This is a genomic window from Streptomyces sp. NPDC014727 (assembly GCF_043083485.1).
In the GTDB taxonomy this organism is placed as follows: Bacteria; Actinomycetota; Actinomycetes; order Streptomycetales; family Streptomycetaceae; genus Streptomyces.
Genome location: NZ_JBIBYR010000039.1, coordinates 1 through 57,671 on the forward strand (window position 1 = coordinate 1; position 57,671 = coordinate 57,671).

At 69.7% G+C, this 57,671-nt stretch carries 45 protein-coding genes, 1 tRNA gene and 2 pseudogenes; 11 read left to right on the plus strand and 37 right to left on the minus strand.

All coding sequences use genetic code 11. From position 1 onward, the window contains the following. Positions 1–95: 95 nt before the first annotated feature. Genes ACF1B9_RS34680 through ACF1B9_RS34695 form a run of 4 tightly spaced genes read right to left on the minus strand, consistent with a single transcriptional unit; the run spans position 96 to position 3,736 of the window. Positions 96–917: an SDR family NAD(P)-dependent oxidoreductase gene (locus ACF1B9_RS34680; protein ID WP_391746531.1), complete on the minus strand. Its 822-nt coding sequence runs from the start codon at positions 915–917 to the stop codon at positions 96–98. Between the two features lie 35 nt (positions 918–952). Next, positions 953–2,407: a hypothetical protein gene (locus ACF1B9_RS34685; protein WP_391795968.1), complete on the minus strand. Its 1,455-nt coding sequence runs from the start codon at positions 2,405–2,407 to the stop codon at positions 953–955. A gap of 55 nt (positions 2,408–2,462) precedes the next feature. Further along, positions 2,463–3,107 (minus strand): guanylate kinase, encoded by a 645-nt coding sequence (locus ACF1B9_RS34690; RefSeq protein WP_391746529.1) that lies wholly within the window; start codon positions 3,105–3,107, stop codon positions 2,463–2,465. Then, entirely contained in the window at positions 3,104–3,736 is a 633-nt protein-coding gene (locus ACF1B9_RS34695; protein ID WP_391746528.1) for an AAA family ATPase, read from the minus strand. Before ACF1B9_RS34695 ends, ACF1B9_RS34690 begins: the two co-directional genes overlap by 4 nt. A 362-nt stretch (positions 3,737–4,098) precedes the next feature. On the opposite strand from ACF1B9_RS34695, the gene ACF1B9_RS34700 reads away from it, so the two are divergent. The 3 genes from ACF1B9_RS34700 to ACF1B9_RS34710 all read left to right on the plus strand — a co-directional run bounded on the left by ACF1B9_RS34700 (position 4,099) and on the right by ACF1B9_RS34710 (position 8,606). Beyond that, entirely contained in the window at positions 4,099–4,572 is a 474-nt protein-coding gene (locus tag ACF1B9_RS34700; RefSeq protein WP_391746527.1) for an ATP-binding protein, read from the plus strand. Between the two features lie 242 nt (positions 4,573–4,814). Then, on the plus strand, positions 4,815–6,413 hold the full coding sequence (locus ACF1B9_RS34705) for a serine/threonine-protein kinase (RefSeq protein WP_391746526.1): 1,599 nt from the start codon (positions 4,815–4,817) through the stop codon (positions 6,411–6,413). A 45-nt stretch (positions 6,414–6,458) separates the two neighbouring features. Beyond that, positions 6,459–8,606, plus strand: a complete 2,148-nt coding sequence (locus tag ACF1B9_RS34710) for a UvrD-helicase domain-containing protein (protein ID WP_391746525.1) — start codon at positions 6,459–6,461, stop codon at positions 8,604–8,606. Between the two features lie 256 nt (positions 8,607–8,862). Here ACF1B9_RS34710 and rbsD read toward each other — a convergent pair whose 3' ends face one another. The 5 genes from rbsD to ACF1B9_RS34735 are packed head-to-tail and all read right to left on the minus strand — an operon-like array spanning position 8,863 to position 14,763. Continuing rightward, complete coding sequence (gene rbsD / locus ACF1B9_RS34715) at positions 8,863–9,252, minus strand: D-ribose pyranase (protein WP_391746524.1); 390 nt, start codon at positions 9,250–9,252, stop codon at positions 8,863–8,865. Further along, a complete protein-coding gene (locus ACF1B9_RS34720) occupies positions 9,249–10,172 on the minus strand; it encodes a ribokinase (RefSeq protein ID WP_391746532.1) in 924 nt (307 codons plus the stop codon). The genes rbsD and ACF1B9_RS34720 overlap by 4 nt, the downstream gene beginning before the upstream one ends. Positions 10,173–10,212: 40 nt before the next feature. Next, on the minus strand, positions 10,213–12,186 hold the full coding sequence (locus ACF1B9_RS34725; protein ID WP_391746523.1) for a substrate-binding domain-containing protein: 1,974 nt from the start codon (positions 12,184–12,186) through the stop codon (positions 10,213–10,215). Next, complete coding sequence (locus tag ACF1B9_RS34730) at positions 12,176–13,750, minus strand: sugar ABC transporter ATP-binding protein (RefSeq protein WP_391746522.1); 1,575 nt, start codon at positions 13,748–13,750, stop codon at positions 12,176–12,178. The genes ACF1B9_RS34725 and ACF1B9_RS34730 overlap by 11 nt, the downstream gene beginning before the upstream one ends. Continuing rightward, positions 13,747–14,763 (minus strand): LacI family DNA-binding transcriptional regulator, encoded by a 1,017-nt coding sequence (locus ACF1B9_RS34735; RefSeq protein WP_391746521.1) that lies wholly within the window; start codon positions 14,761–14,763, stop codon positions 13,747–13,749. The genes ACF1B9_RS34730 and ACF1B9_RS34735 overlap by 4 nt, the downstream gene beginning before the upstream one ends. A gap of 308 nt (positions 14,764–15,071) precedes the next feature. On the opposite strand from ACF1B9_RS34735, the gene ACF1B9_RS34740 reads away from it, so the two are divergent. Next, positions 15,072–15,275 carry a hypothetical protein gene (locus tag ACF1B9_RS34740; RefSeq protein ID WP_391746520.1) on the plus strand — a complete coding sequence of 68 codons (204 nt, stop codon included), beginning with the start codon at positions 15,072–15,074 and terminating at the stop codon, positions 15,273–15,275. A 304-nt stretch (positions 15,276–15,579) separates the two neighbouring features. On the opposite strand, the gene ACF1B9_RS34745 is transcribed toward ACF1B9_RS34740, so the two are convergent. Both ACF1B9_RS34745 and ACF1B9_RS34750 read right to left on the minus strand, forming a co-directional pair. Continuing rightward, on the minus strand, positions 15,580–17,697 hold the full coding sequence (locus tag ACF1B9_RS34745) for a PQQ-dependent sugar dehydrogenase (protein WP_391746519.1): 2,118 nt from the start codon (positions 17,695–17,697) through the stop codon (positions 15,580–15,582). 63 nt (positions 17,698–17,760) lie between these two features. Then, entirely contained in the window at positions 17,761–18,723 is a 963-nt protein-coding gene (locus tag ACF1B9_RS34750; RefSeq protein ID WP_391746518.1) for a hypothetical protein, read from the minus strand. Positions 18,724–19,154: 431 nt separating this feature from the next. On the opposite strand from ACF1B9_RS34750, the gene ACF1B9_RS34755 reads away from it, so the two are divergent. From ACF1B9_RS34755 to ACF1B9_RS34765, 3 genes and pseudogenes are all read left to right on the plus strand, one after another. Beyond that, a complete protein-coding gene (locus tag ACF1B9_RS34755; protein ID WP_391746533.1) occupies positions 19,155–19,331 on the plus strand; it encodes a hypothetical protein in 177 nt (58 codons plus the stop codon). Then, positions 19,277–19,432, plus strand: a pseudogene (locus ACF1B9_RS34760) (sphingomyelin phosphodiesterase); the annotation flags it as partial. The gene ACF1B9_RS34755 and the pseudogene ACF1B9_RS34760, both read left to right, overlap by 55 nt. Positions 19,433–19,803: 371 nt before the next feature. Further along, positions 19,804–21,264, plus strand: a complete 1,461-nt coding sequence (locus ACF1B9_RS34765; protein ID WP_391746517.1) for an amino acid permease — start codon at positions 19,804–19,806, stop codon at positions 21,262–21,264. Positions 21,265–21,297: 33 nt separating this feature from the next. Here ACF1B9_RS34765 and ACF1B9_RS34770 read toward each other — a convergent pair whose 3' ends face one another. From ACF1B9_RS34770 to ACF1B9_RS34875, 22 genes are all read right to left on the minus strand, one after another. Next, positions 21,298–22,500: a hypothetical protein gene (locus ACF1B9_RS34770; protein ID WP_391746516.1), complete on the minus strand. Its 1,203-nt coding sequence runs from the start codon at positions 22,498–22,500 to the stop codon at positions 21,298–21,300. 48 nt (positions 22,501–22,548) lie between these two features. After that, positions 22,549–22,671, minus strand: a complete 123-nt coding sequence (locus ACF1B9_RS34775; protein WP_391746515.1) for a hypothetical protein — start codon at positions 22,669–22,671, stop codon at positions 22,549–22,551. Positions 22,672–22,723: 52 nt separating this feature from the next. Then, complete coding sequence (locus tag ACF1B9_RS34780) at positions 22,724–23,494, minus strand: SWIM zinc finger domain-containing protein (protein ID WP_391746514.1); 771 nt, start codon at positions 23,492–23,494, stop codon at positions 22,724–22,726. Between the two features lie 259 nt (positions 23,495–23,753). Further along, positions 23,754–23,838, minus strand: a tRNA-Leu gene (locus ACF1B9_RS34785). A 375-nt stretch (positions 23,839–24,213) separates the two neighbouring features. After that, positions 24,214–25,365: a sugar phosphate isomerase/epimerase family protein gene (locus ACF1B9_RS34790; RefSeq protein WP_391746513.1), complete on the minus strand. Its 1,152-nt coding sequence runs from the start codon at positions 25,363–25,365 to the stop codon at positions 24,214–24,216. A gap of 49 nt (positions 25,366–25,414) precedes the next feature. Beyond that, the gene (locus ACF1B9_RS34795; protein WP_391746512.1) at positions 25,415–26,824 is read right to left on the minus strand and encodes an alkaline phosphatase family protein; all 1,410 of its coding nucleotides are present in this window, start codon (positions 26,822–26,824) and stop codon (positions 25,415–25,417) included. Then, positions 26,821–27,996 carry a metabolite traffic protein EboE gene (gene eboE / locus ACF1B9_RS34800; protein ID WP_391746511.1) on the minus strand — a complete coding sequence of 392 codons (1,176 nt, stop codon included), beginning with the start codon at positions 27,994–27,996 and terminating at the stop codon, positions 26,821–26,823. Before eboE ends, ACF1B9_RS34795 begins: the two co-directional genes overlap by 4 nt. 3 nt (positions 27,997–27,999) lie before the next feature. Then, positions 28,000–28,848: a TatD family hydrolase gene (locus ACF1B9_RS34805; RefSeq protein WP_391746510.1), complete on the minus strand. Its 849-nt coding sequence runs from the start codon at positions 28,846–28,848 to the stop codon at positions 28,000–28,002. After that, positions 28,848–29,513: an EboA domain-containing protein gene (locus ACF1B9_RS34810; protein WP_391746509.1), complete on the minus strand. Its 666-nt coding sequence runs from the start codon at positions 29,511–29,513 to the stop codon at positions 28,848–28,850. The genes ACF1B9_RS34805 and ACF1B9_RS34810 overlap by 1 nt, the downstream gene beginning before the upstream one ends. Before the next feature lie 22 nt (positions 29,514–29,535). Next, a complete protein-coding gene (locus ACF1B9_RS34815) occupies positions 29,536–30,393 on the minus strand; it encodes a sugar phosphate isomerase/epimerase family protein (RefSeq protein WP_391746508.1) in 858 nt (285 codons plus the stop codon). Next, positions 30,390–31,583, minus strand: coding sequence for an SCO3242 family prenyltransferase (locus tag ACF1B9_RS34820; protein ID WP_391746507.1), 1,194 nt, complete (start codon positions 31,581–31,583; stop codon positions 30,390–30,392). Before ACF1B9_RS34820 ends, ACF1B9_RS34815 begins: the two co-directional genes overlap by 4 nt. After that, complete coding sequence (locus ACF1B9_RS34825) at positions 31,580–32,698, minus strand: inositol-3-phosphate synthase (RefSeq protein ID WP_391746506.1); 1,119 nt, start codon at positions 32,696–32,698, stop codon at positions 31,580–31,582. The genes ACF1B9_RS34820 and ACF1B9_RS34825 overlap by 4 nt, the downstream gene beginning before the upstream one ends. Before the next feature lie 151 nt (positions 32,699–32,849). Beyond that, entirely contained in the window at positions 32,850–36,578 is a 3,729-nt protein-coding gene (locus ACF1B9_RS34830; protein WP_391746505.1) for a ThuA domain-containing protein, read from the minus strand. 352 nt (positions 36,579–36,930) lie between these two features. Next, positions 36,931–37,935, minus strand: a complete 1,005-nt coding sequence (locus ACF1B9_RS34835) for a sugar phosphate isomerase/epimerase family protein (protein ID WP_391746504.1) — start codon at positions 37,933–37,935, stop codon at positions 36,931–36,933. Between the two features lie 12 nt (positions 37,936–37,947). Then, the gene (locus ACF1B9_RS34840; protein WP_391746503.1) at positions 37,948–39,186 is read right to left on the minus strand and encodes a Gfo/Idh/MocA family protein; all 1,239 of its coding nucleotides are present in this window, start codon (positions 39,184–39,186) and stop codon (positions 37,948–37,950) included. A gap of 68 nt (positions 39,187–39,254) precedes the next feature. Then, complete coding sequence (locus tag ACF1B9_RS34845) at positions 39,255–40,292, minus strand: substrate-binding domain-containing protein (protein ID WP_391746502.1); 1,038 nt, start codon at positions 40,290–40,292, stop codon at positions 39,255–39,257. Positions 40,293–40,422: 130 nt separating this feature from the next. Continuing rightward, positions 40,423–41,457 carry an ABC transporter permease gene (locus tag ACF1B9_RS34850; protein WP_391746501.1) on the minus strand — a complete coding sequence of 345 codons (1,035 nt, stop codon included), beginning with the start codon at positions 41,455–41,457 and terminating at the stop codon, positions 40,423–40,425. A 102-nt stretch (positions 41,458–41,559) separates the two neighbouring features. Continuing rightward, positions 41,560–43,086 (minus strand): sugar ABC transporter ATP-binding protein, encoded by a 1,527-nt coding sequence (locus ACF1B9_RS34855; RefSeq protein WP_391746500.1) that lies wholly within the window; start codon positions 43,084–43,086, stop codon positions 41,560–41,562. Positions 43,087–43,301: 215 nt separating this feature from the next. Beyond that, positions 43,302–44,483, minus strand: coding sequence for an ROK family protein (locus tag ACF1B9_RS34860; protein WP_391746499.1), 1,182 nt, complete (start codon positions 44,481–44,483; stop codon positions 43,302–43,304). A 200-nt stretch (positions 44,484–44,683) separates the two neighbouring features. Continuing rightward, positions 44,684–45,349 carry an NUDIX domain-containing protein gene (locus tag ACF1B9_RS34865; RefSeq protein ID WP_391746498.1) on the minus strand — a complete coding sequence of 222 codons (666 nt, stop codon included), beginning with the start codon at positions 45,347–45,349 and terminating at the stop codon, positions 44,684–44,686. Between the two features lie 30 nt (positions 45,350–45,379). Further along, positions 45,380–46,165, minus strand: a complete 786-nt coding sequence (locus ACF1B9_RS34870) for a DeoR/GlpR family DNA-binding transcription regulator (protein ID WP_391746497.1) — start codon at positions 46,163–46,165, stop codon at positions 45,380–45,382. Between the two features lie 107 nt (positions 46,166–46,272). Next, entirely contained in the window at positions 46,273–47,223 is a 951-nt protein-coding gene (locus ACF1B9_RS34875; RefSeq protein WP_391746496.1) for a beta-ketoacyl-ACP synthase III, read from the minus strand. 173 nt (positions 47,224–47,396) lie between these two features. Between ACF1B9_RS34875 and ACF1B9_RS34880 the strand changes: the two are divergent. Continuing rightward, a pseudogene (locus tag ACF1B9_RS34880) lies at positions 47,397–47,572 on the plus strand (Fe-S-binding domain-containing protein); the annotation flags it as partial. 10 nt (positions 47,573–47,582) lie between these two features. Beyond that, the gene (gene fdhD, locus ACF1B9_RS34885; RefSeq protein WP_391746495.1) at positions 47,583–48,431 is read left to right on the plus strand and encodes a formate dehydrogenase accessory sulfurtransferase FdhD; all 849 of its coding nucleotides are present in this window, start codon (positions 47,583–47,585) and stop codon (positions 48,429–48,431) included. Positions 48,432–48,553: 122 nt separating this feature from the next. On the opposite strand, the gene ACF1B9_RS34890 is transcribed toward fdhD, so the two are convergent. After that, the gene (locus ACF1B9_RS34890) at positions 48,554–49,597 is read right to left on the minus strand and encodes a bile acid:sodium symporter family protein (protein WP_391746494.1); all 1,044 of its coding nucleotides are present in this window, start codon (positions 49,595–49,597) and stop codon (positions 48,554–48,556) included. 119 nt (positions 49,598–49,716) lie between these two features. Between ACF1B9_RS34890 and ACF1B9_RS34895 the strand changes: the two genes are divergently transcribed. Together ACF1B9_RS34895 and ACF1B9_RS34900 are read left to right on the plus strand one after the other, a co-directional pair. Next, the gene (locus ACF1B9_RS34895; protein WP_391746493.1) at positions 49,717–50,619 is read left to right on the plus strand and encodes a LysR substrate-binding domain-containing protein; all 903 of its coding nucleotides are present in this window, start codon (positions 49,717–49,719) and stop codon (positions 50,617–50,619) included. Positions 50,620–50,966: 347 nt separating this feature from the next. Next, positions 50,967–52,766, plus strand: coding sequence for an AMP-dependent synthetase/ligase (locus tag ACF1B9_RS34900; RefSeq protein WP_391746492.1), 1,800 nt, complete (start codon positions 50,967–50,969; stop codon positions 52,764–52,766). 32 nt (positions 52,767–52,798) lie between these two features. Here ACF1B9_RS34900 and ACF1B9_RS34905 read toward each other — a convergent pair whose 3' ends face one another. The 3 genes from ACF1B9_RS34905 to ACF1B9_RS34915 are packed head-to-tail and all read right to left on the minus strand — an operon-like array spanning position 52,799 to position 57,447. Beyond that, entirely contained in the window at positions 52,799–54,862 is a 2,064-nt protein-coding gene (locus ACF1B9_RS34905; RefSeq protein WP_391746491.1) for a PQQ-dependent sugar dehydrogenase, read from the minus strand. Positions 54,863–54,873: 11 nt separating this feature from the next. Continuing rightward, positions 54,874–56,385 (minus strand): glycosyl hydrolase family 8, encoded by a 1,512-nt coding sequence (locus ACF1B9_RS34910; RefSeq protein ID WP_391746490.1) that lies wholly within the window; start codon positions 56,383–56,385, stop codon positions 54,874–54,876. Positions 56,386–56,394: 9 nt separating this feature from the next. Beyond that, complete coding sequence (locus tag ACF1B9_RS34915) at positions 56,395–57,447, minus strand: chitinase (RefSeq protein ID WP_391746489.1); 1,053 nt, start codon at positions 57,445–57,447, stop codon at positions 56,395–56,397. Between the last annotated feature and the right edge of the window lie 224 nt (positions 57,448–57,671).

Here is a 57,671-nt window from a genome sequence, read left to right on the forward strand (position 1 = left end):
CAGCAGATACCACCTGCCCACACCCAGCCACCAGCCCAAAGCGGACGCAGAAATCGATCAGGAGATCACTCTCGAACCACCTCGGCGGATTGAGGCTAAGCCCTCCCGAGCCCCGCCTGCGGCTGGCCGCCATCGACCGGGATGTGGGCGCCGTTGACGGCTCCGGAGGCCGGGGAGAGGAGGAAGGCGATGACCCGGGCGACTTCATCGGCGTTCAGCAGGCGTCCGTTGGGGTTGCGTTCCGCGTAGGCCTCGTACGCCGCTGGGTCACGCCGGCGCAGGCGGTCCCAGCTCTTGCCTGGAAGGAGGATCGAGCCGGGGCTGACTGTGTTGACCCTGACCCCGTAGGGGGCGAGTTCCTGGCACAGGGCACCGGCCAGGTAGATCTCGGAAGCCTTGGCTGCCCCGTACTGGGCAGGAAAGCGGGGCTTCCAGCCCGAGATGGAGGCGACGATCACCACCGAGCCCCCCGGACGCAGGCTGTCCAGCGCCGATCGTACGGTACGCACGGCGTGACCACCGTTCAGTTCCCAGGTCGTCTGCCAGTCCTCGCGGGTCGAGTCGAGGAGCCCGCTGCCACGCTTGCCGCCGATGTTGGCGACCAGGCCGTCGAGGCCGCCGAGTTCGTGGCCGGCCTGTCGGGTGAAGTCCTCCAGTTCGTCCGGGGCCAGGACATCCACAGCTCCCGTGACGACTTGGGCGTCGAAGTCTCTCCGCAGTTCGGAGGACGCACGGGCAAGAGTGTCTGCATCGCGGCCGCAGATCGCGACGGATGCCCCCTCGGCTGCGAGGACGCGGGTGACCGCGTAACCCAGTCCCCTGCTGCCGCCGGTCACCAGGAACGACTTGCCCCGCAGCCCGTACGTGACAGCCGGTGCTGCCGCCACCCGCTCTTCGGACTCTTCGCGCTCTTGCATGGATGCCACTGTGCCACCAGGCCGCCGGCAGACGCTCAGCGCACCAGCTTGCGGATGACGATGCCGACGATGAGCGTGGTGAACAGCATGCCCGCGACCGTGAACGAAACAGCCAGTGCAGACCATCCGGCGGTCTTGAGCTCCGACGGCATGCCGGTACCAACATTCAGCCACAGCGCGAGGGCCAGGACCAAGGACCTTCCCGCAACGGTGACATCCGACAACCCTCGGCCCGGTTCGCGTACCGCGCCCGACAGATGGAGTACCACGCCCGTCAGGAAGACCCCCACCGCCAATACACGTGCCGGGTTCCGCGCGCGCACTCCCCAGCCGAGGACGCCGCCGAGGATGCCCCGCCCGATGGCACGCCGTATCGGCGGCAGAGCGCTCGCCTCGCGTTGCCGCGCCAGGTAGTAGAGCTCGTCGACCTCCCTGTTCCGGTTCCTTCTGACCAGCGCGGATCGTACGGACTCCAGTGCCGCGGCGGTGACTTCGGTGAAGGAACGCTCCAGAAACAACGTGATCTGGCGGCCGTTACGGAAGACCTCGCCGGCGAGCTCCATGTCACCGATGCTGGAGGATTCGTCGAGGCTGTACCGGGAGCTGCCGGACGGAAGACCGAGCGTGCCCGTCACCGAGGAGCCGTACAGGCTGATGACCGAGGAATTCTGAGACCCCGAACTCAGGGACGCCACATTCGTGTTGCGAAAGGTGAGGTGGGCCGTCGGGGCGCTCTGCCCGCTGTGCGCGCTCTCGCACAGACCGAGGTTGCGTACCTCCACGGGCCCTCGGACTGTGCTGTTGCTGATCGTGCTGTCCCCGGAGGGAATCACCAGTCCGTTCACTCGCACCGTCTCGCTGCACCGCAGCCCGTTCGCTCGCAACGGCTCATCCAGTCGCACACGCCGCAGGGTGAGCTCGGGTGTCTCGACCTCGTCGAGATCGAGTGCGGACAGCCAGAGGTCGTCGAACGTAATGTCCTCACGGGCGCGCAGCCCCCGGACTACCAAGCGCGGCCGTCCCAGGCGGCCGCCGGTGGCCTGGCTGCGGACCACAAGCGAGGACACGCGCGTGTTGCTGATCTGCACCGGCCCGCGCACGGCATTGATCTGTGCGAGCTCCTCCACCCGAAGGCGCTCCAGCCGGGTGGTGGTGCACGAGTGCAAGGCGAGGAAGTCCAGTGAGGTGTCGATGACCGTGACCTCGCAGCCCATCGATGCGTTACGGATCGTCAGGCGGCCGATCCTGGAATTGACCACCAGGAGCGCGTCCGCTTCCACGTGGTCGACGACCAATTCGTCGATGTGACAGGACCGCACGGTCAGCGCCCCGTCGATGCTGACACGGTCGAGCGAGACGCGGTCGGCCGAGACGGTGTCCAGCAGTAGGTCGGTGGTGACCTCGTCCTGGCGCAGATGCACACTTCGGTCGCTGACCGTGCGCTGGCGACCGATTCTCGCCAGGTCCTCGACCGTCCGGACAACTCCCACCGGCATCCCCCTGCTACTTGTGGCCGTTGATGTCGTTGTGTGTGCGCCTACGTACTCAATCCCAGCGCGTGCTCTCGCTCCGGTGGGCCACGTCTCCGACCGGACCGAGTCCAAGAGCCGTGAGTAGTTGTTCCGTACTGAGGACATCCGGCGACTCGACGAGTGCGCAAGCGATCTGCTTGGCCGTCATAGCCGGATCCGTACGGTCCGTACGTACCACCAGATCGAACAGGTCGCGTACATCGGATTCGAGAATGTCCTGAGCCGTCTCGTCCCAAGCGGCGAGGCGCTTCGGCGTGTCGGTATCTCCCCGCTCGCCGGACCGTTCCTGGCACACGTTCCTGGGCACCCAGAGGAGGACGCGCAGCCATGAGGTCGCCCGAGTCCGGTCCAGCAGGGTGCGCATGTCGGCGACGTTGCCGATGTGCGTGACCGGGACCAGGCCCTGCTCTTGCGGTTGGGTGAGGGAGAGGTGGTCGACGGCGTAGATGTTGCCGTAGCGAGGGGTCTCCACGACGATTCTGCCCCGGTGCCGCAGATCATCGAGTTCCTCGGCGGTGACGAACCGGTATCCGGCTGACCGGCCCGTGCCGTGCTTGAGCTTGGTGACTGACTGGAACCGTGAGTCGGCGGAGCAGAGGGCTGCCGTCACCGTGTCCTTGCCGGCAGTGGGCGGCCCGTACAGGACGACTGCGCTCACGCGTCCCCCAGAAGCCGTTGCGCGATGGACTCGACCTGCTCTGCCAGAGGACGTGAGGCGCCGATGCGGTTGTCAATCACGTGGTGAGATGTCACCGGCCTCAGGCCGATGTCGATGCCGCTCGTGTACATCGGCCAGTGCGTCAGCTTCCACGTGTCGCGTGAGGCATTCCGCGAGATCAGCCGGTCCCGCATCGACTCCAGGTCACTGTCCACCCACAGCGTCTCGAAGCGTGCGCCCGTTCTGCCGCAACGGCGTGCCACCCGGGACGTCCACTGTGCGTCGGCAGCCTCGGCCAGGAAGGGCGCCACGGCGACCACGGAGGTACCGCACTCGAGGTTTTCCCAGACGGCCTTCATGAGGCACGCATACTCCAGCGGCCTGGCATGCTCCAGATAGGTGGGGCTGTGGCGGTCGTCCGGGTCACCGCCCAACGCCTGCAACAGCCGCTCGGTCATTGGACGGCTGATGGTGTCCTTGTCGAGCATGGCCCACCCCGTCGCCGCCGCCAGCAGCTTGCCGGCCTCGGACTTGCCCGAACCGGCATAACCGGCGACGAGAGCAAGGGTGATGGTGCTCGTGCCTAACGCAGTGATCACTCTGTCCGCCCCCGAAACGACTTTGAACAACTGGACTCAGCTTAGAGGCGGATGGAGGTTTGCGGTGCTCAGACTTTCCGCATATCGATGCCGAACCAGATGCTGAGTGAAGCCATGCCGGGCAGCCGACCCGACGGCGTCAGCGGGTGACGACGGAACTGTCCAGTACAGGTCGGTGCGTTGCCGCCATCGCTCGCGGCCGGGCTTGCCGGGCGGCATGGTAGTGATCCGCGAGGAGGGCGTGAACAATCCCTCCGCGTCCCCGTCTCGTCCTGCGTCATCGCCACCGCCTGTCCCACGTACGTACAAGCCGGACGCACGCCACGTACAGCCAACCCGCGACGGCGCGTCACCCCTGGTCACGCTACGCCACCAAGCGACAACGTGGAGCCATGACCAGCAATCCACCACTCCCCGTTCGGCCCATCCGCACCACCCAACCCCGCCTCCCCTGGCACCACTTCACGATGCGCTTCAGCTCCACCCCACGCGGCGCCCGCCTCGCCCGCCGCCTGGCCGGCGAGCGGCTCGACGCCTGGGGCATCCCGTACGGCAGCGATGCGCACGACACACTGACGCTGATCGTCGCGGAGCTGAGCGCGAACGCCATTCGCCACGGCCACGTGCCCGGACGCGACTTCCGCCTCCGCCTGTCCGCCGAGGGCACGGCTGTGCGCGTGGAGGTCACCGACACCCGAGGCGAACGCCTCCCCGCCCTCACCGAACCGGTACCGGACGACCAGGACGGCGGCCGGGGCCTGCTCCTGGTCGCCGCCCTCACGGACCGCTGGGGCTGGTACCCCTGCACGGACGGCCCCGGCAAGACGGTCTGGGCAGTGTGCGCTGTGGAGGCTCCATCACCGTAGGTCAGCAGAACCGGCAGGCCGCCGCCAGCATCGCTGGCTACCGGGGCCCCACCCCGGGCGGATACGCTCCAGCCCCTTGCGGACGGGGCGCAACCGGGCGTGGCCGGAAAGCGGCGCCCCGGAATCCTCGGGGCCGCCGCCGCTGGACTGAAGATCGCCCTACCAGGGACACTTGCCCTCCACCACGTCGAAAGCCGGTCCAGCAGTGCACACCGGCCAGCACACGCACACACGGGGGCAATGTGCCGCAGCAGCAGCCGATCGCGGGTCGGTACGAGCTTCTGGAGCCGCTCGACAACGGCGGCATGGGGGACGTGTGGCGCGGATACGACGCCGTGCTCGACCGGCCCGTCGCCGTGAAGCTGATCCGGCAGCAGGCCGTCGTCGGCTCGCCGCAGCTGGCGGAGGAGTTCGCCAAGCGCTTCCGCCGTGAGGCCCGCATCACCGCGCGGATCCAGCACCCCGGCGTGCCGCAGGTGTACGACGCGGTGCTCGACGACACGTACGAGCGGCTGTTCCTGGTCATGGAGCTGGTGGACGGGGTTTCGCTGTCCGCGTACATCCACCCGGAGCGGCTGCTCCCGGTCAGTTGGGCGGTGGCCGTGGCGGCGCAGGTGGCCACCGTACTGTCGTACGCGCACGAGGTGCCGGTGATCCACCGCGACCTCAAGCCCAGTAACGTCCTGGTCGCCCGCGACGGAACGGTGAAGGTCCTCGACTTCGGGATCGCGGCCATCCTTCGGACCGATGTCACCAAGCTGACCGCGACCGGCAGCCCCATCGGCACCTACCAGTACATGGCGCCCGAGCAGGTACGCGGCGGGCGGACCTCCCCACAGACCGATCTGTACGCGCTGGGCTGTGTGCTGCACGAACTGCTCAGCGGACGCCTGCTGTTCACGGCGGACAGCGAGTACATGGTGATGCACCAGCACGTCAACGCCGCCCCCACCCCGCTGCGGACGCTGCGCCCCGACGTGCCGAAGGAGCTGGAGGACCTCGTCCTGCAGCTGCTGCTCAAGGCGCCGGAGGCGCGGCCGGCCGATGTGCAGGAGGTGTACGAGCGGTTGCGGCCGTTCCTGCCGCCGCCCGGCCGGATACCCGGGCCCGGTGAAGCCGGACCGGCGGGGGCGCCGGACCCGACCGGGATCTTCCGCCACCCGTACGCGCCGCGTGCCCGTGCGGGGGCGGCCCGGTCCACGCCCGCGGCAGTCGACCCGAACGAAGGGCAGGCCGCGCCCGGTCCCGTTCCCGTACCCGCGCAGTTGCGTGCGGAGATCGACGAGGCGTACGCGCACTCCGACGCGCTCCTGGACGAGGAGCGGTTCGCGCAGGCCGCCGAGGTGCTCGGAGAGATCATCGAACCGGCCGCACGCGGGCTCGGCGCGGAGAGCCGGAAGGTCCTGGAGCTGCGGACCCGTCGGGCCGCGATCCAACTGCTCGGCGGAGATTACAGGGCTGCTCTGCCCGAGTTCGACGCGCTGGCGGACGCGTACGCGCGCACCGGCGGCCCCACCGGCGAGTCGGCGCGCGCCTGTCGTGCCCAGGCCGCACGCTGCCGCGCCGAGCTCGGCCAGGTCACCGACGCGCTCGCCGCGCTGCGTGGTCTCCTCGACGTCGTGCGGACCGTCGACAGCGACCTCAGCGAGGAAGCCGTCGAGCTGCGCCGCGACATCGGGATGCTGCTGCTCGCCCAGGGTCAGGCGGCCGAGGCTCATCGGATTCTTCGGCCGCTGCACGACGACCTGTGTCTGGTCTTCGGGCCCGGCGACGAGATGACCGAAGAGGTCGGCGAGGCGCTGGCTCTGATCGGTCTCGACCTCGACGGGCCGGCCGCCTGACCCCCCTCGTCAATCCTCAGTTCGCTTCCCCGGAGAGTCCGCCCCATGCCCCACCTCGCGTTCGACATCGGTTTCTGCGCCCAGCTCGGTAAGCTTCAGGGCAGCGTGAAGCAGGGGGTGTTCGATGCCTGGGAGAAGTTCGAACGCCTCACCCTGGACCAGCTGTTCAAGGATCCCGGGCTGAAGCTGGAGAGCTTGAAACGCGCGCGTGATCCTCATATCCGGACCATCCGGATCGACCAGGGGACGCGTGGTGTCGTCCTCGCTCCCGACAGCGGTGACACGTACGTCCTGCTCCGCGTGATGCCGCACGACAAGGCGATCGACTGGGCCATCAAGCAGAAGGCCAGCATCAATACGGTGACCCGGGCCGTCGAGATCCGCGACATCGCGATGCTCGACGAGCTCACCCCCGCGTATGAGCGCATCGCTCCCGCTCCCGACCGGCGGTTGTTCGCGAAGGTGTCCGACGGGGACCTGACGGCGCTCGGCATCGACGAAACCACCTTGCGCCAGGCCCGCGCCCTCACCGACCTCGAACAACTGGAGGTCTTCGCACCGTACTTCCCGCAGGACCAGCGGGAAGTCCTCGAATACCTCGCCGCGGGCTTCACCGTGGAGGAGGTGTGGCGGGACGTGGTGTCCGTCAGTCTCTCCGCCGCACCCGACGACACCACGCCCGTGGACACCGGCGACTTCGCCGCCGCCATCCACCGCACCCGTACCCGGATCGCGCTCGTCACCGCGTCCGAGGAGCTGCGTGACATCCTCGACAAGCCGTTCGCAGCCTGGCGGGTCTTCTTGCACCCCTCCCAGCACAAGGTCGCCTACCGGGCCTCGTACTCCGGGCCCGCACAGGTCACCGGCGGTCCCGGGACCGGGAAGACCGTGGTCGCGCTGCACCGGGTGCGCCATCTGCTGGGCTACCTGCGTGAGGGTGACCGCATCCTGCTGACCACGTACACCAATGCGCTGGTGGGCGCACTGCGGGCTGGGCTCGCCACCCTGGTGGAGGACGAGACGCTGCGTGACCGGGTGGACATCATGACCGTCGACGCGTTCGCGGGCCGCATCGTGTCCACCGCGCGGCGGCCGCTGCGGGGCGGTGAGGAGGAGACGCGGTGGACGCAGGCCGCGCAGGTCACCGGGTTCACCGGCACCGCGCAGTTCCTCGCGCAGGAGTACAAGCATGTCGTTCTCGCGCAGAATCTGCGGACGCTGAAGGAGTACGAGGACTGCGAGCGGCGCGGACGCGGCAGCGCGCTGCCCGCCTCGACCCGCGCGCTGGTGTGGCGCACGATCGAGGAGTTCACCGGGCGGCTCAGCGCCGACGGGCTCCGCACTTACCTCGGCACGTGCGCGGAGGCCGCGGATCTGCTGGAGACCAATGGCCCGCGATACCGGCATGTGGTCGTCGACGAGGCGCAGGATCTGCACCCCGCGCAGTGGCGGCTGTTGCGTGCGGCGGCCCCGGCGCGCCCCGACGACCTGTTCATAGCGGGCGACCCGCATCAGCGCATCTACGACTCGAAGGTGTCGCTGAAGGCGGTCGGGATCAAGGTCACCGGCCGGTCGACGAAGATGCGCAAGAACTACCGTTCCACGCACGAGATCCTCAGTTGGTCCACCGCGCTGCTCGTCGGCCGACCCTTCGAGCAGCTGGCGGACGACGCGGCGAACGAGACGCTGTTGGGCTACCGCTCGGCCCTGCACGGCAAGGGGCCCGAGGCGCGAGGGGCGGAATCGGAGGAAGCCGAGCTGGACGCGCTCGTCGCGCGCGTACGTGACTGGCTCGACAGCGGGATCGCTCCGGGTGAGATCGGGGTGAGCGCCCGGTTCAACAAGAACTGCGACAAGGCGGCGCAGCGGCTCAAGGACGCGGGCATCCCTGCCACACGCCTGCGGGGCGATGTCCCGTCCGGCGCGGACGCCGTTCAGGTCGGCACGATGCACTCCTTCAAGGGGCTGGAGTTCCGTTGCGTGGCGGTCATCGGTGTGAGCGACGGTGCGCTGCCGTACCCGCGTGCGGTGACCCCGGCCGAGATCGACCGGCTCCAGCACGAGTCGGACCTGCTGGCGGAACGCTGCCTGCTGTTCGTGGCATGCACGCGGGCCCGGGACGGGCTGCATGTGTCGTGGTCGGGCACGCCGAGCGAGTTCCTGATGGAGGCCGGGGTGTGTCAGGCCTCATAGGAGGGAGGACCGGGCCCGGAGTGCGTTGCAGCGCCATGGCATCCGTATTCCCGCGTCCGCATCGGTTCTTCTGACGCGCCGCTGCGGCATGGCCGGGCCAAGCCGGCATCTGCCTCGACGCATACGCCCGATGGGCCGCATCCAGGAGAGAGATACGGCCCATCGGCTGTGCGGATTGCGCCGTGGTCCGGTCGGCGGCGGCGGTCGTGGGCAGAGCCGTCGTTCGTGCTTCCCGCGTCCGAGGGCCCGGCCTTCGTCAGAAGAAGACCCCGCAGCGCAGCAGCACGTTCGCGTACGGCCGCGCCTCCCCGGTCCGTACCACCAGCCGGGCGCCGGCCGACAGCACCTTGAGTGCGTCGTGCGCTACGTGGGCGAGTTCCGGGAGGCGCTCGTCCAGGAGCCGGGCGGTCTCCGGGTTGGCCTTCCGGACCTCGTGCGCCGCCGTCGCGCCCTCCACCACCAGTTCGTCCAACAGCCCGTCGAGCACGTCGGCGAACGACGGGACACCGGCCCGGAAGGCCAGGTCGACAACCTTGGGGCCGGCCGGAATGGGCATGCCCACATCGCAGATCAGTACCCCGTCGCCGTGGCCCAACTCCGCGAGCGCCCCGGCGAGATGGCGGTTGAGGATTCCCTTCTTCTTCACGGCGCGGAGACTTCCTCCGCGGTCGGGAACGACGCCTGCGCGCCTTGTCTGGTGACGGCCGCCGCGCCCACCCTGACGGCGAACGCGGCAGCTTCGGTGAGCTCCTCGCCCAGGCCCAGGCGCCAGGCCAGAGCGGCGGTGAACGCGTCGCCCGCCCCCGTCGTGTCCACGGCCTCGACCTCGGGGCTCGGGACGGTGACGAACGCACCCGTACGGCTGTCGGCGACGAGCGCGCCTTGTGCCCCCAGCGTGACCACGACCGACCGCGGACCGGACTTGAGCAGCGCGCGCGCCCACTCCTGAGCCGTGCTGCCCGCCGCTTCTCCCAGTATGTAGCGCGCCTCGTGCTCATTGACCACCAACGGGTCGCAGACGGCGAGCACGGAGTCGGGCAGGGGCGCGGGCGGGGACGGGTTCAGTACCAGCCGGGTGCCGGGTGACATCGCACCCGCCACCTCGGCGACGGTGTCCAGCGGGATCTCCAGCTGCACGGAGACGACCCGGGCCGCCTCGAAGAGGGGCCCGGCCTCCCGGACGTCGTCGGGGGTCAGCCGGCCGTTGGCCCCGGGCGACACCACGATGCTGTTGTCGCCCGAGGGGTCCACGGTGATCAGCGCGACTCCGGTCGGTGCCCCGCCAACGAGGACGCCACTCGTGTCGACTCCCGCCGCCCGCTGCGAGTCCAGCAGCAGGCGGCCGTGGGCGTCGTCGCCGACCCGGGCCAGCAGGGCGGTGCGGGCCCCGAGACGGGCGGCGGCGACCGCCTGGTTCCCGCCCTTGCCGCCCGGGTGGACGGTCAGATCGGAGCCGAGCACGGTCTCACCGGCGGCGGGGCGGCGTTCGACACCGATGACCAGGTCGGCATTGGCCGAACCCACGACCAGCAGGTCGTACCGGTCGTGGTGGTCGTTCTCGTGCATCATTCCTGCTTTCCGTGGTCGGACAGTGCTCAGGTCCCGCTCAGGAGAAGTCGGCGACGTTCTTCTCGGTGACGACCTTGACCGGCACCTTCACCGTGCTCTCGACCTTCTTGCCCTCGGCGGCCTTCACCGCGTTCTGCACGGCGATCTTGCCCAGTTCCCTCGGCTGCTGAGCCACGGAGGCGTACAGCGTGCCTGCCGCGACCGCCTTCAGGCCGTCCGGGGTTCCGTCGAATCCGACGACGGACACGGACGTTCCCGCCTTGGCGCCGAGTGCCTTGACCGCGCCGAGCGCCATCTCGTCGTTCTCGGCGAAGACACCGGTGACGTCGGGGTGGGACTGGAGCAGGTTGGTCATGACGTCCAGACCCTTGGTGCGGTCGAAGTCCGCGGGCTGCTTGGCCACGACCTTGATGCCGGGGTACGCCTTCAGCCCTTCGGCGAAGCCCGCGCCGCGCTCCCGGCTGGCCGAGGTGCCCGCGGTGCCCTGCAGGATGACGATGTCGCCCTTGCCACCGAGCTTGTCGGCCAGCGTCTTCGCCGCGAGCTTGCCTCCCGCGACGTTGTCGGAGGCCACCAGCGTCGCGGTCTTCGCTTTGTTGACGCCTCGGTCCGCGGCGATCACCGGGATGTCCGCCTGGTCGGCGCTCCGGACGGCGGGGCCCGCCGCGTCGGAGTCCACCGGGTTCACGATGATGGACTTGACTCCGGAGCTGGTGAAGTTCTGCAGCTGGTTGGCCTGTTGCGACGCGTCGTTCTGCGCGTCGGTGACGGTGAGGTCGACCCCGTCCGCCTTCGCCTGCGCCTGCGCACCCGCCTTCATCTGGACGAAGAACGGGTTGTTGAGCGTGGAGAGCGACATGCCCACCTTGGTGTTCCCGCCGGAGGAGCCATGGTTGAAGTACGACACCCCGCCCACGACGACGGCCACACAGAGCGCGGCGATCCCGAACTTCACCGCCCCCGCTCCCTTGCGGCCGGATCCCGGTGAGCCCGGGGCGCCGGAGGAACCGGTCGAGGTGGCGGCCTTGGCCCCGGCCTTGCGGCGCAGCGTGTCCAGCAGCACCGCGAGGGCGATGACCACACCGATGACGACCTGCTGCCAGAAGGCGGAGACGGACAGGAGGTTGAGTCCGTTGCGCAGCACGGCGAGGATGAGCGCGCCGATCAGGGTGCCGGACGCCTTGCCGACTCCGCCGGCCAGGCTGGCGCCGCCGATGACGACCGCGGCGATCGCGTCGAGCTCGTACCCCTGCGCGGCCTGCGGCTGGGCGGAGGTCAGACGGGACGCGAGGACGATGCCCGCGACCGCGGCGAAGAGCCCGGACAGGGCGTAGATGGCCAGCTTCTGGCGCTTGACGCGCAGTCCGGAGAGGCGGGCCGCCTCCTCGTTGCCGCCGATCGCGTACATCGAGCGGCCGATGTAGGTACGGGCCAGGATCAGTGCCGTGATGAGGCCCATCGCGACCATGACGAGGACCGGGACGGGCAGCCAGCCGCCGAGCGTGTCACCGAGGACGGAGACCGAGTCGGGGAAGGCGATCGGGCTGCCCTGGGAGATGACCAGGGACAGACCGCGCGCGATGGAGAGCATGGCCAGTGTCGCGATGAACGGCGGCAGTTTGCCGTACGAGACGAGGGCGCCGTTGACGAAGCCGCAGGCGATGCCCGTGGCGACGGCCAGGACGACCGCCAGCCAGACGGGCACGCCTTGTGAGGTCGCCGACCAGGCCAGCACGGTCGCGGAGAGCGCGGCGACCGAGCCCACGGACAGGTCGATGCCCGCTGAGACGATGACGAAGGTGACGCCGAACGCGAGGATCGCGGTGACAGCGGCCTGTACACCGACGTTCAGCAGGTTCTGGGTGGTGAGGAAGTCGCCGGAGAGCAGCGACATCGCCACCAGCAGGACGACCAGGGCGCTGAGGGCGCCGTTGTCGAGCAGGAGGCGGCGGATCGTGCGTCCTGCGGCGCCACTCGCGCCCGAATCGCTCTTGAGCGTGTCAGTGGCCACGGGGGCTCTCCTCTTCGTTCACAGCCGGCGTCGTTGCCGGAGTTGTTGCGGGAGTTGTTGCGGAAGTCGTTGTGGGGGCCGCGCTGACGGCGAGCGCCATCACCGCGTCCTGGGTCGCTTCGTGCGCGGGGAGTTCCCCGGCGATGCGGCCCTGGGCCATGACCAGCACCCGGTCGCTCATGCCGAGGACTTCGGGCAGGTCGCTGGAGATCATCAGAACGGCGTGGCCGGAGGCCGTCAGCTCGTTGATGAGCTGGTAGATCTCGACCTTGGCGCCGACGTCGATGCCGCGCGTGGGTTCGTCGAGGATCAGCACCCGGGTGTCGGCGAGCAGCCACTTGCCGATGACGACCTTCTGCTGGTTGCCGCCGGAGAGAGTGCGGACGTGCTGGCCGAGGCCCGCCATCCGTACCCCGAGCTGTTCGGCGATCCGGGCGGCGGCCGTGCGCTGTCCCTTGAGGTCCACGAGCCCGGAGCGGCTCGCCGAGCGCAGGGTGACCAGACCGAGGTTCTCCTGCACGGAGGCATCGAGCACCAGCCCCTGGGCCTTGCGGTCCTCGGGCACGAGACCTATCCCGGCGCCCATGGCCGCGGGCACGTCGTACTTGGCCAGCCGCCGGCCCCGTACGTCGACGGTGCCCGCGTCATAGGGGTCCGCGCCGAACACCGCACGCGCGACCTCGGTGCGTCCGGCGCCGACGAGACCGGCGAGGCCGACGACCTCGCCCTCCCGCACGTCGAAGCTGACGTCGTGGAAGACGCCGTTGCGGGTCAGCCCGCGCACGGCGAGCAGGGGGTCTCCCGCTTGCGGGCGCTCCCTCGGGTACTGCTGCTCGATGCTGCGTCCCACCATGAGCTGTACGAGCTTCGCCTCGGGGGTCGAGGCGGGTACCTGGTCGATGCTGCGGCCGTCGCGCAGCACCGTGACCCGGTCGCCGAGCACCGCGATCTCTTCGAGGTGGTGGGTGATGAAGATGATGCCCACGCCCTCTTCGCGCAGCTGCCGCACGATCCGGAAGAGCTTCTCGACCTCCTCGGACGTGAGTACCGCCGTCGGCTCGTCCATGATCAGCACGCGTGCTTCGAGGCTGAGCGCCTTGGCGATCTCCACCATCTGCAGCCGGGCGATGCCCAGTTCGCGCACCTTGGCCTTCGGCGAGACATGCAGGCCGACACGGTGCAGCAACACCTCGGCGTCCGCCTCCATGCGGCGCCGGTCGATCATCCCGAGGCGGCGCGGCTGCCGGCCGAGGAAGATGTTCTCGGCGACGGTGAGATCGGGTACCAGGTTGAACTCCTGGTAGATCGTGGCGATTCCGAGCCGTTCGGCGTCCTGTGCCCCGTGGATGCGGACCTCACGCCCCTGAGCGAAGATCCGGCCGCTGTCGGGGCGGTAGGCACCGGAGAGCATCTTGATGAGGGTGCTCTTCCCCGCTCCGTTCTCACCGAGCAGGACATGCACTTCGCCGCTCCGCAGGTCGAAGTCGACGCTGTCGAGGGCGACCACGCCGGGAAAGGTCTTGCGTACGCCTTCGATGCGCAGCAACTCGTCCTGGGTGCTCACAGGCTGCTCCTCCGGTTCGAAGCGTGTTCGCCGCAGGAACTGCGTACGACGAGACGGGCGGGAAGGGTCACGGACTGCGGGGTCCGTCCCTCGATGAGGTCGACCAGCGCGCGCACGGCGGAGCGGCCGAGCTCTCCGGTCGGTTGGGCGATCGCCGTGATCGGAGGGGCGGTGTGCACGAACCACGGGATGTCGTCGAAGGCCGCCAGCCCGATGTCCTGCGGAACGCTCAGCCCGTGCGCGCGGATCGCGTCCAGCGCGCCGAGCGCCATCAGGTTGTCGGCGGCGAACACGACCTCGGGCGGTTCGGGAAGGGCCAGGAAGCGTTCGGTGACGCGGCGCCCGCTGTCCGCCCGGAAGTCGCCCTGGCCGATGTAGGCGTCGGGCAGCGCGAGCCCGTGCTCGCGCAGCGCCTCGCGGAAGGCGTCGACCCGCTCGTTGCCCGTGGTGGTGGCTGCCGGACCCGCGATGATGGCGAGCCTGCGGTGACCGAGACGGTGCAGGTGGGCGACCAGGTCCCGGATGGCGTCGCGGCCGTCGGCGCGCACCACGGGGACGTCCACGCCCTCGATCCAGCGGTCCACGAAGACCATCGGCGTGCCGCTGTCGCCCGGCCCCGGCATGATCGGGGAGCTTCCGTCGGCCGGGGAGACGAGGAGTCCGTCGATCCTGCGGTCGAGGAGCGTCCGGACGTGATGTTCCTGCAGCTCGGGCCGTTCGTCGGCGTTCCCGATGATGACGCTGTAGCCGAGCGCGCGGGCCTCTTCCTCGACGAAGCGGGCCAGTTCGGTGAAGTACGGGTTGAGTACGTCACTGATGACCAGGCCTAGGGTGCGCGTCTGATCGGTGCGCAGCGACCGGGCCACGGCGTTGGGCCGGTATCCGAGGGAGTCGACAGCGGCGAGGACGCGTCTGCGCGCGTCGGGGCTGACGGAGGGATGGCTGTTGAGAACGCGGGAGACCGTGGCGACGGACACTCCCGCCTCGGCCGCGACATCCTTGATGCTCGCCATTTCCGGACCACCTCCTTGTGGTTTCCGTAGGCCTCGAAACCAGCAGCTCAGAGCCGTGGAATCGATTACAACGATGATTGGAAACGATTACATGGCTGAAAACAAGCCCCTTTGGAACGTCCGAGACCGGATCGTGACCAAAGGGGGGCGCGTCACGCGTAGCCTCTGCCACGCGGCGTCGAGTACGCCGGCTCCACTGCCCGCGAGGCAGAAGAAACCGGAGGCGGGGCGGGGCGGGGCGGGCGAGAGCCCGCCTGCCGCGCGACGCCCTCACCCCGTTCCACCACGCCCGGAGTCCGATCGTGCACGTGCCCATCGATGAAGAGGACACCCGTAAAGTCCAGACGGCAGTCGCGCGCTCTCCAGCCGCCGATGAACCTGTATATCCGCCGATGAACTCGGCCGATTTCGACCGTTTCATCCGGGTTTACCCCATGCGGGAGTTCTCCTGTGGCACGCTTCTGGGCGGATGCGGCAAGAAGCTGTCTGCCCGCGAATACCGCGACAAGTAGTGCCACTTCTCGCACATCGCCTCGGGCCACTGCCGGCGTACTGCAACGAACGAGACCAGTGCCGACCACCTGTACATCGGTCGTGCCCTCGACGAACTTTGCCAATGACTCCGCCGAAGCCTGGCGATCCGGGGCCACGGTCCGCCGTTCGGATCTGTCGCGGCGGTCGCACTGCAACCTGTCGAAACGGCCTCTGCCGGGTCACGGGTTTCCACGACTCGGTCTCTCTCGATCTGGCAGGCCACGACATGGTCTTGGACGATGTGCGGGAGCGGGCCGATGGTGTCGGCCCACTCCCGCGAGGTCAGTCGTCGGCCGGAGTGCCCGTCACCTTCAGGTGACGGATGCGGCCCGTGTTGTCGAAGGATCCGAAGCCCACCCGCCCCGAGGCGAAGACCGGGTCGGTGGCGGTGATCAGGGGGTTGCGGCTGCCGTCCAGGTAGACGGCGGTCTCACCGGTGTCGGCACAGTGGGTGAGACGCACCTTGTGCCATCCCTCGTCCTTGATCGCCGGAGGTGCGCCGAGGGTGCCGTTCCACTGGTCGTCGATGCGCAGCCGGTCGGCGTCGTCGACGGTGAACATACCGTTGTGCGGATAGATGCTGTTGTCGCTCGACAGGTGCGCGTACTGGTAACGAGTGTCCGACTGGTAGTCCCAGATGAGAATGACGTCACGATTGGTGATCTCGACCGGGGTGTCGATCCGTACCTCCGCCTCGACGGTGACGGAGGAGTAGCGCGGGCCCGCGGTCAGGACGGCGTACTCGAAGGGGCGCCGCGGTCCCGGGTGGGCGACGCCCGGCTCGGTCAGGATCGTCTCGCGTTCGGTGTAGGCCCACTTGGCCGGGGTGACCGGCTCCCAGACGTCGGGGCCGGTGGTGTGGGTGGTGGGGGTGTTGCCGACCTCGCAGTCGGCGAAGGTGCGGGTCCCGGTCACCTTCCAGACCTTGCCGTTGGCCTTCGAGACGATGTACAGACCGCCGCTGCGGTCGGAGCCGAAGCGCAGGTCGACACGTTGGTCCCCGGCGAGGTCGCGCATGGTGACCGTCTTCCCGGTGGACTTGTCGAAGAGCATCAGTTGCTCAAGCGGCGCGAGCCCGGCGCCGCGGCGCATGTCGCGGGTGTCCGCGGCCAGGATCCGGCCGTCCACGAGATCGCCGAAGATGTACTTTCCGCGCAGCGCCGGCGCGTCCTTGCCGCGGTAGACGGAGCCTCCGGCGATGGCGCGGCCCACGTCGGACCGGCAGTTCCAGTCGGGTCCCGGGTCGTGGTCGTAGGCGGCGACCGGGTAGGTGTAGCCGTACTGGGCGTCGTCGGCGGGGAGAGGAAGGATACGGGCGCACGGGTCGGTGGCCTCCTTGTCGAACACGAAGGGGCCCTCGCGCTCGCTCCAGCCGAAGTTGTCACCGGCCTTGACCTCGTACACCGACTCGATGGCGTGCTCACCGATGTGACCGAGATACATACGGTGACTGCCGCCCGTGTCCCAGCTGAAACGGTGCGGGTCCCGCATGCCTATGGCGTAGATCTCCCCGAGGGAACCGGGCTCACCGACGAACGGGTTGGACGCGGGGATGCCGTACCGGCCGTTGGCGCTGTCACGACCTGCGGGGTCGATCCGCAGAAGTTTGCCGTGCGGGAGTGTCAGGTTCTGCGGCTCACTGTTGCCGACTCCCTGCCCTCCGTCGCCCACCGCGAGATAGAGAAGGCCGTAGTCCTCGTCGTGGGGCTTCGCCGTCGGGTTGAAGTCGATCTGCTGAATGCCGTGGACCTGGCCGGAGAAGCCGATCCGCAGCACCTCGCGACGGGTGCCGTGGAAGACGGCCGCGGAGGGGTCGTCGGCGGTCCACTCGGTGACGATGCCGTGATATGTGAGTGTGCCCGCCTGCTGGTAGTCGGGGATCTCGGTGGCCTGCGAGGCGAGTTCGGTGTGGACGGTGTAGAACCGCCCGTTCGCTGCGAACTCCGGGTGGAATGCGGCGTACCCGAGGCCCTGGCCGAGACCGCGGCCCGAGAAGAAGTGCGGGAACGCCGCCTTGACGTCCAAGTAGGGGTGCGGGGTACCCCCGGACTTCCGCGTCGCGGCGCCGGGGTCGGTGAGATACAGGGTGCCGTTGAGGTCGGGGGTCGCCATCCGGCCCGAGCCGTCGGGAAGTTCATTGATGGTGTTGATCCGGGCATGGCGCGCCAGACGCGGATCCGTCGGCGCCGGGACAGGTTCCGACTTGGGGAACTGCGCGAACTCCTGCAGGACGAGACCTGTCCTGGACTGGACGGGCTTCTGCGGAATGGGGTCGGTCAGGGCGGCTGTCGTTGCGGCGGGCTCGTCGGCATGGGAGGGCGCGGCGAGACCGCCGACAGCGAGGGCTGCGACGGCGGCCACGGCCGCCCAGCTCTTTCGATATGTACGTCGTGAGGCCATGCGGATTCCTTCGGGCTGGCAGGACAAGGAAGTGAGGAAAGGACGATCCAAGGACGAGAACGGTCAGTGGCCCCGCGTCATGCGCCGGTATTCCGCCGCCACCGCTCCGGCCGGCACCGGGCGGTTCAGGAACAGGAGGTCGTCCATGCGGCAGTCGCAGGCATTGCTCTCCCGGGTGTTCTGGGGAAAGCTCCCGCCGATCTTGATGCCGCGGGGATCGGTGGGCGAGGCGCGGTGGGGCGCAGGCGTGGTGGCGAGTTCCCAGGGGTCGCCCGGCGTGACGTAGAACCCGTCCAGGGGCTTGCCGTCGCGGTAGAGAGCGAGGGTGCCGTCACGGAAGTCGAACGTCGCAGCCAGGTGGACCCATTCACCGCGGGGCAGCACTTCTTCCCAGGGGGCGTCGGCGGCGAAGGTCTGGGAGGCGCCGCCGTCCAGGCGCCTGCCCAGCGCGACCAGCTTCAACTCACCGTTGACCTGGATGAGTTCGAGCAACGCCCGCACCGCGTGGCCGTCAGAGGTTCCGGACAGTACGCCGGCCAGCCCGATCGCGTTGTAGCGGTCGCCCGGGTCGGCCGTGTTGGAGTTGAGGGCGGGATTGTCGCCCGTCATCTTGAACCAGCCCATGACGGTGGCGCCCCGGGCACTGTTGAAGGCCCCGAGGGACGCCATGCCCTCGGCGTCCCAGGTCCCGGCCTTCCAGTCGTCGTTGCCCGCGGTGGCCGGATTCTGCTGGCGTACTTGCAGGGCGGGCGAAGCACCCGGGTACGCCTCGTCGGCCACACGCATCGCGGAACCGCCGTTGATCAGGCTGAGCGTGGTGCCGGAACGTCCGATGTCCTGCTCGCGACCGGGGTCGGCGGGATCCGGGTGTCCGAAGTCGTACGCCGCCACGGCCTGGGCCCGCAGCGGTGTGTGAGCGGCCGAGGGGCGGGCCGCCTGGGCCGGAAACGTGGCGGCGGCCAGCGAGGCCGTCGCGGCGAGTGCGGCGACGGCGAGTGAGTAGCGTCTGGTGCGGGGCGGTGTCATTCAGCCTCCCAGCGGCAGCGAAGGGGCGCCGGCCGGGGTTTCCCGATCGACAGAAAGCGCTTTCGTCCGCGTGCAACGACCATGTAACTCCCTCGCAACAGCCCTGACAATGGGCGTGTACTCGCCAATTTTTTGGGCGCCCTTCCGCGGCGGCGCAAACCCCTCGCGCACACGGACGCAACCCGAGAGCGACCCGTCGGGACGCGACGCCGCCGGCTCGCCACGGTGTACGAGGCCATCCACGGGTGGGGGGCCTTCACACCTGTACGTCCGGAGCGTGAGCCGCACGCGTGCATCCGCACCGACCAAGGATTCGTTCGTCGGTACGCCCACGGAAACAGTCCTGGCATCCGTCGTCTACCCATGGGTAACTCCCGCTGACTGGATGTGTGTCGCCTGTGCCACCCCCATCAGCAGAAGCAGGAGACCCCGTGCCGCTCACCGCGCTCCGCCGCACCTCCGGCGTGCCCCTGTCCGCCGCGCTCGCCGCCGTCACACTGATCGCCAACGCCCCTCAGGCATCGGCGGCCGACGTCCCGTCCCTGCGGGTGCTCACGAACAGCACCGCACCGGGCACGCGAAGCCGACCGTCTGGACGAACGAGGTGATCAAGGAGCAGAGCGCGCCCTGGACCGTCTCCAGCCGGGGCACGAAGTACACGTACACGAACCTCTCCGACCACTACCCGCTGATCGCTTCCGCCCGATAGCGGATCCGAGCCCCGCGCGCCCGTCACTCCGGTCGCCCCCACCCGCTCGACGCTCCCAGTCCGCCTCGGCGATCAGGAAGTGACAGGGGCATGCTCAGCGGATCCGATCTCCGGATTGCGGTCATCGAGCCGGAAGAGCGGAACCACACGGCCACCAACTCTCCGCCACTCGGCGCATCAGAACAGACTCCTTGCATTACCGCCTAGTACCTCTGAATTACCTCAGATTTATTCCTGCGTGACGTAGGGCACTGCCAAATTCGCAGGATTCCCTGATGATGGCGTCGGGCCGTGCCACGGTGACGACGACTCCCCCCAGTCGGCCACCGCCGGGAACGCCCACCTTCCCCTCACGAAGGCGAACCCCCTCTATGAGTGACCGCACCACTGCGGCCGATACGCTCGCCGCCGCCCCACCGGCGACGAGCTCCCCCCATGTGGACGCCGGTGACGCCGGTTACAGCAAGGACCTCAAGTCCCGACACATCAACATGATCGCCATCGGCGGCGCGATCGGCACCGGCCTGTTCCTGGGCGCGGGCGGGCGGCTGGCCGGGGCGGGGCCGTCGCTCGCCCTTGCCTATGCGGTCTGTGGTGTCTTCGCCTTTTTCGTCGTCCGCGCGCTCGGCGAACTGGTCCTCTACCGGCCGTCCTCCGGTGCCTTCGTCTCGTACGCCCGTGAGTTCATGGGTGAGAAGGGCGCCTTCGCCGCCGGCTGGCTGTACTTCCTCAACTGGGCGACGACCGCTGTGGCTGACATCACAGCGGCCGCCACCTACGCGCACTTCTGGGGCATGTTCAGCGACATCCCGCAGTGGATCCTCGCCCTGATCGCCCTCGCCGTCGTGCTCACCGCCAACCTGATCTCGGTGAAGTACTTCGGTGAGATGGAGTTCTGGTTCGCGATCATCAAGGTCTCCACCCTGGTCGCGTTCTTGCTCATCGGGATCTTCCTGGTGGTGACCCAGCACCCGGTGGACGGTCACACACCCGGCTTCTCCACGATCAGCGACAGTGGTGGCATCTTCCCCGTCGGCATGCTCCCGATGCTGATGGTGATCCAGGGTGTCGTCTTCGCGTACGCCTCCGTCGAGCTGTGCGGCGTCGCCGCCGGTGAGACGAAGGATCCCGAGAAGATCATGCCCAAGGCGATCAACTCGATCATGTGGCGCGTCGGCCTCTTCTACGTCGGCTCGGTGGTGCTGCTGGCCCTCCTGCTGCCGTACACCTCGTACTCGGCGGACCAGAGCCCCTTCGTCACCGTCATGGAAAAGCTCGGTGTCCCGGGCGCGGCCGGTGTGATGAACCTGGTCGTGCTGACCGCGGCGCTCTCCAGCCTGAACTCCGGCCTGTACTCCACCGGGCGCATCCTGCGCTCCATGGCGCTGGCGGGCTCCGCGCCCAGGTTCACCGGCCGGATGAACAAGGGCCAGGTGCCCTACGGTGGCATCCTGCTGACCGCCGGTTTCGGTGTGCTCGGCGTCGTGCTCAACTACGTCATGCCGGGCCAGGCGTTCGAGATCGTCCTCAACTTCGCGTCGATCGGCATCCTCGGCACCTGGGGCATGGTCATGCTCTGCTCGCTGCTGTTCTGGCACCGCTCGCGGGACGGCCGGGTCACCCGCCCCTCGTACCAGCTGCCCTGGGCCCCCTACACGCAGATCATCACGCTGGCATTCCTCGCCGCGGTCGTCTTCCTGATGTGGTGGGGCGGCGGGGTGGGACGTACGACCGTCCTGTGCCTGCCGCTGATCGCGGCGGCGCTGGTCGGTGGCTGGTTCGTGGTCCGTGGACGGGTGAACCACCTTGCGCGGGCGCGCCAGGGCGCCTGACGTTTCCAGGCAGCGGCGACGGCCCGCGCGGGTTCATTTCCGCGCGGGTCGTTCGCGTGGATGGGGAATGCCGATCTCGTCGAAGCGACGCATGAGCGCCGGCTTGCCCCGATGGGCCTCGCGCAGGCGTCCGGCCCGCTCCTCGAAAGCGGTGACGTCGCCGGTGCGGGCGTAAACGGCGCGCAGGTCGTCCAGGAGCACGGAGGCGCGGTCGTAGGCTGCGGGCTTCTTCTGCGCGATGAGGTCCTCGACCGTGCCCCAGGTCTGCTCCGCGTTGCGGGCGATGTGGTCCAGTTGGTCGGCGCGGGCCGCCTCGGCGGCCTCGACGCGACGGCGCTCGTCCGCTTCCCGCGCTGCGCGTTCCCGCTCAAGGCGCCCGGTGCGCTGCGCATGAGCGACGTCCAGCAGGTGTGCGGCGCTGCGCCGCACTTCCGGTGCGGTGTCCTGGTTTCCCCTGACTGCTTCCCGGTAGCGGGCCAGCAGCTGTGCTCCGGGACGCGGCTCGCTGCCCATGGCGGCGCTCAGCAGCAGGGCGTCCTTCTCTGCGGCGGGGAGCTCGGCAATGAACGAGGCGAGCCGTTTCCGGTCCGCCCGGGGCGCGGTCGCGGCTGCGCTCACCTGCGCGGCTACGCTCAGCAGGTCCGGGTCGACGCGCAGGAAATCGGCCAGTGCCTGCTGCGCGCCGGTGAGCGTGCCCAGCCCGGCGGGGACTGGCGGCTCCACCTCACGCGCGTACTCCTCCTCGTCATCGTCCGCGAGATCCCAGACGCCAACTCCGGCCAGCCACGCCAGATACAGCGGCCGCAGGTCGCCTGCGGCGAGGTCGGCCCGGAGCCCGATGAACACGGACAGCGTCCAGGACGCCATGGCCTCCCAGTCCTCCTCACCTCCGTCATCCGGCTCCGGGCAGAAGTCCAGCAGCGTGTGCCCGTTGCGGGTATGGACGCTCAGCGACTCGTCCAGCGCGTAGACCGATGCTGTCTTCGCAGGGAGCACGGCGGCGGGCAGACGCAGCAGGAGCCGGCGGCTGCCCCAGTTGGCGAAGTACAGGTGGGCGTCGTAGAGCTCCTCGACCAGTTTCGTCGTATCCCCACGGAAGTCGCCCCAGTGGTACTCGTTGACGAACCGGGTCGTCGTGATGTCCGCCCGGGTCGACAGGGCCCGCACCTGCGCCGTCTCGGCCTTGCTCAGTGGACGGTCCACAGCCAGAAACTCGTAGTACTGGTACTCACTCACGTTCCGGAGCCTACCGAACACCGTTGGTGTGCCGGGAGGGCGTCGTCTTCATAGTCCGTGCTGGTCGAGCAGCCGCATCAGGTTCCGCTTGCGCTTCTGACCGGCACGCAAGGCGGCGAGGTGCGCGGCGAAGTCGTCCGGGGTGCCCAGGCGGCGGTGGCAGTCACGCATGCTCAGAAGCAGGCTGGTCAGCTGGTCGTAGACCGCGTTGCCGGTCTGCTTCTCAAGGGGTTCGGCCAGGCGCCGGTAAACGCCCAGCGCTTCGGCGGGGCGGGTGGTTCGGGCCTGGGACTTCGGCGAGAGCGGCCCCGACCTGGCCGAGGTGCCCGTCGGAGTCGTCGATCGCGTCCTGCACCTCGGCCAGCAGCCGCATCGCCTCCCGGGACAGGGAGATCGCGTTCTCGGCCCGCCCGGTGGCGGTCAGAGCGGCGACGGCGGACACGGCCTGCGCGGCCTGCTCGCCAAAGGCGCGGGCATCGGCGTACTCGACGTATCCGTACCGGGCGAATCGGCCGATGTCGAGGAGTTCGCGCATCCGGGCGCGGACTTCGGCGAGGTCTCCGCGGGCGCTCGTCGCACGCAACTCCAAGCGGCGGCGCACCTGCCGGTCCTCGGCGATCTGCTCCTGTACGAGTGCGAGCAACTCGTCCCTGGAGAGCTTGGCCAGCCATGCGTCCAGGACCTGAGCGCGGCTGCGGGCCCGGGTACTCTGCCGCGGCAGACTCTCCGACCGGGCGAGCGCGGTCAGGCCGAGCGCGACCAGGTGCTTGCAGAAGTTGCCCTCCATGCCGTACGGGCAGTCGCACTCCCCGGTGAGCCCTTCAGGCTCGTCGAGTGACAACTCCACCTCGTAGGCGTCCGTCCCGTGGACCGTGGCAGTGATCCAGCCGTCGCCGATCTCCAGGGCGGTCACGGCGTCCAGATAGCCCTGGGCCCGCTGATATGAACGCGGCCCGGCCAGTACCCGCAGATCCGCCTCCGTGAAGCGATCCATGATCCTCCCCGCCTTCGCCTCCCACGTCGGTCCTCGAACCTACCGCGAGGAGCACGGGGTGGCCCTGGCCGACTCGGCCTCCACTGCGGACCGCCGAGGGCACGGGTTCGGCCGGCGGAGCATGGAGCGGCAGGCGTCGAACAGGCTCAGGAAGCCGGCGCCGGAGTGAAGTGGTCCACGATGCGCGGGTGGTTGTCACGCCATCGCCCAGAAAAGCAGAAAACCCCACACGAAGTGGGGTTTCAACTGGTTGATCCGGTGTCCGAGGGGGGACTTGAACCCCCACGCCCGATAAAGGGCACTAGCACCTCAAGCTAGCGCGTCTGCCATTCCGCCACCCGGACTAGGTGATCGGCCCCGGTCTCCCGCGGCGACAGAGAAAACAATACCAGGGGTTTGGGGTGCCCCTCACCTGCATATTCGATGGTCAGTGGGGGTGGTGGGCGCAGGGAAGCCGTTGGCCTGGCGGTGCGTACGATCTGTCGTCATTCGTGCACGTGCGGTACGTCCGGCGGATCGCCGGGCGGCGTCCGGCCACCGCGAAGACCGGCCCCGGGGTTGGTCGCGCAGGCCGGGGTGCCGGTCAGGCACCGTACGCGCCTCGTGACGGCCGTGGAGCGTACGGTGCCTGACGTCACCGGGCGGGCGTTCGCTCTCTTCCCCGGTCGTCAGGAAATCGGGGTGAGGCGCGGGCCGCCCCTCCGGCGGCGCCGATCGTCCTACTTGCGCAGCGCGGCCAGGTTGTCGTAGCCGATCCGCGCATGGTTCAGGGACTGCGCCGGGACGGTCGAGCTCGGTGCGTTGTCCTGCTCGACCATCGGGTTGTGGTAGTTCTTCGCCCCGACGCGGCGGAAGAACGTCCGGTAGTCGATGTCCCCGGTGCCGAAGGGGACCATGTCGTAGCCCTCTCCGCTGGTGGTGTTGACGATGCCGTCCTTGGCGTGGAACAGCGGGTAGCGCTTGGTGTTGCAGCGGACCAGTGCCGCCGGGTCGAAGATGTTCTCCTGCTGCGACCCGTCGTGCGCGGTGTAGGTGTGGAACTTGTACTGGGCGACGTGCGCCCAGTAGATGTCCATCTCCAGCCAAACGGTCTTCGGGTCGGTGGCCTGGAGGAAGTGTTCGAGCTTGCGGATGCCGGAGCTGCGGGTGGGGCGGCCCTGGGCGTCCCGCGGACCGCCGTCGAGCAGGAAGCCGTAGGCCGCGTCGTGGTTGTGGGTGTACAGCTTGATGCCGGCGCCCTGAGCGATCCGGCCCAGCGTGTTCCACTTGTCGGCGGCCACGTCCCAGTCGGCGCGGTACGCGCTACCGGTGGGGTCGCCGCCGGTGCCCATGTGCTCCATGCCGAGGATCTTCGCTATTTCGAGGTGGCGCTTGAACTGGTCCAGATCGCTCTGGCTCAGCGGCCAGGACGACGGGATGAAGCCGTGGTTGCCCTGGGCGCGCAGACCGTACTCGTCCAGCCACGAGCGCAGCAGCTTCGCGCCCTCCACCGATTCGAGGTTGCTTCCGCCGGGTGCGTTGGCGTGCTGGCCGTACCCGGCGAACTCGACCTGCCGGTAGCCGTATCGGGCCAGCTCCCTGAAGACCTCACGGAAGCCCGAGGGAAGGTCGGTGGTGAGCGGATCCCGGCCCGTGGCGTCGCGCACGGTGTACAGGATGATTCCTCGCTTCGCCGCCGGGATCAGCGCCTGGCCGACGCCCTGCCCCTTGCCGGATGCGGTCTGGGCGAGGGCCGGCGACGCGCCGAAGGCGGGCGCGGCGATCGCCGCTGTCGCGGCGGCCGTGCAGGTGCTCAGAAAGCGGCGGCGGCTGACGCCGAGGCTGCGGCGCAGGGCGCCGTCCGTTCCGGATTCGTCGTTGTACGCGGTCACGGTCTCTCTCTTTCTCGAAGATGCCCGAAACGCTGTGCACGGACCGATCTCATGCGAGGCCGGCAAGCGTGAGGAGCAGGGACTTCACCTCGGTGGCCCGGACGGGTCCGGTGAACGCGTGGGGGGTGGAGCACAGGATGAGCGGCCCTTCGTCGTCGCTCGTGGGAAGGCGGCCGTGGCTGCCGCGAATGGGTGAGGGGTCCAGCGGGACGACCGCCATGCGGTAGCGCATCCCGAGCTTCTTACGGGCGACGGCCGCGGCGGCCTTGACCCGGACGTACGGGTCCTGGGGATCCAGGAACAGTTCGACCGGGTCGTAGCCGGGCTTGCGGTGGATCTCGACGAGCTGCGCGAAGTCGGGCGCGTGGGCGTCGTCGAGCCAGTAGTAGTACGTGAACCAGGCATCCGGGTCCGCGACGGCGACCAGTTCGCCTGAGCGCGGATGGTCCAGGCCGTGGGCCTTCTTGCCCTCGTCGTCGAGGAGCTGCTCGATGCCGGGGAGGTCCCGGAGGGCATCGCGCGTGGCTTCGAGGTCCTCGGGACGGCGTACGTAGACATGGGCGAGCTGGTGGTCGGCGACGGCGAAGGCACGGGAGGCCATCGCATCGAGGTACTCCATGCCGTCCTGGGTGTGGACCTCCAGGAGGCCGGCGCGGCGCAGGGCCCGGTTGATGTCGACGGGCCGGTCGACGCGGGTGATGCCGTACTCGGAGAGGGCGACGACGGTGCGGCCTTCGCGGCGCGCGTCGTCCAGGAGGGGCGCCACGGCCCGGTCCAGGTCGGCCGCGGCCCGGTACGAGCGGGGGTCGTCGGGGCCGTAGCGCTGCAGGTCGTAGTCGAGGTGCGGGAGGTAGCACAGGGCCAGGTCGGGGTGGCGGGTGTCGAGAATGTGCCGGGTCGCGTCGATGATCCACTGCGAGGAGACCAGGTCGGCACCGGGGCCCCAGAAGTGGAACAGGGGGAAGGTGCCGAATTTCGCGGTGAGTTCGTCGTGCAGCGCGGGCGGCCGGGTGTAGCAGTCGGGTTCCTTGCGGCCGTCGGCGTAGTACACAGGACGGGGGGTGACGGTGATGTCGGTGTCGGCGCCCATCGCGTACCACCAGCAGATGTTGGCAACGGTGTAGCCGGGGTGGGCACGGCGGGCGGCGTCCCAGAGTTTGTCACCGGCGACCAGACCGTTGTGCTGGCGCCAGAGCAGCACGTCGCCGAGCTCGCGGAAGTACCAGCCGTTGGCGACGATCCCGTGCTCGGCGGGGGTGGTGCCGGTGAGGAAGGTGGACTGGGCGGCGCAGGTGACGGCGGGCAGCACGGTACCGAGGGGGGCGCGGGTGCCGGACCGCCCGAGTGCCTTGAGGTGCGGCATGTGGTCGAGGAGCTGCGGGGTGAGGCCGACGACGTCGAGGACGAGGAGGGGGGTGGGTGTCGCGTGCTGCCCGGCAGCAGGCCCGGCATGGGTCATGGGAGCTCCTTGAGACCGAGGTCGACCAGGAGGTCGCGGGCGAGGGTGAGTTCGGCGGCGATGCCGTCGGCGAGCTGGGGGCGGGTGCGGGGGCGCAGTGCGGCGGGCAGCGCCTGCCAGGTGTACGTCTCGACCTCCAGGTGCCTGGTGAGCGGCCGAGCGCCGCCGACCAGTCGGGTCAGCGTGGACCGGAGCACCAGAAGGGTGGAGCTGAGCGGCGGTGCGGGGGGTGCGTGCAGGGGGACGTGGAAGTGGGCGCGCCACGGGGCTCCGTCGGGCAGGGCCCGGCCGGTGACCGCCTCGTCGAGGTCGTCGGTTCCGCGCAGTCCGGCAGCGGTGCGCGTGCGGGTCTGGTGGAGGAACCGGGGTTCGGCGAAGGCGGCGAGCGCGGCGCGTACCTCGGGGAGGTGGGGGTGTTCGGCGTGCAGCGCGGCGGAGAGCTGTGCCTTGACGACCGGGACACCGGCGGCACCGAGTGCGTCGACGGCGGTGTCGGGGTCCTCGAAGGAGGTCGCGAGGTGGCAGGTGTCGATGCAGATGCCGATGCGCCGGTGTCCGACGGCGGTGAGCGGTGCGACGGCGTCGGCGGTGGTCTCGACCGTGCAGCCGGGCTCGGGTTCGAGGCCGATGCGGATGGACTTGCCGGTGAGCTCGGCCAGCGCGTCGAGGCGTTCCGCGAGGGTGGTGAGCGCGGTGTGTGCGAGGCCGGCGGCCTCGGCGTCGGAGTCGAACGGGGTGCGCCAGGCGATCGGGAGGGTGGAGATGGTTCCTTCGGTGACGTCGTCGGGGAGCAGCCCGGCCAGGAGGCGGGCGAGGTCGGTGGTGTGGGCGAGCCGCTCCGGGTCCGTCCAGTCCGGCTTGTACACCCGGTACTTGACCTCGTCGGCGCCGAAGCCCTCGTACGGGAAGCCGTTGAGGGTGACGACTTCCAGGCCGCGGCGGTCCAGTTCGGTGCGCAGGGAGCGCAGCTGGGACGGGTCGTTGATCAGGCTGCGGGCGGCGTCCCCGGCGAGCCACAGGCCGATGCCGAGCCGGTCGCGGCCGAGGCGCTTGCGGACCGGTTCGCAGTGGTCGCGCAGTTGGGTGCGGACCCCGTCGAGTGTCTCCGCCGGGTGGACATTGGTGCAGTACGAGAGGTGGACGGTGGAGCCGTCGGGGTGGCGGAAGCGCACGGCTCACTCCCCGCCGCGCAGGATGGAGTTGCCCTCGTGGAGTGGTTCCGGCGCGGTGATGTCGAGCTGGAGTCGGCCGCTCTGCCCGTAGAAGGCGACGGGGTTGCGCCAGAGCACTCGGTCGACGTCGTCCGCGTCGAACCCGGCGGCGAGCATCGCGTCGCCCACCTTGCGGGTCTTGAGCGGGTCGCTCCTGCCCCAGTCGGCGGCCGAGTTGACCAGGATCTTCTCGGTGCCGTGGGTTTTGAGGACCGCGATCATGCGGTCCTCGTCCATCTTGGTGTCGGGGTAGATGGAGAAGCCGGCCCAGCAGCCGCTGTCGATGGCGTCCTTCACGGTCGTCTCGTTGAGGTGATCGAGCAGGACCCGTTCCGGGGGGAGGTGGGATTCGCGGATCACGTCGAGGGTGCGGTGCAGACCGGCGAGCTTGTCGCGGTGCGGGGTGTGCACGAGCGCGGGCAGGCCGTGGTCGGCGGCGAGCTGGAGCTGGGCGGCCAGGGCGGTGTCCTCGGCCGGGGTCATGGAGTCGTAGCCGATTTCACCGACGGCGACGACGGAGTCCTTGACGAGATAGCGCGGCAGGGCGTCCAGGACCGGGGTGCAGCGCGGATCGTTCGCCTCCTTGGGGTTGAGGGCGAGCGTGCAGTGGTGGGCGATGCCGTACTGGGCGGCGCGGAAGGGCTCCCAGCCGAGCAGGGCGTCGAAGTAGTCGAAGAAGCTCGCGGGCGAGGTGCGGGGCTGGCCGAGCCAGAAGGAGGGTTCCACGAGGGCGCGGACGCCCGCGTCGAACATCGCCTGGTAGTCGTCCGTGGTGCGGGAGGTCATGTGGATGTGGGGGTCGAAGATGCGCATCAGGACTCCTCCGTGGGGGCGGCAGGGCCGGGGGTGGTGAGGTCGAGAACGCGGGTGAGACCGGCGGGGACGTCGCGGTTCGCCGCAATGCGTTCGGCCGCGAAGTCGCCCAGCATGCGGGCGAGTTCGGCGTCGCCGCGGGAGCGCCGCGCCAGTTGGTCGACGGCGTCGACGGGGACGCCGGTGAAGAGGCATTTGAGAATGGCGTGGCGCCAGTTGTGTGCGTCGAGATGGGCGGCGGCGTACGGTCCGACGGCCGCGGCGACGAGCCGGGTGTCATTGGTGCGCAGTGCGTCCTCGACGAGCGGGAGGGCGGTGGGGCCGAGGTCGAGCCGATGCAGGGCGAGCAGGACGGCGCGCCGTTCGGCGGCGGTGCCCTGCTCGTACAGCCGGGTCAGGGCCGGCAGCGCGGCGCGGGCCTCGATGAGCAGGAGGACCCGTACGGAGTCGGCGTGTTCGAGTCCGCAGTGGCGGCCGGCGGCGGCGTAGCGCAGTTCCCACGGCGGTACGGCGTACGGGCCGCCTGGCCGTTCGGTGGCCTCGTGGGCGGCGGCGTGCTCGGCTTCCGCGAAGGCCTCGTCGAGCCAGGCACGCGCGGCTCCGCCGAGCTGTGCGTCGAGTTCCTCGCGGGTCAGCAGCGGGGCGGTCGTCGGGGTCATCGGCATGGCGTTGCTCCCTTCGGCGGTTTCAGCGGCTCGACGGGCTGTGCTTGCGGAGGAACTCGATCGAGGTGCGGGCGAGTTCGGGACCGGCGTGGGAGTGCCGGGGCAGTTCGACGACGGCGAGGCCGCGATAGCCGGTGTCCGGCAGGGCGTCGAGCGCTTCGAGAACGGGCGGGAAGTCGATCTCGCCCTCTCCGAACGGGAGGTGTTCATGGACACCCCGACGCATGTCCTCGATCTGGACGTGCCGCAGCCAGGGAGCGGCGTCGCGGACGCAGTCGACGGGCGCGGCCGGTTCCAGGCACTGGCAGTGGCCGATGTCGAGGGTGAGCCCGAGAGGCGGTGGATCGCCGCTGAGGACGCGCAGGTGGTGGAAGTCGGCGAGGGTGGCGAGGAGGTGTCCGGGTTCGGGTTCGATCGCCAGCGGGATGCCGACGCGGTCGGCGGCGTCCAGAACGGGCGCGAGGGAGTCGGTGAGCCGCTGCCACGCGGTGTCGGGGGTGGTGTCCGGTGGGGTGATGCCGCTGAAGCAGTGCACGGCGTGGGCGCCGAGATCGGCGGCGACGCCGACGGCGCGGACGAGCAGCCGCGTGCGGGCGGCGCGGGCCTCCGGGTCCGGGTCGAGGAGGGACGGGCCGTGTTTGCGGCGGGGGTCGAGGACGTAGCGGGCGCCGGTCTCGACGGTGACGCCCAGGCCCAGCTCCCGGAGCCTGGAGGCCACCTGGCGGGTGCGGGCGGCGAGATCCGGGGCGAGGGGGTCGAGGTGCATGTGGTCGAGCGTCAGGCCGACCCCGTCGTACCCGAGATCGGCGAGGAGTCCGAGGGCGTCGTCCAGGCGGAGGTCGGTGAGCCCGTTGGTGCCGTAGCCGAAGCGGATCGTCATGTGGGGCTCACCTTCCGGGCGAGAGTGCGGGCGAGTGGGACCAGTCCCATGACGGCGAGCCCTGTTCCGGCTGCTCCCGCGCGGGCGGCCAGAGCCGCCTGGAGCGGGATCATGGCCCGGATGCCGCCGCCGACGGCGCGCTGGGTGAGCGGTGGGGACGGGTTGAGGGCGGCGTGGAGGAGGGGTCCGGCGGCGGTGCGGAAGTAGGCGCCGGTGAGGGCGGTGAGAAGGAGGCGGGGGGCGGTGGTGACGCCGGGCGTCGGCGACGGGTCCGACCGGTACGCCCTTTCCTTTCCGCCGCAGCGCGTGTCCCGGGTCGCGGCCCCGGAGCCGCGCGGTCCATGTTGCTCGCGCAGGGCGGCGGCTCCGAGTGCGGCCGTGGCCGCGAGCGCGGCCAGGGGGGTGAGGGTGGATCCGCCCTGCGCCTCGTGGCGGGAGACGGCGGTGACGGCGTACGTGTGGGCCCCGAGCAGGCCGGCCGCCGGGAGCGCGCCGAGAACGGAACCACGCGCAGCGCCACCCGCGGCGGAGGCCGGACCGGAACCGGAGGCCGGAATCACGGCCGCGCCCGAACACGATCCGGAGCCCGAACGCGAGACCGGAACCGGAAGCGAGCCGAAGGGCGGAACCCGGCCCGAGGCCGAGAGCGATTCCCGTCCCGGATCCCGTCCCGAACCCCGCCCCCGTCCCGAACCCGCACGCGAGCCCCGGTCAGGGCCCTGCCCCGCCGTCCCGGTCGTCACCGCCCCGGTGGCGGTGGCGCCGAGCAGCAGGTCCAGGCCTCGCGCCGCCGCCATCGCCGCCGGTCCCGCCGGGGTGTGCTTGAGGCGGAGGTCGTACGCCCAGACCGTCGCCGCCAGTCCCGCGGCAACCGCGAGGGCGGGGCGGCCCGCACGGGCGGCGAGGCCCAGGCCCGCGGCCGTCAGCGCGCCCGCCGCCGCGAGGGCCGCGCCGGGAGAGATCCGTCCCGAGGGGATCGGGCGGTGCGGGCGGTCGACGGCGTCCTCGTCGCGGTCGGCCCAGTCGTTGAGCGCCATGCCCGCCTCGTACAGACAGAGCGAGGCGCCGACGGCGAGCGCGGTACCGCGGTCGGGACGCAGGCCCGTCGCCGCCGCCCCCGCCAGCGCGTCCCCGGGGACGGTGAACAGCGCCGACACCCGCAGCAGTTCCGCCCAGGCTCGTAGCGTCACTTCTCCCCCCGCAGCGTCTCGGCGAAGGCGAGCAGGGCCGTGTACTGCTCGAAGAGCGCGGCCGGCCCGCCGTCCGGATCCTTGAAGTAGAAGCCGAGCTGGGGCAGCGGGCCGGTCAGTCCCTTCTCGTGGGCTCGGGCGACCAGTCTGGCCAGGTCGAGGACCAGCGGTGCGGCCAGTGCGGAGTCGCAGCCCTGCCAGGTCGTCTGGAGGACCATGCGTGCCCCGAGGAATCCGTCGAACGCGATGTGGTCCCAGGCCGTCTTCCAGTCGCCGAGTGCCGGCACGTCGTCGATGTGGACCTCGCCCTCGGGCGCGGTTCCCAGCGTGTCGGCGAGGACGCGTTCCTTGCCCGCGTTCTTGGCCGCGGCCGCGCCCGGGTCGGCCAGTGCCGCTCCGTCGCCGCCTCCCAGCAGGTTGGTGCCGGACCAGGCCCGTACGGGCAGGGCCCGTTGCACGAACATCGGGGCGAGCACGGAGCGCAGCAGCGTCTGGCCGGTCTTGCCGTCGCGGCCCGCGTGAGGAAGTCCGCAGGCCGCGACGGTGTCCTGAAGGGCGGGGGTGCGCAGCCCGGTGGAGGGGGTGAAGTTGATGTACGGGCAACCGGCCCGCAGCGCCGCCGCGGCGTACAGCGAGCTGGCGGGCAGCCGCCGGTCGCCGGGGGCCGGGACGGGTTCGGTGGAGGCGACATTGACCACGACCGTCCTGGCCAGGCCGTGGCGCTGTCCGAAGTCGGCGAGGTCGGCGGCGAAGGCGGTGATGAGCGCCTCGTCGTCGCGGGTGTCGCCGGGCAGCGGTCCGCCGGGCCGGATCTCGGCGTCGGCGGCGTCGAGTTCGGAGCGTACGGCGGCGGGAAGGCCGTACGGCAGGACTCCTCCGGCGGCCAGCGCCTCGGCACGTTTGGGCAGCGGGCAGCCGACGGTGTCGTGCCCGCCGAAGACCAGTGAGGTGAGGGCGGGCAGTTGGCCGGCCACGAACGGCGGGGTCTCGGTGACCATGCCTGCCGCCGGATGGAGCCCCGCCGCGACCGCCGCGCACCCCGCCGTGGCGGTGGTGGCGACGGAGCCGCGTGCTCCGATGAACCAGACTCCGGTGCGAACGGCGGGTGCTGTCACTGGCTGCCTCCCTGGCTGGGGATCCTGGCTGGGCAGAGCGGGTGGCGCTGTGCGCCGGGGGAACGGGATGGACGAGGGGCTTGGTCTCGCGTGGTGACGGCGGGCGGGGAGGACGGACCTTCCCCGCCCGCCGTCGGCCGGATGCACCGCCCTACGCGGAGGGCAGCTCCTTCAACTGGATGTTGCGGAAGGACACATGGTCATCGGCACCGTGGTTCTGCAGGCCGATGTATCCGTTCTTCAGGCTCCGTACCGGATCGGTGTTGGTGAAGTCGTTGATCTTCACTCCGTTGAGGAAGACCTGGAGACGTTCGCCCTGGACCTTGATCTCGTAGCTGTTCCACTGGCCGGGCGGCCGCAGGGCCTGGTCGCGGGCCTTGATGTTCGCCGCCTTGAAGGTGTAGATCGAGCCCGTGGTGCGGTCGGGTGCGTCGGTGGCGTCGATCTGGACCTCGTAGCCGTTGTTCACCGCGGACCAGGGGTCGTCGGACTCCGGGAAGCCGACGAAGACACCGGAGTTGTCGTCGCCCTCCATCTTCCAGTCGAGCTTGAGCGAGTACGCCCCGAGCTCCTTGGCCTGGTAGGTGAGCAGACCCATGCCACCCACGGAGCGCAGTTCACCGTCGACGATGTCGAACTTTCCGGGGCCGGCCTGCTTCCACCCTTCGAGCGTCTTGCCGTTGAAGATGGACCGGTAGCCGGTGTCGGGCTTGCAGTCGGCCTTCACCTGGCCGGCCGCGTACCGCAGGCCACCGAGCAGGAGTTGACGGAAGGCCGGTTCGGCGTACGACTCCTTGGTGTGGCCGAGTCCGGTGTAGAAGGAGCGGCCGCCCTGGTAGCTCTGGCACCAGGTGATCGGGTGATCACCCTTCATGGTGCCGCCGGTGTAGGTCGTCTCGTCGAGTGTGGCGAGGACCTTGGCCTGACCGCGCGGGTTGGTGCGGTAGTTGTACCACTCGTCGGTGCGGTTCCACTCGTCGTCGAGGTGGGCGGTCGCCGGGTGCTTGTGGTCCTCGACGCGGACGGTGGCGGGCTGGATCGCGGGGTGCGAGGAGAAGTACGCGCCGACGAGTCCGCCGTAGAACTGCCAGTCGTACTCGGTGTCCGCCGCCGCGTGGACGCCCATGTAGCCGCCGCCGTTGGCCACGTAGTTCTCGAACGCCTTCTGCTGATCGGCGTCGAGCACGTCGCCGGTCGTCGACAGGAAGACCACGGCGTCGTACCGCGCCAGGTTCGCGGTGGTGAACTGGCGGGCCTCCTCCGTCGCGTCGACGGTGATGTCGCTGCCCTTGCCGAGCTCCTTCAGCGCGGCGATGCCGTCGGGGATCGCGTCATGGCGGAAGCCGGCCGTCTTCGAGAAGACCAGGACCCGCTTGGCGGTCTTGCCGGCGGTGCTGTGGGTGAGTTCGAAGTCATCGACGTCGTACAGCGCTCCGTCGCCTCCCTTGAAGACGAGGAAGAGCTCGGTGGCCTTCTTGGGAACGTTCCGCAACGATACGTCGACGTCCTGGAAATTCTCCCAGCCGCCGGTCACCGGCACCGGGGTCGAGCCCAGGAGCGTACCCGTCGCCGAGCCTGCCCGGACTTCCAGGATGCCTCCGCTGCCACCGGATGCGATGCGGGCGGTGAGCTTGTTGGAGTCGCCGAGGATGTACGGCTTGAAGGAGATCCAGTCGTCGTTGTGGATGTCGCCGACGGTCTTGCCGCCGTTGGCGGTCGCCTTGTCGTAGACCTTGATCCCCGACGAGGCGCTGAAGTGCTCGGCCTGGCGGTGCCGCGGCTGGAGCTGGGCCTGGTCGTGACCGGACAGGGATGCCTGGCCGCCACCTCCGCCGTCCGTGTAGGAGGCGTCGATGACCCCGAAGATGTTGGCGTTCGGGTCGTGGCCGCCGTCGACGGCTGTCTTGATCGTGCCGGAGCAGCCGTTGACGGTGGTGATCGGGTGGCCGTGGCTGTCGTGGCCGAGGACGAAGCGGACCTCGACCTTGGAGCAGTCGATCGTGCCGTCCTCGGGATCGGTGACGGTGACCTTGAACGGGACGTCGTCGCCGAAGCTGAACAGCTGCCCGTCACCGGGGAGTTTCAGCTCCACCTTCGGCGCGGTGTTGCCGACCGTGACGTGGACACTCGCCGAGGCGGTCCGACCGGTCGGGTCCTTGGCGGTGACGGTCGCCGTGTAGGTGCCGTTCTTCTTGTACGTGTAGCTGGGGTTGGCGGCCGTCGAGGTGCCGCCGTCACCGAAGTTCCAGGCGTACGTCAGCAGATCGCCGTCGGGGTCGACGGTGCCCTGCGAGGAGAAGTTCACCTTGAGCGGTGCCGTGCCGGAGGTCTTGTCGGACGATGCCACCGCGTTGGGAGAGCGCCCGCCGGTGGCGTTCTCGATGCGGTAGAGGGCGGAGTTCTCGTCGCCACCGAACCAGCTGGTGCCGTAGTCGAGTACGTACAGCGCCCCGTCGGGTCCGAAGGCCATGTCCATCACCTGGGTCCCGGTCCACGGGACGGGGTTGATGGACTGGACGGTGCCGTCGGCGTCGTGCTTGATGGCCTTGATCCAGCGCCGGCCGAACTCTCCGGCGAAGAACTGCCCGTCGTAGGACTCGGGGAACTTCACGGGCGAGTCGAGGTCGGCGTCGTAGTGGTAGACGGGTCCGCCCATCGGTGACTCGGATCCGGTGCCGAACTCGGGTACGGATCCGCCGTCGTAGGGAATCCAGGCGGGCTGGGCGGGCGGGAGGTCGACGAGACCGGTGTTGTGCGGAGAGGTGTTCTTCGGGGCGGCGCAGTCGAAGGACGCGCCGGACGTCTTCGTCGCGAAGTCGTAGTCGACGTACGCGTCGTTGTTCCCGGTGCAGAACGGCCAGCCGAAGTTGCCCGGCTCGGTCACCCGGGCGAACTCGACCTGGCCCGACGGGCCCCGCTTGGGATCGGCCGCGCCCGCGTCGGGCCCGTAGTCGCCGACGTAGAGGATGCCGGTGGCCTTGTCGACGGAGAACCGGAACGGGTTGCGGAAGCCCATCGCGTAGATCTCGGGTCGGGTCTTGTCCGTACCGGGTGCGAAGAGGTTTCCGTCGGGGATGGTGTACGAGCCGTCGTCGGCGACCTTGATCCGGAGGATCTTGCCGCGCAGGTCGTTGGTGTTGCCCGCGCTGCGCCGGGCGTCGAACGCCGGGTTGCGGTCGGGGCGCTGGTCGATCGGGGTGTAGCCGTCGGAGGCGAACGGGTTGGTGTCGTCACCGGTCGACAGGTACAGGTTGCCCTGGGCGTCGAAGTCGATGTCGCCGCCGACGTGGCAGCACATGCCGCGCGAGGTCGGGATGTCGAGGATCTTCTTCTCGCTGGCGTTGTCGAGAGTGCCGTCGTCCTTCAGGACGAAGCGCGACAGGCGGTTCACGCCGTCGAACTTGGCGAAGTCGGCGGCCGTGCCGTTCTCGGGGGCGTCTCCGGACGGGGTGTCCAGCGGGGGCGCGTAGTAGAGGTAGATGGCCCGGTTCCTACTGAAGTCGGGGTCGATGGCGACGCCCTGGAGCCCCTCCTCGTCGTGCGAGTACACGGGGACGGACCCCACCACGCGGGTGTTCCCACCGCTGTCGGTGAGACGCAGCTCGCCGGTGCGCGAGGTGTGCAGCACGCTGCGGTCGGGAAGGACGGCGAGGGTCATGGGCTCGCCGGTCTCGGCTGCGCCCTTGGCGAGGGTGACCTGCTGGAATTCCTCCGCCGCCGCGTCGGTGGCGGCCGGCGAGGACGGTCCCGTCGCGGCCGCTCCGGGCGAGGCGCCCAGAGCGAGGGTCGCCGCCGCGAGCAGGCCGCTGGTGAGCAGCGCGAGGGATGTGCGGGCGCGGAGCCGCGTTCGGTTCCTGCTTCTGGCTCTTGTTCTGTGCACGTGTGTCCTCCGGAGAGTGCCGGTTGTACGGGGCGGGTGCTGCCGTGCCGTTCTGCGCGGGGACTGCCGCGCAGGTCATATGGGGCCGAGGGGCGCCTGTGACCCAGGTCATGTCATGTACACGTTGTGGACGGTAGACCTGTTCGTCCGGGACGGAAAGCCCTTGCGCAACGGTCGTGTCGAACTTTTTCCTGCGCCAGGACAAAGTGGGATGAGGGCAGGACTGAGCACGGGGCGGCCGCGAGCTCCCGCTCCCGGCCCACCCCTCCCGAACCGGCGCTCGGCCGGATTCGGACTCCTGCGACGACGGCGCAGGAGCCGGGCGCGGGGGCAGCACCCCCGGACGGACCCCTCAGTTCCCACCCCCGAACGCCGCGTCGAAGGACGCCGACGGCGGCTCGAAGTCGTACCGCTTCAGCGTGGCAAGCGCTTCCGGCGCGCCCGCCAGCCGGTCCATGCCCGCGTCCTCCCACTCCACGGACACCGGCCCCTCGTACGCGATGGACCGGAGCATCCGGAAGACGTCCTCCCAGGGCACGTCGCCGTGTCCGGCGGAGACGAAGTCCCAGCCGCGCCTCGGGTCGCCCCACGGCAGGTGGGAACCGAGACGACCGTTCCGGCCGTCCAGGCGCCTGCGTGCCTCCTTGCAGTCCACGTGGTAGATCCGGTCCCGGAAGTCGTACAGGAAGTTGACCGGGTCGAGGTCCTGCCAGACGAAGTGGCTCGGGTCGAAGTTCAGCCCGAATGCCGCCCGGTGGCCGACGGCCTCCAGCGCGCGGTGCGTGGTCCAGTAGTCGTACGCGATCTCGCTCGGGTGGACCTCGTGGGCGAACCGCACGCCCTCCGCGTCGAAGACGTCCAGGATCGGGTTCCAGCGTTCGGCGAAGTCCTCGTAGCCCCGCTCGATCATGTGCGGCGGGACCGGCGGGAACATCGCGACCAGGTGCCAGATCGAGGATCCGGTGAATCCGATGACGGTGCGCACCCCGAAGGCGGCGGCCGCGCGGGCGGTGTTCTTGATCTCCTCGGCCGCCCGGCGACGTACCCCTTCGGGGTCGCCGTCGCCCCAGATCCGCGCGGGCAGTATCCCCTGGTGCCGTTCGTCGATCGGGTTGTCGCAGACGGCCTGGCCGACGAGGTGGTTGGAGATCGCCCAGCACTTCAGCCCGTACTTGTCGAGCAGCTGCCGCCGCCCGTCCAGATAGGCGGGGTCGGACAGCGCCTTGTCGACCTCGAAGTGGTCGCCCCAGCAGGCGAGTTCGAGCCCGTCGTAGCCGAAGTCCCGGGCGAGCCGGCAGACCTCCTCCAGCGGCAGGTCGGCCCACTGACCGGTGAAGAGTGTGAAGGGACGGGGCATGCGCGGGACCTCCTAGAGGACTACGGGGGTGTGTACGGAGTTCTTCTCGGCGCTCTCCTCCACCGCGGCGAGCACCCGTTGCACCTGCAGGCCGTCGGCGAACGACGGTGCGGGGGCGGTCCCTTCGGCGATCGTCCGCACGAGGTCACGGGCCTGGTGGACGAAGGTGTGCTCGTAACCGAGGGCGTGACCCGGCGGCCACCACGCCTCCAGGTAGGGGTGCTGGGGCTCGGTGACGAGGATGCGCCGGAACCCCGCCGTGGTGGCGGACTCGGTCTGGTCGTGGAAGGACAGCTCGTTGAGCCGTTCCAGATCGAAGGCGAGCGAGCCGCGCTCCCCGTTGATCTCCAGCCGCAGTGCGTTCTTCCGTCCGGCCGCCATCCGGGTCGCTTCGAACGAGGCCAGCGCCCCGGACGCGAGCCGGCCGGTGAACAGCGCCGCGTCGTCGACGGTCACCGCGCCCCGCGCGCCCCGGTCCGCGGCTCCGGAGAGCCCGGCCGAGGGCCCGGCGAGCACCGGCCGTTCACGCACGAACGTCTCGCTGATCGCGGACACCCCGACCAGCGGCTCCCCCGCCAGGAACTGGGCGAGGTCCACGATGTGCGCCCCCAGGTCGCCGAGCGCTCCCGAGCCCGCGTGTTCCCGCTTCAGCCGCCAGGTGAGCGGTGATTCGGGATCGACGAGCCAGTCCTGGAGATAGGTGGCGCGGACATGTCGCAGGGTGCCGATCCGGCCGTCGGCGATCAGCTGCCTGGCGTAGGTGATCGCGGGCACCCTGCGGTAGTTGAAGCCCACCATCGCGACCTGGCCGCGGACCGCCGCGCGCTCCGCGGCCTCGACCATGGCCTCGGCCTCGGCGACCGTGTTGGCGAGCGGCTTCTCGCACAGCACGTGCTTGCCGGCCTCCAGGGCGGCGATGGCGATCTCGGCATGGCTGTCGCCGGGGGTGCAGATGTCGACGAGCTGTACGTCCTCCCGGTCGATCAGGGCCCGCCAGTCGGTCTCCGCCGCCGCCCAGCCATGGCGGGCCGCGGCCGCGTCGACCGCTGCCCGGTCGCGTCCGCAGATCGCGGCGAGAACCGGTTTCACGGGCAGTTCGAAGACGTGTCCCGCGGTGCGCCAGCCCTGTGAGTGGGCGGCGCCCATGAACGCGTATCCGACCATGCCTACTCCGAGCACCGGCATACTCGTCGTCGGCCGGTCCGTCGGCGGCGCTGCGGCCTCCTGATCCGTATCTTCCCTACGGGCCATCCGGGCTTCCTCCTCGTCGGTCGTTCGATGGGGGCGGCAGGAGGGTCAGCACCCTCCCGCGGGGCGGATCAGCTGAAGCCCGTCGGCAGGTACTGGTCGATGTTCTCCTTGGTGACCACGGCCGAGTAGAGGGTGAGATTGGTCGGGATCTCCAGCTCGGCCAGGCCGCCGAGGCCCTTGCCCTGCCCGAGGGCGCGGGCCAGGTCGATGGCGGACGCGGCCATCGTCGGCGGGTAGAGGACAGTGGCCTTCAGCACACTGTTGTCGGCCTTGATGGCGTCCATCGCGGACTTGGCCCCGGCGCCGCCGACCATCAGGAACTCGTCGCGGCCCGCCTGCTGGATGGCGCGCAGCGCGCCCACACCCTGGTCGTCGTCGTGGTTCCACAGGGCATCGAACTTCTTCTGCGCCTGCAGCAGCTGGGCCATCTTGGCCTGGCCCGACTCGACGGTGAAGTCGGCGGCCTGACGTGCCACCAGTTCGACGTTGGGGTAGTTCTTCAACGCGTCGGCGAAGCCCTGGCTGCGCTGCTTGGTGAGCTCCAGGTTGTCGATGCCGGCCAGCTCGACGACCTTGGCGTCCGCCGTGTCCTTGAGCTGCTCGCCGATGTACGTACCGGCGTTGAGACCCATGCCGTAGTTGTCGCCGCCGACCCAGCAGCGGTAGGCCTGCGGGGAAGCGAAGATCCGGTCCAGATTGATGACGGGGATGCCGGCCCGCATGGCCTCCAGGCCGACCTGGGTCAGTGCCTTGCCGTCGGCGGGAAGGATGACGAGGACGTCGACCTTCTTGTTGATGAGGGTCTTGACCTGGCCGATCTGGGCGGCGGTGTCATTGGAGCCCTCGGTGGTCTCCAGTGTCACCTCGGAGTACTTCGCCGCCCGCGACTTGGCGTTCTCGTTGATGGCGTTGAGCCAGCCGTGGTCGGCCTGCGGGCCGGCGAAGCCGATGGTGATGGGCTTGCCGGGCTTGTCGTCGGCGGCGGGCTGATTGCTCTGCGCGGTCTCCGACTTCTTGGGCTCGTTGCTGGTGCAGGCGGTGAGCAGGGCGCCCGCGGAGACGGCCGCGGAGCCGAAGAGCAGTCGTCTGCGGCTGGTTTCTGGCATGGCTGTCAAACCCTTCATCCGATGCGTGACATGTCACAGGTGGCGTTCGGGGCGGTGGGTGGGTGGTGGGTGGGGCGGAGTGACGGGAAGCGGTGTGGGCCGGGTCGGTCCGGTCCTGATCCGCCGGGTCTCAGGTCTCCCCGTGCGCGGAGGTGCGGCGCTGGACGAGGACGGCGGCGACGATGATCGCGCCCTTGGCGATCTGCTGCACATCGCTCTGCAGATTGTTGAGCGCGAAGATGTTGGTGATGGTGGTGAAGACGAGGACGCCGAGTACGGAGCCGACGATCGTGCCGCGCCCACCGCTGAGCAGGGTCCCGCCGATGATCGCGGCGGCGATGGCGTCGAGCTCGTACAGATTGCCGTTGGTGTTCTGCCCCGAGCCGGACAGGACGATCAGCATGAACGCCGCGATGCCGCAGCACAGCCCGGAGAGCAGATAGAGGTAGAGCCGCTGCCGCCGTACGTCGATGCCGGCCAGCCTGGCCGCTTCCGCATTGCCGCCGACCGCGACCGTACGCCGTCCGAAGGTCGTGCGGTTCAGCACCAGCCAGCCGATGACGGTCACCGCGGCGAACATCATGACCAGGGGCGGGATGCCGAGGACGTAGGAGTCGGGCAGACCCAGGTCCAGTACCGACTGGACGGTGACGATCTGGGTCTTGCCGTCGGTGATCTGGAGGGCGAGCCCCCGGGCCGAGGCGAGCATGGCCAGCGTCGCGATGAACGGCACCATCCGGCCGTACGCGATGAGCAGTCCGTTCACCAGTCCGGCACCGAGTCCGACGATCACCGCGGTGAACAGGATTCCGGCGAAACCGTACTCCTGGGTGGCGAGCGTGGTCGCCCAGACGGAGGCGAGCGCGACCATCGCACCCACCGACAGGTCGATGCCGCCGCTGGTGATGACGAAGGTCATGCCGACGGTGACGACGCCGATGACGGAGGACTGGGTGAGGATCAGCTGGAGGTTTCCGGTGTCCAGGAACGCGTCGGGCTCGGTGAATCCGCCGACGACGATCAGTGCGGCGAGGACGCCGGCGAGGGAGACGTTGCGCACGTCCACGCGACCCATCAGCGAACGCCAGGTGCCGCCGACCGGCGGGTCATCTACGGGGGCGGACGGTTCAGCAGCCGGTCCGCTCGGGTGCAGCTTGCTCGGCACGAATAACTCCCGTCAAGTGATGATAATTTGTCCACCTGCCTTGAGGCAGCGGTCAGGGCTTGGCCGTCATGAGGCCGCCATGCGGCTGAGTGAGAAGCCCTCTCATTCCAGAGAGGGAGGAGTCACCACTAGGTCGAGTACGCGGTACTCGTCAATGCTGTGCGAGGGACCGGAATGCACAACCCGGCCCTCGCAAAGCACTACCACTCGGTCGGCCAGCCCCAGAACTTCCGGGATCTCGCTGGAGACGAGCAGGACGGCGAGGCCTTCGTCGGCCAGCCGTCGGATCACGGCGTAGAGCTCGGCGCGGGCGCCGACATCGACACCGCGGGTCGGTTCGTCCAGCAGCAGGACCCGGCAGCCCCGCAGCAGCCAGCGGGCCAGGACAGCCTTCTGCTGGTTGCCGCCGGAGAGCGTGCGGACGGGGGTGTCCGGGTTGTCGGGGCGCAACGAGAGTTCGCGGGTGGCGGCGCGCGCCGCCCGGCGCTCGGCCCCGCGGTCCATCCAGCCGGCGCGGGAGAAGCGCGACATCGAGGAGACGGAGACGTTACGGGTGACGGATTCGAGCATCAGCAGGGCTTGCGCCTTGCGTTCCTCGGGGGCGAGTCCGATCCCGGCGGCGACGGCCGCGCGTACGCTGCCGGGCCTGAGCGGTGTGCCGGCTACGGTGACATGTCCGGCGCTCGGCCTGCGGGCGCCGTAGACCGTCTCCAGGATCTCGGAGCGCCCCGATCCGACGAGTCCGGCCAGGCCGACGATCTCACCGGGCCGGAGTTCCAGGTCCACCGGGTCGAATTCCCCCTTCCTGGTCAGCCCCACGACTTTCAGTACCGGCTCCGTCGCCGCCGCTGCCGCGCTGTCCTTGGTGCGCGGCGGGAAGACGTACTCGACATTGCGACCGGTCATCATCGCAACGATGTCGCGCGTGGGTGTGGACTTGGCGGGCAGCCCCACGGCGACGGCGCGGCCGTCCTTGAGCACGGTCACCCGGTCGCCGATCCTGCGGATCTCCTCCAGGCGGTGCGAGATGTACACGACGGCCACCCCGTCGGCCGTGAGGGAGGTGACGATACGGAAGAGGTTGTCGACCTCGTCGGGGTCGAGTGCGGCGGACGGCTCGTCCATCACGATGAGCCGGACGTCGTGGGAGAGCGCCCGCGCCATGGAGACGATCTGCTGTTGCGCGGCGGACAGCTCACCGACGGCCCTGGCAGGGTCGATCTCCGGATGACCGAGACGTCTCAGCAGCGCGGCCGCCGCCGTGCGGCCCTCCCGGGTGCGGACGACGAAGCGGGCGGTGGTGGGTTCATGGCCGAGGAAGACGTTCTCGGCGACCGACAGGCCCTCGACCAGGTCGAGTTCCTGGTAGATGGTGGCGATGCCCAGGCGCATCGCGGCCATGGGCGATTTGAGCACGGCCGGTGCGCCGTGCCAGGTGATCTCGCCGCCGTCGGGCTGGTGGGCCCCGGCGAGCACCTTGATGAGAGTGGACTTGCCGGCGCCGTTCTGCCCGAGGAGACAGTGGACTTCGCCGGCCTGGACCTCCAGGTCCACGCCGTCGAGGGCGCGCACTCCGGGGAACGACTTGGTGATGCCGGACATGGTGAGCAGGGGTGGTTCTGGTGCCATGACGAATCCCCTCGGCGAGTGGGTCTCCCCTGCTCGAGCGCAGCCGAGAGCGTGGGGAAGGCCGGTGAGCGGGCAGGGCGGTACCAGGTGCGGTGGTGCGGGTGTTGTCGGTGTGCGGATGCTTGCGCGGGTGCGCTGGTGTGCGTGTTTCCGGTGTGCGAGTGCGTGCTTGCCGGGTGTGGTGGTGGGGCTGCCCAGGTGCTGCCGGCCCGGAGTCAGGCCGGTGAGAACAGGTGGTCGCTGATGAGCCGGGCGGCGCCGATCACTCCGGCGGCCGGTCCCAACTCGCCCAGAACGATGGGGAGATTGCCGGTGGCCAGCGGCAACGACTGCCGGTAGACCTGGGTCCGGACGCTGGCGAGGAGTGTGTGCCCGAGGCCGGTGACACCTCCGCCGATCACGACCAGGCCGGGATTGAAGAAGCTGACGAGTCCCGCGATGACCTGACCGACCCGGTTGCCGCCCTCGCGGATCAGGTCGAGCGAGGTGGCGTCACCGGCCGCCGCGGCGGCTGCCACATCGGCGGCGGTGAGCTTTCCGGACGTCTCCAGCCGGGCCGCGAGTTCCGCCGACTGCCCGGCACGCGCCGCGTCCTCGGCGTCACGGGCGAGCGCGGCACCGCTGAAATGGGCTTCCAGGCAGCCCCGGTTGCCGCAGGCGCAGGCGCGTCCTTCGGGTTCGACCTGGATGTGGCCGATGTCCCCGGCGCTGCCCGTCGTACCGCGGTGGACCTCGCCGCTCACGACGATGCCGCAGCCGATGCCCGTGCCGATCTTGACGCAGAGGAAGTCGCCCACGGAACGTGCGACGCCCGCGTGCTGCTCCCCCATCGCCATCAGGTTCACATCGTTGTCGACCATGACGGGGCAGCCCAGTTCCTGGCTGAGCGCCTCGCGGACCGGGAAGCCGTCCCAGCCGGGCATGATCGGCGGCGCGACCGGTACGCCTTCGGGGAAGCGGACCGGGCCGGGCACGCCGATGCCCGCGCCGTCGAAGCCCTCGGCGAGTCCGGAGGCACGCAGCTTGGCGGCCATCGCCAGCACCTGCTCGAAGACGGCGACGGGGCCTTCGCGTACGTCCATGGGGTGGTTGAGGTGACCCAGGACCTCCAACTCGGCGTTGGTGACAGCCACATCGACGGATGTGGCACCGATGTCGACGCCGAGGAAGCGCAGTTGCGGAGCGAGCCGGATGTTGTGCGAGCGACGCCCGCCGCGGGATGCGGCGAGCCCGTCGGCCACGACAAGTCCGGTCTCCAGCAGCCGGTCGACCTCGACGGCGAGCTTGGAGCGGGAGAGATCCACCTGATCCCCCAGCTGTGCCCGTGAGTTGGGCCCGCCGTCGCGCAACAGCCGGAGCAGTCGCGCCTGATGCGCATTCGCGGGTCGTGCCGTCATACGTCTCACGCGCCCCTCCCCGCCACATCGGCCTGTCCGTCGGGCTTTCGAGGGGAACGTAGCAGCGGTTGCCGGGAGTGGGAAGAAGTTGCGCAGGAATCCGCTACAACTTTCTCCACACCGAGGACAAAGCCGTTCGACTGAATCACGGGCCCGATGCCGTCGCGGGCTCCCGACCGGCGGCGCGTGCGGGTCGGGGGTCAGCGCTGTCGGTACGGGCCGTCCAGGGCCGCCCACTGGAGCAACATGATGGTCTTGGCATCGGCGATGGCACCGCTGCGGACCATGGAGAGGGCCTCGTCGAAGGGGAGTTCCACCGTTTCGATGTCCTCGCCCTCGGCCGCGACCCCGTGCCCGTACCCGCCGGCGGTGTCGGCCGTCGAACGGTAGGGGGCGGCGAAGAAGTGCAGGCGTTCGGTGACCGAGCCGGGGCTCATATAGACGTCGAAGACGTGCTCGGGAGTGCCGACGAGGTGTCCGGTCTCCTCGGCCGCTTCCCTGCGGATGGCTTCCTCCGGGCTGTCGCCGTCGAGCAGCCCGGCGGCGGTCTCGATCAGCATCCCGTCGTGGTGCCCGTTGACGTAGGCGGGCAGCCGGAACTGACGGGTCAGCAGAACGGTGCGACGACCGGGGTGGTAGAGCAGAATCGTGGCTCCGTCGCCCCGGTCGTATGTCTCGCGCTGTTCCCGGCTCCAATGGCCGTCGCTGTGCTGATAGTCGAAGGTCGTCCTGCGCAGCACATACCAGTCGCAGGACAGCACCTCCACATCACTGATGCGCACCCGCGGATTGCCGGTCAGGTCGCGGCCATGCCGGTCCAGACCGGTGCGTCCGCGGCGGTCGGGGGTGTCCAGGCCTGCGGTCATGATGTGCACTCCTCGTGGTGGATCCGGCGCTCAGGCCAGGACGGTGCGCACGCCCGCATCGCGCAGGGCGGACAGCGTCAGCGGGCCATTGGGGTGGGTGGCGGCGTCCTGGGCCGCACTGTCGGTGACGAACACGTCCACCGCCCCCACGGCGGCGACCTGACTGAACGCGCGCACGCCGAGTTTGGTCGCGTCGGCGACGGCGACGGTCCGGTCCGACTGCGCGAGCGCGGCCTGCTTGACGGCCGCGTCGTCCAGCGAGAACTCCGACCAGCCGTACTCGGCGTGCACCCCGCCGATGGACAGTACGAAGCAGTCGAAGGCCAGCGCCTCGATGGCACGCAGGGCCAGCGGCCCGACCAGCGACTGTTCACCGGGGCGGGACCGGCCGCCGATGATCAACAGCTCGATCCCGGGCCGGTCCGCCAGGCGGACCGCGGCCTGAAGACTGACCACCGCCACCGTCAGGGGAGCCCGTTCGGCCAGGTGCTCGGCGACGTGCACGGTGGTGGTGCCCGCATCGAGAAGCACCCGCGATCCCGGCTCCACCATCGCGGCCACGGCCGCACCGAGCCGGTCCTTCGTCGCGGCCTGCCACGGCTCACGGGCGGAGAAGCCCGCGCCCTCCTCCCGCGCACGCGTGGCGACCGCACCGCCGTACACCCTGCGCACCAGTCCCTGCCGCTCCAGCGCGCCGAGATCACGGCGGACGGTCATTTCGGAGACCCCCAGGCGATGGGAGAGCTCCGACACGGAAACCCGGTCGGAGCCCTGCACCAATCGCAGGGTCAGGTCCAGACGATTGGCGACACCCATGCCTCATTTCTAACACATCGATGTTCGATCGAACACTTGAGTGTGAGAATGACCCGACGGCGCGGCGCAATTACTTATCGTTTACGGTCCACCGAGCACAACGCCCCTCAGGGGCAGCGGATGACCTGACCCGCGTACGAGAGATTCCCGCCGAAGCCGAACAGCAGCACCGGCGCACCACTGTGCACCTCGCCGCGCTCGACCAGCTTGGACAGGGCCATCGGGATCGAGGCCGCGGACGTATTGCCGGAGTCCACGACATCCCGGGCAATGACCGCGTTGACCGCGCCGATCTTCCTGGCGACCGGCTCGATGATCCTCAGGTTGGCCTGGTGCAGCACCACCGCGGCCAGATCCTCGGGGGCGACACCGGCCTTCTCGCACACCTTGCGGGCGATCGGCGGCAACTGCGTGGTGGCCCAGCGGTACACGGACTGTCCCTCCTGCGCGAATCGCGAGGGCGTCCCTTCGATCCGCACCGCGTTCCCCATCTCCGGCACCGAACCCCACAGAACAGGTCCGATCCCGGGCAGGTCCCCACCGCCCGGGTCCGCGACGACGACCGCCGCGCCGGCCCCGTCACCGAGCAGCACACAGGTGCTGCGATCGGTCCAGTCGGCGATGTCCGCCATCTTGTCGGCGCCGATGACGAGGACGCGGTCGGCCGCGCCCGCCCGGATCGCATGGTCGGCGGTGGCGAGGGCGTGGGTGAACCCGGAGCAGACCACATTGATGTCCATCACCGCGGGGGATCCCATACCGAGGCGGGCGGCGACCCGCGCCGACATGCTCGGCGAACGGTCGATCGCGGTGGAGGTGGCGACGAGAACCAGATCGACCTCGGCGGGCTGCAGCCCCGCCGAGGCGAGCGCCTTGGCCCCCGCGTGCGCGGCCATCTCGTCCACCGGCTCGTCAGGACCTCCGACGTGTCGGGTCTTGATGCCGACGCGGCTGGTGATCCACTCGTCACTGGTGTCGACCATGGCCGCCAGATCGTCGTTGGTGAGCACCCGGGCGGGCTGATAGTGGCCGAGCGCCACGACACGCGAGCCGGTCATGTACAGGATCTCCTCGCTACATAGGGCAGGAACCATCCAGTCTTGGTCGCTACCGCCCGGTACAGGGGCACGTGATCCCACAGGAATCACCGCCGCTCATTGGAGGCTTGGCATGAAAGCATTCTGTAGACAATTCTGGCGACTTGGGATCGTGCGCTGCCCCCACCGCCTGGTCCCGGACCCGGGCCACCACGGTCGGCGCGTACTGCGGCGTCGGCTGCAATGTCACACTCCACGTGCGGGACAATGAGCTCGCCGAGCTCACCTCACCGCACGACAATCAGGGGTGACCCGCGGCAACCTCTGCATCCAGGGCCGTTTCGGCTTCCGATACCACGTACAGAATCGGGTTCACCGCTATGGGACGGGTCACCGAGCGTCGACGCACCATTCGCATCCGGGACGGGAAGGTCTCGACGCGCCCCGACACCCTCGTCGCCGAGGAACCCCTGGAGATCCGCCTGAACGGCAAGCCGCTCGCCATCACGATGCGGACGCCGGGCGACGACTTCGCACTGGCGGCGGGCTTCCTGGTGAGCGAGGGCGTGATCGGCGACGGATCCGAGGTGCAGCAGATCGTCTACTGCGCCGGGGCCACGGCGGACGGCGTCAACACGTACAACGTGGTGGATGTGAGACTCGCCCCCGGTGTCGCGATCCCCGACATCACGCTCGAACGCAATGTGTACACCACGTCGTCCTGCGGGCTGTGCGGCAAGGCGAGCCTCGACGCGGTGCGCACCACGACCCGGCATCCCATCGCCGACACTCCCCCGGTCCGGGTGGAGCCCGCCCTGCTCGCCGCCCTCCCCGACCGGCTGCGCGCCGCCCAGCGGGTCTTCGACCGGACGGGGGGTCTGCACGCGGCGGCGTTGTTCTCCGAGACGGGTGAGCTGCTCGACGTCCGGGAGGACGTCGGCCGGCACAACGCGGTCGACAAGCTGGTGGGCCGCGCCCTGACGGACGGTCGGCTGCCGCTGTCCCGCACGATTCTGCTGGTGTCGGGACGGGCCTCTTTCGAGCTGGCCCAGAAGGCGGTGATGGCCGGGATCCCCGTGCTCGCGGCGGTCTCGGCACCGTCGTCCCTCGCCGTCGACCTGGCGGCCGAGACCGGACTGACCCTGGTCGGTTTTCTGCGGGGTCCTTCCATGAACGTGTACGCGGGCGAGGAGCGCGTCGCCCTGGAGACGACGGCCGGCCGGGGCTGAGGCTCCCCGCCCGTCCGCACGGATCCGGGTGCCGGCCGGCGCAGAGCACTCCCCGCGCCGGCCGGGCCCGTCCCGTGGCGTGCACATCCGCGACGGGGACCGGACGCGTCCCCGGGGCGGTTTCAGCCCATCGCCGCGGACTCCTCCGTCGCCGGACCACTCGTCCGCGCCGCCCTGCCCGGGTTCTCCTCCAGCGGATCGCGCGAGCGGCGCTTGGCGATCACCGCGCACACCATGAGCTGCATCTGATGGAAGAGCATCAGCGGCAGCACGGCGAGGGACGCCTGCGCCCCGAACAGGACGCTGGCCATCGGGAGCCCGGAGGCCAGGCTCTTCTTCGAACCGGCGAACTGGATGGCGATCCGGTCCTCCCGGTCGAAGCCGAGCCGCTTCGCCCCGTACCAGGTCAGGATGAGCATCAACGCGAGCAGCACCGCCTCGGCAGCGAGCAGCGCCCCGAGCCGGGCCGGGGTGACCTGGTGCCAGATGCCCGCGACCATGCCCTCGCTGAACGCCGTGTAGACGACGAGCAGGATCGAGCCCCGGTCGACACGGCCGAGGACTTTCTTGTGACGGGTGAGGAAGCCACCGATCCAGCGGCGCAGCAACTGCCCCGCGACGAACGGCAGCAGCAGTTGCACCCCGATCTTCAACAGCGCGTCCGCCGAGAATCCGCCGCCGCTGTTGCCGAGCAGCGCGGCCGCGAGCAGCGGAGTGAGGAAGATTCCGGCGATCGAGGAGAAGGAGCCCGCACAGATCGCCGCCGGCACATTGCCACGGGCGATCGAGGTGAAGGCGATCGAGGACTGGATGGTCGAGGGAACGAGGCAGAGAAAGAGGAAGCCGCTGTGGAGCTGCGGCGTCAGGACGTACGGCACCAGCCCCCTGCCCGCCAGGCCGAGGAGCGGAAATGCCACGAAGGTGCAGACCAGGACGGTGAGATGGAGCCGCCAGTGCTTGAGGCCGTCGAGCGCCTCGGCGGTGGAGAGGCGGGCGCCGTACAGGAAGAAGAGAAGAGCGACCGCTCCGGTCGAGGCGCCGCCCGCCACATCCGCGGCGGTCCCCGACGCGGGCAGAGCCGCGGCGAGCACGACCGTGCCGATCAGCGCCAGGATGTACGGGTCGATCGGCAGCCAGGTCGGCAGCTTCAAGGTGCGGCGGCTCATGTGCTCCACAGGTTCTGTCTGGTTCCGGTCGTGCCCTGCCCATCCTGCTCTCGAGCGAGGCGATCGGGAATCCCGCACACCGCTCTCACTGTCATCACGGTTCGCGATAGCCTGGCCTCATGTACGACCCCGCGCAGCTGCGCACCTTTCTCGCCGTGGCCCAGACGCTGAGTTTCACGCAGGCCGCCCGCCGGCTCGGGGTACGGCAGTCCACGGTGAGCCAGCATGTGCGGCGACTGGAGGACGCGGCGGGGCGCCAGCTGTTCACCCGGGACACGCACCGGGTCGATCTCACGCCGGACGGCGAGGCGATGCTCGGTTTCGCCCGGACGATACTTGAAGCCCATGAGCGGGCCGCGGCTTTCTTCACCGGCACCCGGCTGCGCGGGCGGCTGCGGTTCGGGGCCTCCGAGGACTTCGTGCTGACCCGGCTGCCGGAGATCCTGGAGTCGTTCCGCCGCGACCATCCGGACGTCGAGCTGGAGCTGACGGTGGAGCTGTCCGGAACGCTGCACCAGCGACTGGCGGCGGGTCGGCTGGATCTCGTCCTCGCCAAGCGGCGCACCGGCGACACGCACGGAGAACTGGTCCGGCACGACGCGCTGACCTGGATCGGCGCGCCCCGGCTGCGGATCGACCCGGACCGTCCGGTTCCGCTGGTGCTCTTCCCGCCGCCGGGCATCACTCGGGCCCGTGCCCTGGAAGTGCTGGAGGAGCACGGCCGGCCCTGGCGGATCGCCTGTACGAGCACCAGTCTCAGTGGACTGATCGCGGCGGCCCGCGCGGGGCTCGGCGTGATGGCTCACAGCCGGGGGCTGATCCCGCCGGGCCTGGCGCCGGTGCCGGCCAGAGCGGGGCTGCCGGACCTCGGCGACGTGGACTTCGTCCTGCTGCACGGCCGCCGCCGGGACGGCGCCCAGGAGGCCGCGGACGCCCTGGCGGCGGCGATCCTGGCGGGCGGCGACCGGCTGATCCGAGATGTCGGCACGATCGGTTCGCTCAGCGGCCGGGTCGATGCATGACCGTACGCCGCTACGGGGAGAGCGGACGGTCGCGGTGGCGAGGCCGGGCCGGCGCGGCGCGGGTCGGCCTCGCCCCATCCGCGGACCAATGCCCCCGTATCCACCCGGAACGGGAGTGACCGCGACGTACAGATTCGGTGGAGATTCCGCCTTCGGCCGCTTACTCCGTGGTCTCAGCCACGCCCGAGCCTTGCCCATCTGGCCGGATTTCGGTGGCTGACCTGTGCATATGCCACGTTGTCCGCCGGTTCGGGCCCCTCCCGCCGCGCCGTCCTGTGGGGTAGCGTCACGGCGCTGTGCGGAGCGCCACAAGGAGCAGGTCATTGCGCGAGTTCACTGTCCCACCCATGGCGGCCGCGCCCCTCGTGGGCGGGTTGGCCGATGTGGTGTTCGACTACGCCGAGGAGGATCCGCACCGGGTCGCGCTCGGCCGGAAGGACGAGAACGGCCGCTGGCGGGATGTCGCTGCGGCGACGTTCCGCGACGAGGTGTTGGCGCTCGCCAAGGGGCTGATCGCGCACGGCGTCAGGTTCGGCGACCGGGTGGCCCTGATGTCGCGTACGCGCTACGAGTGGACGCTCTTCGACTTCGCCCTGTGGACAATCGGGGCCCAGTCCGTACCGGTCTACCCGACCTCCTCGGCCGAGCAGGTCTTCTGGATGCTGCACGACGCCGACGTGTCCGCCGTCATGGTCGAGCACGAGGACCACGCCATGACGATCGCCTCGGTGATCGACCGGCTGCCCCGGCTGCAGCGGCTCTGGCAGCTCGACGCGGACGCGGTGACCGAGCTCGTCGGCGCGGGTGCCCGTGTCGAGGACGAGGTGGTGCACCGGCACCGGCGCGCGGTGACGCCCGAGTCGGTGGCGACCATCATCTACACCTCGGGGACGACCGGACGCCCCAAGGGCTGTGTGATCACGCACGCCAATTTCATGTTCGAGACGGACACCATGGCATCCCGCTGGCAGTCGGTCTTCCGCTCCAGGCCGGGTGACGAGGCCGCCACGCTGCTCTTTCTGCCCCTGGCGCATGTCTTCGGCCGCATGGTCGAGGTCGCCGCCGTGCGCGGCCGCGTGAAGCTGGGCCATCAGCCGGAGCTGTCGGCGAAGGCCCTGATGCCGGACCTGGTGTCGTTCCGGCCGACGTTCATCCTGGCGGTGCCGTACATCTTCGAGAAGGTCTTCAACGCGGCCCGGCGCAAGGCGGAGGCCGAGGGGCGCGCCGGGCCGTTCGACAAGGCCGTGGACATCGCGGTGAAGTATGCCGAAGCGATGGAGGAACGGGCGTTCGGGGCGAGTCCCGGGCCGTCCGCCGGACTGCGGGTGCAGCACCAGCTCTTCGACAAGATCGTGTACAAGAAGGTGCGCGAGGCGATGGGCGGCCGGATCCGGCACGCCATGTCCGGCGGTTCGGGGATGGAGCGGCGGCTCGGGCTGTTCTTCGAGGGCGCGGGCGTCACGGTGTACGAGGGGTACGGGCTGACCGAGTCGACCGCGGCGGCCACCGCCAATCCGCCGGAACGCACGCGGTACGGCACGGTCGGGCAGCCGATCCCCGGCACCACGGTGCACATCGCCGAGGACGGCGAGGTGTGGGTGCACGGCGCCAATGTGTTCGCGGGCTATCTCGGGGCGCCGGAGGCCACCGACGCGGTCCTGCGCGACGGCTGGCTGGCCACCGGGGACCTGGGGGCGCTCGACGAGGAGGGCTATCTGACGATCACCGGCCGGAAGAAGGAGATCCTGGTGACGTCGGGCGGCAAGAGCGTGTCACCGGCCGGTCTGGAGGAGCGGGTACGGGCACATCCGCTGGTCGCTCAGTGCATCGTCGTCGGCAACGACCGGCCGTACATCGCGGCACTGGTCACGGTGGACCAGGAGGCGGTGGACCACTGGCTCGCGATGCAGGGGCGGGCGCCGATGAGGACGGAGGAGCTGGTGCGGGATCCGGACCTGGAGATGGAGGTACGGCGGGCGGTGGTGGCCGCCAACACGGCCGTCTCGCAGGCCGAGTCGATCCGTACGTTCCGGATCCTGGCGCATCCGTTCAGCGAGGAGCACGGTCTGCTCACCCCGTCCCTGAAGCTGAAGCGCAAGGCGATCGAGACGGCGTACGCGGTGGAGGTCGACGCGCTGTACCGCTGAGGCACGGCCGCGCCCCAGCGGTACAGCACGGGTTACGTGATCGAGATGCGGAACAGCTTGTCCGAGCCGTCCGGCTGGTTCCCCTTGTTGTCGCAGTTGGTGGTGGAGAGCCAGAGCTGGTCCTGGCCGGGCACCTGGGTGACCGTGCGCAGTCGGCCGTAGGTACCGACGTAGTAGGCGCTCGGCGTGCCGAGGTTCTCGGTGTCACCGGTGATGGGCACCCGCCACAGCCTCTCGCCCTTCAGCGCGGCCATGTAGATGACGTTGCGGACGATGGCGATCCCGCTGGGCGAGGCTTCGGAGACGCTCCAGGTCTTCTTCGGGTTGGTCATTCCGGCGGTGGGGCAGCTGCCCTCGCAGACGGGCCAGCCGTAGTTGCTTCCCGGCTTGATGAGGTTGAGCTCGTCCTTCTTGCTGTCGCCGAACTCCGCCTCCCACAGGCGGCCGTTGCGGTCGAACGCGAGGCCCTGCGGGTTGCGGTGGCCGTAGCTGTAGACGTAGTTGCCGAACGGGTTGCCGGGAGCGGGCCTGCCGTCCGTGGTCATCCGCAGGATCTTGCCGTTCAGCGAGTTCTTGTCCTGGGCGAGGTCGGGGGTCTGGGCCTCGCCGGTCGAGGCGTACAGATAGCCGTCGGGGCCGAGGACGAGCCGTCCGCCGTTGTGGTATCTGCTCTTCTTGATCCCCTGGAGCAGGACCGTGTATCCGCCGAGCGAGGTGCCGTCGTACGTCATGCGGGCGACCCGGTTGCCCTCGGACGCGGTGTGCATGAAGTACACGTAGTGGTTCGTGGACCACTTGGGGTCGACGGCGACGCCGAGCAGGCCGCCTTCGCCGTCGGTCGTGACGGCCTGGGGCACGGTGCCGACCTGGGTCCTGGTGCCGCCGGGGGTGACCTTGAAGACCTTGAAGCTGTCCCGCTCGGTCACGAGCGCGGTCTTTCCGTCGGGCATCCAGTAAGTGCCCCAGGGGATGGACCAGCCGGTGGAGACGGTGGCGATGCCGGACGGTACGCCGCCGTCGGTGGCGCAAGCCGGGGTGGTGAAGGTGACGGTGTTGCCGGGCGGCGAGGTGTTGCCCGCCGCGTCCTTGGCGACGATGTCCAGGGCGTAGGGGCTGGCGCAGGCGAGCCCGGTGAGGGTGGTCGTGGTGGCAGGCGGGGTGCCGGACACGGTCTTGTAGACGGTGCTTTTGCTGCGGACCTCATAGGCGGTGACGGCCCTGTCGTCCGTCGAGGCGCCCCACTTCAGGACGACGCTGTTGGCGGTGAGGCCCGACGTGGACAGGGTGCCCGGCGCCGAGGGCGCGGTGGTGTCGGAGCTGGGCAGGGTGGTGCAGTCCACGATCGGACTGACCGACGACACATGGCCGGCCGCGTCACGCGCGAACACGGTGATGTCGTACGTGGTCCCGGCCGTGAGCCCGGTCAGGTTCTTCGTCGTGACGTTCCCGGCCGCCTCGGCGAGCTTGTTGCCGTGTTCGTAGATGTCGTACGCGGTGACGCCCACGTTGTCCGTCGCGGCGCCCCAGTTCAGCGTGAGGCTGTTCTCGGTGATCGCCGAGCAGCTGGGCTGCCCCGGTGCGGTGGGGGCCTCGGTGTCCGGCGGGGCGAGCGTGAAGTCGACGTAGTCGAGGTTGGGCAGCCCATCGGCCGTCGTGGACGTCAGCCGGATCTTGTTGCTGCCCGCCTTGACCGGGGTGGTCAGGGTGGAGGTGGCCCAGGTGTTCCAGTCGGTGGTGGCGCCGAAGGGGCGGGCGGCGGAGACGACCGTACCGCCGACTGCGACATCCGCGGCCCGGCCGGCCGTCGTCCCGTTGGAGTACCGGACGGCGATCCTTCCGGTCCCGGCGGAGGCGGCGGTGACGGTGAACTCCACGTAGCTTCCTGCGACGTTGTCGCCGTTGACGAAGCCGGTCCCGGAGTAGCCGGAGTGGTTGGACTCCACGGCTCCCCGCACGATCGTCGCGGACTCCGCCTCGTACCGGGTGGCTGCCGCGGAGGCGGATTGCGGGACCGCCTGCACCAGGGCGGTGCAGAGCAGCGCCACCACCGGCACGGCCGCCCTTGTGCGTAACGCGGTGAGCGTTCCGATCTGCATCTGAACCTCCGTCAGGGAACCCAGTAGTTGCCGGATGCGACGATCATCGACTGCAGTTGGACGCTTCCGCCGTAGTACAGCTGCGGGTCGATCGAGGTGGTGGCGAGCTTGTTCCAGAGAGCGTCGAGCCAGGCCTGGGAGCCGGAGTCGGTCAGCGCGGTCACGACGAACGGGGCGGTGAACGCCATGTCGTCGCCGCTGTCGAAGGAAGTGCCGTTGAGGTGGTATCCGGTGACGATCTTCTTCGGGTCGCCACCGGTCTTCGACTTGATCCAGGAGTTGAGCTTGCGTGCCGAGGTGAGCGACGCGGCGTCCCCGCTGGTGACGGCGTCGGTGCCGATGCGCCACGGGTCGCGGCAGGCGTTCCAGGAGTAGTCGCCGTCGTTGGGGCCTTCGAGCACCTCGCCGACGGCGGGCTTGGGCGTGCTGTTGGTGTTGACGACGAAGTCCGCCAACAAGCCTGTACTGCCAGCGTACTTGGACTGCTGACCGGTGATCAGATTCTGATGGGCCGTGCGCACGGTGTCCCAGGCACTGTCGCCCGTGGCCTTCTTGAAGGCGCGGAAGTGGTCGATCATCCAGTCCGAGGAGCGGGTCATCCAGTAGTGGGACTCACCGGAGTCCGACCAGTCACCGAGCAGCATGAGGTGGGTGGTCGGGTTGACCTCGCTCTTCTTGATGGCGTTGATGTGCTTGACGGCGAGATCCTTGTAGTTGTACGTGCCCGTTGAGCCCCACTGCCTGTCGGCGAGGAGCAGGCCGTAGGCGACGTCGAGGTCGCCGTCGGTCGCCGAGTCCGATCCGTCGACGCTCTTGCAGGAGGCGTCCTGTTCAGCGGCGAGGAGGTTGGCGTTGTTGACCGAGGGATGGGCGAGCATGTACTTCACCATGCCGTCGAAGACGGTCTTCGCCTCCGGGTCCGCCCCCGCCATCGTCGCGGTGACGACCATGCCGTAGCCCTGGGCCTCGGCGACGTAGGGGTGATCGGCGTCCGGCGAGATGACCTCGTACCAGCCGTTTCCGCAGTTCTTCCTGACGAACGCGGACTTCCAGGCGTTGTAGGTCTTGACCACGGCCTGGTCGAGCGTCGACTGCGAGCCCGACGGCTTCAGCGTCCCTGCCGCGTAGGGGAATTGATGGCTGCCGAAGGGCACCGCGGGGCCACCGGCGGCGGGGACCTCGATGTCCAGGTGGTCGAGGTTGGGGCCGCCGTTCGCGGTGGTCGTGGTGGCCCGGACGGTGTTGGCCCCGGCGACCGGCTGCGCGGGGACGGTCTTCGTCGCCCAGGTGTCCCAGGATCCCGTCGCGCCGAACGAGACCCCGGAGGCGACGACCGTACCGTTGACGCTGATGTCCATCGGCCGGTCGGTGGCGGTGCCGTTGGCATAGCGGATGGTCCCGCTCTCCGCCGCGTAACGGGCGGTCGCCGCGGCCGCGGGCGGCGCGGCGAGCAGGGGCAGCAGCAGCCCGGCGGCGGCGAGTGCGGTGGCGCCGATGGTCGGCGTGGTCGAAGTGATGCGCATCGGACCTCCTCAGCCCTTGTACTGGACGACGATCCTGGTGAAGTCGTACGGGGACTGGGACACCCCGCTGCAGGCGTCCGCGTCGCCGCCGGAGCCGCAGGCACGGTCCCGGTTGACGGACCAGAAGGCGAAGCGCGCGATGTGGTGCTGCTGCGCGTAGCCGAGGATCGTCCTGAAGTCGGTGGTGGTGACGGTCTCGTCCGACTCGTCGGTCTTCCCGTTCATCGAGGAGACCCCGATGTGCCGGTGGGCCGCGTCGTCGCTGTATCCGTAGGCGCTCTTGACGGCGGACTTCAGTCCGTCGAGTGCGCTCACCGTGGCCGCGCCCATGGTGCCGGTGTGCCCGCCGAAGTCGAACGGCATGACGACCCAGCCGTCGTTGTCCAGGCCTGCCGCGGCACCCCGCTTGATGAGGTCCTTGCCGTTGGCGTCGGGCCCGGTCGGGGTGGTCCCCATGGTCACGTACGTCACGATGCCCGGGTTCCTGGTCTTGACGATCTTCAGGGCGTCGACCACCCGCTGCCGCACGGTCGCCTTGGAGAACTCGGTGTCCTCGATGTCGATGTCCAGCGCCTTGAGACGGTAGGCGTCGATCACCTTCTGGTACGCCCCGGCCAGCGCGGAGGCGCTGGAGCATTTCTCGCCCAGCTTGTTGCCGCTCCAGCCGCCCGCCGACACGACGATGTCGCCACCGGCCGCCCGGATCGAGTCGATGGCGGCCTGGTCCGAGCCGCCGGTCAGCGCCCGGTCGCCGTCCCACTTCGGGTTGCAGGTGCCGTCCGAGAGGACGAAGGCGAGCGTGAACCACTTCACGCCCGTCGCCGCCATCACATCGGCCGGCTTCTGCGGGTTTCCCCAGCCCAGGTACTCGTACGGGGCCGCGGCCATCGCGCCGGGGCCGACGGCGGTCGCAGTGACGGTGGCGGCCGGGGAGCCGGCACCCGGAGCCCGGTCCGCCGTGGCCGCGGTGGCCTTCGGGACATGGGCGAGCAAAGGCAGAAACAGACAGCTGAGGCCCGCGAGGACGGCGACGGTACGACGTGGGGGTCGGTCAACGTGCACGGGTGCTCCCTTCCCGATCGACGTTAGGAAAGGTTCCTAACCATCAGTGCATGGGATTCCCTGGAGAACGATCTGTCAATGCTGCGCGTGGGCCCAAATATCAAAATCCGTACGTGAGTTCGCAGGATTTCGGACAGCTCGGGCACGAACCGACGATGTCGCGTCACGTCCGGGACGAGGCCGGGCCGCACCGAGCGGGGCCCGGACGCGGCGAGGCCGACGGA

Coding starts and splice junctions, on each gene's coding strand:
- ACF1B9_RS34765 (WP_391746517.1), top strand. CDS start 19,804: ATGAGTGACCGCACCACTGCGGCCGATACGCTCGCCGCCGCCCCACCG.
- ACF1B9_RS34700 (WP_391746527.1), top strand. CDS start 4,099: ATGACCAGCAATCCACCACTCCCCGTTCGGCCCATCCGCACCACCCAA.
- ACF1B9_RS34845 (WP_391746502.1), bottom strand. CDS start 40,292: ATGCCAGAAACCAGCCGCAGACGACTGCTCTTCGGCTCCGCGGCCGTC.
- ACF1B9_RS34780 (WP_391746514.1), bottom strand. CDS start 23,494: ATGGATCGCTTCACGGAGGCGGATCTGCGGGTACTGGCCGGGCCGCGT.
- ACF1B9_RS34805 (WP_391746510.1), bottom strand. CDS start 28,848: ATGCGCATCTTCGACCCCCACATCCACATGACCTCCCGCACCACGGAC.
- ACF1B9_RS34890 (WP_391746494.1), bottom strand. CDS start 49,597: ATGAGCCGCCGCACCTTGAAGCTGCCGACCTGGCTGCCGATCGACCCG.
- ACF1B9_RS34865 (WP_391746498.1), bottom strand. CDS start 45,349: ATGACCGCAGGCCTGGACACCCCCGACCGCCGCGGACGCACCGGTCTG.
- ACF1B9_RS34895 (WP_391746493.1), top strand. CDS start 49,717: ATGTACGACCCCGCGCAGCTGCGCACCTTTCTCGCCGTGGCCCAGACG.
- ACF1B9_RS34815 (WP_391746508.1), bottom strand. CDS start 30,393: ATGACGATCCGCTTCGGCTACGGCACCAACGGGCTCACCGACCTCCGC.
- ACF1B9_RS34855 (WP_391746500.1), bottom strand. CDS start 43,086: ATGGCACCAGAACCACCCCTGCTCACCATGTCCGGCATCACCAAGTCG.
- ACF1B9_RS34710 (WP_391746525.1), top strand. CDS start 6,459: ATGCCCCACCTCGCGTTCGACATCGGTTTCTGCGCCCAGCTCGGTAAG.
- ACF1B9_RS34840 (WP_391746503.1), bottom strand. CDS start 39,186: ATGGCCCGTAGGGAAGATACGGATCAGGAGGCCGCAGCGCCGCCGACG.
- ACF1B9_RS34910 (WP_391746490.1), bottom strand. CDS start 56,385: ATGCGCATCACTTCGACCACGCCGACCATCGGCGCCACCGCACTCGCC.
- ACF1B9_RS34870 (WP_391746497.1), bottom strand. CDS start 46,165: ATGGGTGTCGCCAATCGTCTGGACCTGACCCTGCGATTGGTGCAGGGC.
- ACF1B9_RS34860 (WP_391746499.1), bottom strand. CDS start 44,483: ATGACGGCACGACCCGCGAATGCGCATCAGGCGCGACTGCTCCGGCTG.
- ACF1B9_RS34810 (WP_391746509.1), bottom strand. CDS start 29,513: ATGCCGATGACCCCGACGACCGCCCCGCTGCTGACCCGCGAGGAACTC.
- fdhD (WP_391746495.1), top strand. CDS start 47,583: ATGGGACGGGTCACCGAGCGTCGACGCACCATTCGCATCCGGGACGGG.
- ACF1B9_RS34680 (WP_391746531.1), bottom strand. CDS start 917: ATGCAAGAGCGCGAAGAGTCCGAAGAGCGGGTGGCGGCAGCACCGGCT.
- ACF1B9_RS34775 (WP_391746515.1), bottom strand. CDS start 22,671: ATGCGTGACTGCCACCGCCGCCTGGGCACCCCGGACGACTTCGCCGCG.
- ACF1B9_RS34835 (WP_391746504.1), bottom strand. CDS start 37,935: ATGCCCCGTCCCTTCACACTCTTCACCGGTCAGTGGGCCGACCTGCCG.
- ACF1B9_RS34750 (WP_391746518.1), bottom strand. CDS start 18,723: ATGACACCGCCCCGCACCAGACGCTACTCACTCGCCGTCGCCGCACTC.
- ACF1B9_RS34900 (WP_391746492.1), top strand. CDS start 50,967: ATGGCGGCCGCGCCCCTCGTGGGCGGGTTGGCCGATGTGGTGTTCGAC.
- ACF1B9_RS34735 (WP_391746521.1), bottom strand. CDS start 14,763: ATGGCGAGCATCAAGGATGTCGCGGCCGAGGCGGGAGTGTCCGTCGCC.
- ACF1B9_RS34795 (WP_391746512.1), bottom strand. CDS start 26,824: ATGACCCATGCCGGGCCTGCTGCCGGGCAGCACGCGACACCCACCCCC.
- ACF1B9_RS34720 (WP_391746532.1), bottom strand. CDS start 10,172: ATGCACGAGAACGACCACCACGACCGGTACGACCTGCTGGTCGTGGGT.
- ACF1B9_RS34745 (WP_391746519.1), bottom strand. CDS start 17,697: ATGGCCTCACGACGTACATATCGAAAGAGCTGGGCGGCCGTGGCCGCC.
- ACF1B9_RS34905 (WP_391746491.1), bottom strand. CDS start 54,862: ATGCAGATCGGAACGCTCACCGCGTTACGCACAAGGGCGGCCGTGCCG.
- ACF1B9_RS34875 (WP_391746496.1), bottom strand. CDS start 47,223: ATGACCGGCTCGCGTGTCGTGGCGCTCGGCCACTATCAGCCCGCCCGG.